The organism is Thermoanaerobaculia bacterium, assembly GCA_035717485.1.
Classification (GTDB): Bacteria; Acidobacteriota; Thermoanaerobaculia; order UBA5066; family DATFVB01; genus DATFVB01.
Genome location: DASTIQ010000068.1, coordinates 1 through 47636, shown reverse-complemented (window position 1 = coordinate 47636; position 47636 = coordinate 1). Strand labels below are relative to the sequence as shown.

Genomic DNA, 47636 nt, shown 5'->3' with positions numbered 1-47636 from the left:
CTGGCGCCGGATCGAGAAGTTCCCCGGCGTCCCCGACATGACCTACGTGAGTCGCCTCGTCGCTTCGTCGCACGACAAGGGGACCGTCTACGCGGCGTTCGACAACCACAAGATGGGAGACTTCGCCCCGTATCTCCTCCGCAGCGACGACGAAGGGCGGACGTGGCGGTCGATCGCGGGCGATCTCCCGAAGCGCGGGACGGTCTATGCGCTGGCCGAGGACCCGGTCGACGGGAAACTCCTCTTCGCCGGAAACGAATTCGGGCTCTTCTTCACGAAGGACGGGGGAAACCGCTGGATCGCGCTGAAGGGCGGCCTCCCGACGATCGAGGTCCGCGACCTCGCGATCCAGAAACGGGAGAACGATCTCGTCGCCGCCACCTTCGGGCGGGGCTTCTACGTCCTGGACGACTACACGCCGCTCCGGGGGGCGACGTCCGAGATGCTCGAGAAGGAAGCGGTGCTCTTTCCGGTCAAGCCGGCGAGGGTGACGATGCCGAAAGCGCCGCTCGGGCTTCCCGGGAAAGCCTTCCAGGGGGATGCCTTCTACGCGGCCCCGAATCCCCCCTTCGGCGCGGTGTTCACGTATTACCTGAAGGAGGAGCTGAAGACGAGGAAGGAGGCGCGGCACGAGCGGGAGAAGAAGATCGACAAGGAAGGCGGAGACATGCCTTTCGCTTCCCTTTCCGATCTCCGCGCGGAAACGGCGGAAGAAGAGCCGTCGCTGATCTTCACCATCACGGATTCCGATGGGAACGTCGTCCGCCGCCTGACCGCGAAAGGGGAGAAGGGCGTGCACCGGATCGCCTGGGATCTCCGCTACCCGGCCGCGGTGCCGACCTCGCTGAAGCCTCCTTCGGCCGATCCGTTTGCCCCTCCGCCGACCGGCCCCATGGTCGTTCCGGGGCGCTACACGGTCGCCCTCGCCAAGCGCGTCGAAGGGAAGCTCGTTCCCGTCGGAGAGCCCCGGACGTTCGAAGCCTCGGGCGTCGGGACGATTCCCGAGAAGGACCGCGCCGCCCTCCTGGCGTTCGAGCTGAAGACCGCGCGCCTGCAGCGCGCCGTGCGCGGCGCGGGCGAAGTCGTCGACGAGGTGCACGAGCGCCTGGAGCACATCAAGCGGTCGCTCCTCGACACGCCCGGGAAGGACACCGCGTCGCTCGGCGCGGACGCCCGCGCGATCGAGGAGCGCCTCCGCGACATCGACACGAAGCTTCGCGGCGACCGGGTCGCGGCGCGCTACGAGATGCCGACGGCGCCGTCGATCACGGACCGCGTCGAAGGAATCGTCGGAACGCAGTGGACGGCGACGTCCGCGCCCACGGGAACGAGCGTGGACGCGTACTCGATCGCGGCGGACGACTTCGGGGCACAACTCGCGGCGCTCCGCACCCTCGTCGGGAAGGACCTCAAGGCGCTCGAAGACAAGATGGAAGGAGCCGGGGCGCCGTATACGCCGGGCCGCCTCCCGGACTGGAAGAAAGAGTAGCCGGCACGGCGATGCATCGAGCCGGCCGCGTGCCGCCCCGCGAGACCCGGCGACGTACCGCGCGTGTACGCTTCGGGATCTCGCGGGCGACCCGTATCCCGGCGGGCTCGCGCCTCGCCGTGCTTCCCCGTGAATCGCCATCGGGCTCGTCCAGGCGAGCTCAGCGCTCCCCGAATTGAAGTATTTGCCTCATTGCCGGCGCGCCGAGGTCGATAGAATCGTCTCTTCGGAGGCGACATGGCCGTAGAGACGAAAGAAGGCAAGCCCGGCGTCCGCATCGAGTCGGACAGCATGGGGACGATCGAGGTTCCCGCCGACCGCTACTGGGGCGCGCAGACGCAGCGCTCGCTGATCCATTTCGCGATCGGGCACGACGTCATGCCGCGCGAGCTGATCCGCGCGATCGGGATCCTGAAGAAGGCCGCGGCGATCGTCAATCGCGACCTCGGGAAGCTCCCGGCGGACAAATCGGATGCGATCGTGCGGGCCGCCGACGAGGTCATCGCCGGGACCCTCGATGACCATTTCCCGCTCCGGATCTGGCAGACCGGCAGCGGCACGCAGACGAACATGAACGCCAACGAGGTGATCGGCAACCGCGCGACCGAGCTCGGAAAATCGGCCGAGCGGATCCACCCGAACGATCACGTCAACATGTCGCAGTCCTCGAACGACACTTTCCCCACCGCGATGCACATCGCGGCGGTCGAGGAGATCCACCGCTCCCTCATCCCCGCCGTCCGTCGTCTTCGCGACGCGCTCGACGCGAAAGCGAAGGAGTTCGACGGAATCGTGAAGATCGGCCGGACCCACCTGATGGACGCGGTGCCCCTCACGCTCGGCCAGGAGTTCTCCGGGTACGTCGCGCAGCTCGACGACGACCTCGAGCGGATCGACGCGGTTCTCCCGTCCCTCTACGAGCTCGCGCTCGGCGGGACCGCGGTCGGGACGGGCCTGAACACGCATCCCCGCTTCGCGGAGCTCGGGGCGAAGAAGATCGCCGAATTGACCGGCCTTCCGTTCGTCTCCGCGCCGAACAAGTTCGCCGCGCTCTCTTCGCACGACGCGCTCGTGATGGCGAGCGGCGCGCTCCGGACCCTCGCCGTGTCCTTGATGAAGATCGCCAACGACATCCGGTGGCTCGGATCCGGCCCCCGCGCCGGCCTCGGAGAGCTGATCCTCCCGGCCAACGAGCCGGGCTCGTCGATCATGCCGGGAAAGGTCAATCCCACGCAGTCGGAAGCGATGACCATGGTCTGCATCCAGGTGATGGGAAATGACGCCGCGATCGCGATCGCCGGATCTCAGGGCAATTTCGAGCTGAACGTCTTCAAGCCGCTGATCGTCCACAATTTCCTCCACTCCGTGCGGCTCCTTTCGGGCGCCTGCGCCATGTTCACGATCCATTGCGTCGAAGGGATCGAGCCCAACCGCGCGCAGATCGACCGGTTCGTCAGGAACTCGCTCATGCTGGTGACCGCGCTCAACCCGAAGATCGGCTACGACAAGGCCGCGAAGGTCGCCAAGAAGGCCTACCAGGAGGAAATCTCGCTGCGCGAGGCCGCGGTCGCGCTCGGATTTCTGACGGGGGAGGAGTTCGATGCGATCGTGAGGCCGGAGGACATGGTCCGTCCTCATTAGCCGGCGCGGCGATGCATCGAGCCGGGCGGGCGCGTGCCGCCCGGCACCGGCACGACGTACGCTCACGGTACGCCTTAGCCGCCGCCGGGCGACCCGCATCCCGCCGGGTTCGCGCCTCGCCGCGCTTTCCGGTCGTCTGAACCGAATCGACTCTGGGCTCTTACTGACGGTTTGGCGCGGCGATGCATCGAGCCGGGCGGGCGCGTGCCGCCCGGCACCGGCACGACGTACGCGGCATCCCTCAGCGGCGGGCGGGTGCCCCGGACGCGTCTTCCAACCCGTCACGGCGCGCCTCCGCGGAGAGCCATCTGATCAGCGGTCGTTTGGCGGGCCGCGTCGGCGCGACGTCGACCCGGCCCCTCGAGTAAGCCTTCGCGACGGACAGGCATCGCCCTTGCACTCCGTCCCCTTCGGAGGATGACACCAATGGAAGCGCAAGCCCTTTTGGACGAAATCCACCCGCGGACTCGGACGGTCAGCTCCCTGGGATTGTTCATGCCCTGCCCGCGTTGCGGCCGCGAGGCGCTGATGTTCGTCGAGCACGACTTCACCGTCTACGAGCACCGGCCGAGCATCGGCGACGAGACCCGCGAAGTCTGCATCCTGCCGTAGCGCACCTCCTCCTCTTCGCCAGCACGCCGCAGGCACCGCTCTTGCAATGGCAAGGGCAGGGAGGACTGCGCGTGGACCTGGAAACGACGTTCGAGGATTACACCGACATGGTCGAGGGATCGAAGACTCCCGATGGCGCGGTGATCGCCCGTTGCCCGCGTTGCGACCGGATGGGGCGGTTCTCGGAAATGGACCAGAACCAGACGTACGAGCATCGGCGGGTCAGCCCGGACGAAACCCGGGAAACCTGCATCATCCCGAAACCGAAGACCTAGGTCCCTATTTCTTCTCCGCGGGCGCGACCGGCGCGGCCTCGGCCGAAGCGGGCGCGAGGAACGCCTCGACCTCGCCGTGGATTCCGAAGCCGCCGTCGTTGACCGCCCCGATCCCGCCGTCGTAGCTGTAGACGCCGGAGCGGAAGTCGGCCTTGCCGAGACGCTTCGCGAATTCCTCCATCGAGATCACGCCGGGCGACATGTTCGTGACGGAGAACAGCAGGAACCCGTCGCCTCCCGGCGCCGGCGGCTGGAAGTCGGGGAATTTCTTCCGAAGCGCGTCGACGTCGCACAGGTCGTACGGGATCGCGCTCTTCCAGTCCTCGGCCGTCCACGACTCCGGACCCGAGATCGTCGCGTGGAAATGGGTCGTCTGCCCGCGCTTCAATTTCAGCTGGTCCGCGCTCATCGAGAGCTTCAGGACCGCGACCCGGATCTCGGCGCGGCGGCCGCCATCCTCGACGACGATCGTCGCATAGCCGGCGGGCGCGTCGTCCGGCACTTCGAAGAAGACGGAACGAGGATTCTCGGCGACGATCTTCGCGGGCCGCCCCCCGATCGTGATCGCGGTCTTCGTGCCGTCCCCGGAGAGCGATCCGCGGACGACGTGCATTCGGCCGGCGACGGCGACCGGCGGCGTCTCGAATCGATTGGGCGCGACGATGACCCCGAAGTCGCGCGTCTGAGGCATCGGGATCCGGATCGGCTGATCCAGAAAGGGCTTCTTCTCCCCGGGACGGCGCACGATGATCCGCATGCCGTCGCTCGGTCCGGCGAAACGGATTCCGTAGATCGATGGAAAGTGGAGCGCCTTGCCGTCGCCGAAGTCGACCGTCGTGCCGGGCGGGAACGTCGGTCGGCTGCCGCTTCCGTCCACCTTGTAGTGGATCGTTTCCACTCCCGGAACCGATTCGATCGGGCCCGGCTCCGCCAGACCCGGCGTCAGGGTCAGGACCTCGCCGACGTTCCGCGAAGTCGGGATCCGGAGAATCAGGTCCTTCGTGACGACGGTCTGGAAGTTCGGCTGGTCTTTATCGAGCAGCGGGCCACTGGAAACGACGACGACCTCCCCGAACGCGGGAGCGAGAAGCGGGAACGCCAGTGCCGCGGCGAGAAGCGGCGCTCGGCGGAACGGACGCGCGAACCTTTTCATCGCTTTCCTCTCTTTGAGCGAATTTTAACCGGGATTGCCCCTCCGGCCCTTCTCCCGAGCCCGTTCGGCGCGGCCCGCGAGCGATGCCGCGTGGTATCGTCCTCGTTCTCGTCGGACATCGGGAGGCTTTCCATGGAATCCTTGGTCGGTCAGACCATCGCTCACTACAAGATCGTCGGGCTCCTCGGCACCGGGGGAATGGGCTCCGTCTACGAAGCCGAGGACGCCGACCTCGGCCGCCGCGTCGCGATCAAGGTCCTGTCCGCCGATCTGAAGAATCAGACGGCGATGCTCGAACGCTTCAAGCGGGAGGCGCGCGCGGCCTCGGCGCTGAATCATCCCGGCATCTGTACGGTCTTCGCGATCGAGCAGCACGACGGCCAGCCCTTCATCGTGATGGAGCTGATCAAGGGGTCCACGCTGGCCGAGAAAATGGGCCGGCAGCCGTTCGAGACCGGTCCGCTCCTCGATCTCGGAATCCAGATCGCGGATGCCCTCGAGTCGGCGCACTCCAAGGGGATCGCGCACCGGGACCTGAAGCCCGCGAACCTGATGATCAACGACCGCGGACAGGTCAAGATCCTGGATTTCGGCCTGGCGAAGGTCGAGGCCGCGTTCGCGCAGAAGGGCGACGATTCCAGCCTCGACACGGCGATCGGCGGCGGTCCGCTGACGATGACGGGGACCGTGATGGGCACCGTGCACTACATGTCGCCGGAGCAGGCCCGGGGCCAGCTCACCGACGCGCGGACGGACATCTTTTCGCTGGGCGCGGTCCTCTACCAGATGGCGACGGGCACGCTTCCGTTCCAGGGAGACACCCAGGCGGTGATCTTCGACGCCATCCTGAATCGCGACCCGCTTCCGCTCGCCCAGGTCAATCCCGCCCAGCCGCTGGAGCTCGGGCGGATCATCGGGCGCGCTCTCGAAAAGGACCGCTCGATGCGCTATCAGAGCGCGACCGATCTGAAGACCGAGCTCCTGCGCCTCAAGCGGGACCTCGACTCGGGCCCGAGGCGCGCGGCGGAGCTCTCGGACTCCAAGAGCGGCGCGTTGAAGCCGGCGGAGAAGTCGGTCGCGGTCCTTTATTTCGAGAACCTCTCCGGCGTGAAGGAAGACGAGTACTTCCGCGACGGAATCACCGAGGACATCATCGCGGAGCTCTCGAAGATCGAAGGGCTCAGGGTCTTCTCGCGGCCGACGGTCCTCGCGTACCGCGACAAGCCGGCCACCCCCGCCCAGATCGGGCAGCAGCTGGGGGCCGCGTACGTCCTCGCGGGGAGTCTCCGGCGCGCCGGGAACCGGCTGCGCATCAGCGCGCAGCTCGTCGACACCCACACCGATTTTCCGCTCTGGATCGAGCGCTACGACCGCGAGATGCAGGACGTCTTCGAGGTGCAGGACGAGATCGCCCGCAACATCGCCTCGGCCCTGCGCCTGACGCTCAGTCCGACGGAGGAGAAGGCGATCGCGGCGCGCCCGACCGAGAACCTTCAGGCGTACGACTTCTTCCTCCGGGGTCGCAGTTACGCGAGGCGGCGCACGCGCCAGGATCTCGAGTTCGCGCTCCAGATGTACGAGAACGCAGTCGCGCAGGACCCGGGGTTCGCCCTCGCCTTCGCCGGGATCGCCAGCGTGTGCTCGATCTACCACTTCGACTACGAGCGGACGCCGAAATGGACGGAGAAGGCGGTCGAGGCGTCGCATCGGGCGAGCGCGCTCGGCCGGGACCTCCCCGAGGTCCGGGTCGCGGAAGCGTGGGTCCTGCACAGCGAGGGAAAGAACGCGGAAGCGCAGGCGATCGTGCGCGAAGTGGTGGCGTCGAAGCCCGACTGCGAAGGAGCGTACTACCTGCTGGGCCGTTCCCTCTTCAGCTCGGGGCACTACCAGGAGCTCGTCGACACCGCGGACGCCGCGATCGAAGCTTCCGGAGAGGATTACAGCGTGTTCGTTCCGATCACGAACGCTCTCTCCGCTCTCGGCAAGGAAGACCAGATGCGAAACGTCCGGCAGCGCGCGATCCAGACCCTCGAGAACCAGATCGCCCGGGTTCCCGAAGACGCGCGCGCGCGATCCCTTCTCGCGAACTTCTACGGGCAGATCGGCCGTACCGACGACGCGATCCGCGAGATGCAGTTCGCGGTCGCCCTTCGCCCCACGGATCCCACGATGCACTACAACACCGCGTGCACGTATTGCGGGCTCGGCAGGAAGAGCGAAGCGATCGAAGCGCTCAAGATGGCGTGGAAGTTCGGCTATCGAGATTCGGTGTGGGTGCGCCGCGACCCGGATCTGGCGATCCTCCACGACGAGCCGGAGTTCCACGAGCTCTATCCGGAGGCGCCGGCCGGAAGCTGACGAGGGGAGCGGATCGGTTCCGCGTGATATCGTCCCTTTCTTCGCAATTCGGAGGCGCTTCATGGAATCGCTGGTCGGCCAGACCATCGCTCACTACCGTATCGTCGCCTTGCTCGGCTCCGGCGGAATGGGCGCGGTATACGAAGGCGAGGACACGCAGCTCGGCCGCCACGTCGCGATCAAGGTCCTTTCCGACGACTTCAAGAACGACGCGCCGATGCTCGAACGCTTCAAGCGGGAGGCCCGCGCCGCATCGTCGCTGAACCACCCCGGCATCTGCACGGTCTACGCGATCGAGCAGCATCAGGGGCGCCCCTTCATCGTGATGGAGCTGATCAAGGGATCGACGCTTGCCGAGAAGATGGGCCGCCAGCCGTTCGCGATCGGGGTCCTGCTGGACCTCGGCATCCAGATCGCCGACGCGCTCGAATCGGCGCACTCCAAGGGGATCGCGCACCGGGACCTCAAGCCCGCGAACCTGATGATCAACGACCGGGGACAGGTCAAGATCCTGGACTTCGGCCTGGCGAAAGTCGAGAACGCGGCGGTCTCGACCCAGAAGGGGGAGGAAGTCTCGGGGCTCGAGACCGCGGTCAATTCCGGTCCGCTGACGACCGCCGGAACGGTCATGGGCACCGTCCACTACATGTCCCCGGAACAGGCGAAGGGCCAGCTCACCGACGCGCGGACGGATCTCTTCTCGCTCGGCACCGTGCTCTACCAGATGGCGACCGGCGAGCTCCCTTTTCGCGGCGATACCGACGCGATGGTCTTCGACGCGATCCTGAACCGCGACCCGAAACCGCTCGAGCAGGTGAATCCGGCGATGCCGCCGGAGCTCGGACGGATCATCGAAAAGGCGGTCGAAAAGGACCGGCAGCTGCGCTGCCAGACGGCGACGGAGCTGAAGACCGACCTCCTGCGGCTCAAGCGCAAGCTCGATTCGGGGGAGAAGCGGGCGGCCGAGCTCTCCGAGTCCAAGGGGGGCGTCGCGAAGCCCGCCGAGAAGTCGATCGCCGTCCTCTACTTCGAGAACCTCTCCGGAGCCAAGGAAGACGAGTATTTCCGGGACGGCATCACGGAAGACGTGGTCACGGAGCTCTCGAAGATCGCGGGTCTCAAGATCTATCCGCGGCCGGCGGTCCTCGCGTTTCGCGACAAGCAGGTCACCCCCTCGCACGTGGGCCAGCAGCTCGGCGCCGCCTACGTGCTTTCGGGGAGCATTCGGCGGGCGGGAGACCGGCTCCGCATCAACACGCAGCTGTTCGACGCGCATACGGATTTCCCGCTCTGGTCCGAGCGATACGACCGCGAGATGAAGGACGTCTTCGAAGTCCAGGACGAAATCGCGCACAAGATCGCCGGAGCCCTGCGGCTCACGCTGACCCCCCGCGAGCAGGAGGATCTCGCCGCCAAGCCGACGGAGAACCTGCATGCCTACGATCTCTACCTCCGCGGCCGAAGCTACGCCCGTCGCCTGACCCGTCAGGACCTCGAGTTCGCGCTGCAGATGTACGAGAACGCCGTCACGCAGGACCCGAATTTCGGGCTCGCCTACGCGGCGATCGCCAACGTCTGCGCCTACTATCATTGCAACTACTCGCGCGAATCCGCCTGGATCGACCGGGCCCGCGCGGCCTCCGATCGTGCCGTCGCGCTCCAGCCCCAGCTTCCGGAGGTCATGGTGGCGCAGGCCTGGACCCTCTACGCCAAAGGGGAGTACGGCGCGGCGTCCGAAGTCGTGCGCAACGTGATCGCCCGCAAGCCGGATTGCGAAGGGGCCTACTACCTCCTCCTCCGCTGTCTGTTCGCGTCCGGCCGCCATCAGGATGTCGAAAAGATCGCCGAAGCCGCGATCGAGGCGTGCGGCACCGACTACAACGTCTTCGTGCCGATCATGAATTCGCTCGGCGCCCTGGGAAAGACCGAGGCGAAGCGGAACGTTCGTCTTCGCCGGATGCAGGTGCTCGAGAGTCACATCCGCGAGGTCCCGGAGGATGCGCGGGCGCGCATCCTGCTCTCCTCGGACTACGCCGACGAACACCGCACCGAAGACGCGATGCGCGAGGCGAACCTCGCGATGCTCCTGCGCCCGAACGAGGCGACGGTCCACTACAACGCGGCGTGCACGTTCTGCAAGCTCGGCCGGAAGACGGAAGGGATGGACGCGCTGGCGAAGGCGTGGACGGCGGGGTTCACCGACGCCGACTGGGCGCGGCGCGATCCCGATCTCGACCTCCTGCACGATCTTCCGGAGTTCGAAAAGCTGTATCCGGAAAAGACGGCCGGGACCTGATTCTCCCGGCCTGTCCCGGTTTCGTGCTCCGGACGTGTTCCCGTTCGAGATCCCGTCGGACGATCGCTTTCTCGAGGGTTGCGACGGGAGAGGAGCGCGATCGCCTACTCGGCGCTCGCGTTATGCGGACGTCGCGTCGCTCTCGCCGGCGCCGCGCTGCACGCGCACTTCGCGCGAAAAGAGCGTGACGGCCGGATCCGTCAGGAAGCGATACAGGAGGCCGCTCCACGATCGGTGAGCAACGAGACTCTCGTACGCGTCGGGCGCGGCCTTCCGGATCCGCGGAAGGCGGTTCCAGGGCACCGAGGGAAAGTCGTGATGCTCGTTGTGGTAACCGACGTTGAAAGCGACGGTGTTGAGCGGTCCGTAGTAGCTGTACGTTTCCTGCGGAGGCGCGAAGACGTAGTGCTCCTGGATCCATCGGGCGCCGAGGGGATGGAGCCCGAGACCGAAGAACGTCGAGAACAGGAGATAGAAGAACGCCTTCGGGCCGAGCCACGCCCAGACCGCGACGTCGAATCCGATCTGGACGAGGAAATTCGTGACGACCCACCGGTCGATCGGCCGGATCTCCCGCAGCCGGGGCGGCCGGGTGATCTGAAAGATCGGGAAGAGGAGCATCCAGATCGCTTTTCCGAGAGGGGAATGGCCGACGAGACGCGCTTCCCACCGATTGGGCAGGTCCGCGTCGAGCTCGTAGACCCCCTGGTAGGCGTGGTGCTTCAGGTGATACCGCTGGAAGGAAACGGCGCTCGGCAGAATGTGCGGGAGGTTCGCGAAGATGCCGGCGACGGTGTTCCACCGCGGATCCCGGAACAGCAGGTTGTGGGTGCACTCGTGGATCATCACCCAGAGCGCGTGACTGGCGAATGCGCCCACGAGCATCGCGGTCCCCACGACGAGCCACCAGGATTGCGATCTCAGGAGGAACGCGAGCCCCAGCTGGAGGGCGATCCCGAAGGCGATGATCCCGAAACTCGCGGGATTGAGGCCGATGAACTGCCGGACCTCCGGATGCGCCGCGAGAATGCGCTGCGTGCGTTCCCGGTGGGGCGGCGGGTGGGGAGAGCGGAGGAAATCCTGGTCCATCGTCGAATCCATTGTTACATGCATTACTCGCGCCCGGCCGCCGCGTTCGTCCCGCCGGCCCGCGGAAGAGGTGAGCCCGATGGGCTCGACGCCGACCCGGTCATGGGCCGAGCCGCGCCGTCCGGGTGAGGGAATCGATGCGGGCGGGTTCGCTATCCGTTCCAGCGGGCCCGCTTGCCGCGCACGTCGATGTGCACGAACGGGCCGTGGATCCGGTTGGCCGGGTAGATGCCGATCCCGCCCACGAGACTCGGATGCTCGCGCTCGACGGCTTCCGCCGCATCGGCCAGGATCCGCGCGTCGGCGAGATCGACCCGGCCGTCGCCGTTCAGGTCATCCATGACGCCCCGCCCGTGATCGTCCGGGTACACGTCGGCGGCATCGCCGTACATGTGCCGGGAGACCTTCGACCGCGCCTTCGGCCCCAGGTCGAGCGCGTTGTAGTCGGGCGTCCGGAAGCCGCTCATGACGAAGAGATTCCGCACGGGATGCCCGGTCTCCTTGAGCTTCGCGATCGTGAGCTCGAGCTTGTCGAGCAGCCGCGGCTCGAGAACGATGTATTTGGGCCAGAGGTTCGACTGGTTCTTGGTGACGAATTCGCCGAGCGTGAAATGTTCGGACACGTGGAGGGAGGCGTTTTCCGGCGTCACCTCGACGAACCCGCGGGGATCCGCGTAGGCAGCGCTCATCGGCGGAGCGTTTTCGAACGGCCAGCGGCCCAGATCGTAGTGCCCGATCCGGCCGTCGATCTTCGCCGAGAAGGGCGTCAGGACGACCTCGACGAGACCGGGAACCGCCTTCACGGGCCGGACGCCGGGATGGACGTCGTTTCCGGGCTCGATGCGCGCGGCCTCGTCCGGAGTCAGGAAGAGCGCGTGGATCGCGCCGGAGATCCCCCCGGCGTCGTGGAGCGAGGCGAGCTCGACGCCGCGGCCCGAGCCCGGCCGCACCCAGGCGAACAGGGCAATGCAGAGGCCGAGGACGAAAGCGATTTTCCGCATGGTCAGGGATGTTAACGCAGCAGAAGGACAGGTATTCCCCTTTCGACCTCCGGCGAGAGATCGCGGGCGGCCCGGTTCGTGAGCCGGATGCGTCCTTGCGATTCGCGGTGCCCGATTCTCGATGGGTTGGAAGTCCCGTGAATACCGCAGTTCGGGACGGATCACCCGTCCGGACGACGTTCCCGCGTGGCCGGCAAATGAGGGAAACCCGGTTTCGGAGGAGAGGCATCGAGGAAGCCGAACCACGGCCGGACCGGATCGACGGGATCACCTGATCCCGGGGCTATTCGATCGTCGGATCGACGGCGCGGGGGCGCGCCTCTCGGATGTTCCGGACGCGGCTCATCACCGATTCGACCATCCGGTCGCAGCGGGGCCCGAGGAACGGGAAGGCTTGCCGCGTTCCGACGCCCGCCCGGGCGACGAGCTCGCGCCGCAGCGCGGCCCGAGCCCGGTGGAGGCGGGTCTTGACGACTTCCTCGCTCACTTCCAGGGACGCCGCCGTTTCCGCCGTCGAAAGCTGTTCGATCTCGCGCAACACGAAGACCGTCCGATAGGTCTCGGGCAGGTTTTCGATCACGGACTCGAGAAGCGTCCGAAACTCGCCGCTCACGGCCACTCCCTCGGGATCGGGTTCGCGGGAGGGCAGCTTCATCTCGAAGGTCTCTCCCGCGGAATCCGGTTCCATCGCCGGGAAGCGGCGTCCGCGCCGCGCGCGCGCCCACGACTCGTGAAGGACGATGCGCGAGACCCACGTCGAAAAAGCCGCGCGCCCGGCGAACTGGTCGAGGTGCGTGTACACCCGGACCCAGGCGTCCTGGACCGCGTCTTCGGCCTCGCCGTCGCTTCGCAAGACGGCGCGCGCCAGCCGATAGAGGCGCTGGTTGTAACGGCGCATGAGGATCTCGAAGAGATCGATCTCCCCCGCGCGGACTCTCGTGATGACGTCGTCGTCGGAGAAGTCATCCCATTCCTCGGCTCTGGCCGTCCCCGTGTTCAAGATCATCCTCGGCCACGCTAACAGAGCTCCGGCGGGCCGAAAGGTGACGTCGGCGAATCTTAATGGGGAGACCGGGGCAGGCGTCACCGATCCCTCCCTTCCGACTCTGTACCCGCCAGGAGGCATGGGTCCGATGAAATTCGACAGGTCCAGTGCCGGGCGAGCGGTTACGGGATCCTGACGGCCGAGGGCCGCTACCTGAAGTTCGACCGGAAAGGAAACGAGCAGGCCGCGGCGGTATTGAAGGACACGGGCAAGGCGGACCCACCTGCGCGTCAATCTCGAAGGGGAACGGCAGGGAGATGAGATCGAGGTCCGGTCGGTATCCCTGAACTGAGACCACTGGCGCCTCATGGTCCGCGGTTCAACGCCTTTGCCCTTCTCGCGCGATCGTCCACAATAGCCGGATGCGTTCTCCCGAAGGCCAGGCTCCCCCCGCGCCGTCCGACGGCGTCACGGGGCAGGTCGAGCGGGTGACGTTCCACAGCGACGAGTCGGGGTTCTGCGTCGTCAAGGTGAGCGTGCGGGGCCGGAAGGAGCTCTGCACGGTCGTCGGCACGGTGCCGGCCGTGTCGGTCGGGGAATGGCTCTCGGCGACCGGTCAGTGGACGATCGACCCGAGACACGGGCCGCAGTTCAAGGCCGACCAGATCCGGACGTCGTCGCCCGAAAATGCCGAGGGGATCGAGCGCTATCTCGCCTCCGGGCTGATCCGGGGAATCGGTCCGGCGTTCGCTGCGCGGCTGGTGAAGAAATTCGGGAAGGACGTCTTCACCGTCATCGCCGAGAAGCCGGGCCGCCTCCGCGAGGTGGCGGGGATCGGGAGGAGCCGCCAGCGCGCGATCACGGAATCGTTCCGGGCCCAGAAGGTCGTCCGCGAGATCATGGTGTTCCTCCACAGCCACGGCGTCTCCTCGTCGCGGGCCTACCGGATCTTCAAGACGTACGGCGAGCACGCGATCGAAACCGTCCAGGCGGACCCGTATTGCCTCGCACGCGACATCCGCGGAATCGGCTTCAAGACCGCCGACGCGATCGCCGCCCGCGTCGGCGTCGCTCCGAGCTCGGAGCTCCGCGCGCGAGCCGGCGTCGAATTCACTCTCCAGGAGCTGACCCACGACGGACATTGCGCCTATCCCCGGGGAGACCTCGCGAAGCGGGCCTCGGATCTCCTCGGCATTCCGGCCGGGCTCACGGACGCGGCGATCGCGCACGGCATCGCGTCGAAGCGGCTCGCCGAACACCCGGGCCCGGACGGCGCGCCGCTCGTCTACCTCGCCCCGCTCGACGACGCCGAGCGGGAGCTGGCGAAGAGCCTCGCCGGGCTCTCGCGCCGTCCGCACCCGCTCCCGCCGGTCGACTCCGCGAAAGCCGCGGACTGGGTGGAGATGAAGGTCGGGTTGACGCTCTCCGCGACCCAGCGCGCGGCGCTCGCGAAGGCGCTGACCGCGAAGGTGATGGTGATCACCGGGGGGCCGGGAGTCGGTAAGACGACGCTCGTCGACTCGATCGTGAAGATCTTCCGCGCGAAGAAGCGGGAGGTCGTCCTCTGCGCTCCCACGGGCCGGGCGGCGAAGAGGCTCTCGGAGACGTCGGGACTCGAAGCGAAGACGATCCACCGGCTCCTCGAATTCGATCCGGCGTCGTTGGCGTTCAAGCACGATGCGGCCCATCCGTTGAAGGGGGACCTCTTCGTCGTCGACGAGGCGAGCATGCTCGACGTGACGCTCTGCCAGCAGCTCGTGCGCGCGGTTCCGCCGGCGGCGGCCCTCCTCTTCGTGGGCGACGTGGACCAGCTGCCCTCGGTCGGGCCGGGGTCGGTGCTCCGCGACGTCATCGATTCGGGAACGGTTCCCGTCCTGCGCCTGACGGAAGTGTTTCGCCAGGCCGCGCGGAGCGCGATCATCACGAACGCCCACCGGATCAACCGGGGCGTCCTTCCCGTCTTTCCCGAGAGCGGGGTGAAGTCCGAGACGTCCGATTTCTACTTCGTCGAAGCGGACGAACCGGAGGAGGGGGTCGCGCGCGTGATCCAGCTCGTGACCGAGGCCATCCCCCGGCGCTTCCGGCTGAATCCGCGCGAAGACGTGCAGGTGCTCTGCCCGATGCAGAAAGGGGAGCTCGGCGCGCGGAACCTGAACGTGAAGCTGCAGGAGGCCCTGAATCCCTCCGGCGAGTCGGTCGACCGGTTCGGCTGGACGTTCCGGGTGGGCGACCGGGTGATGCAGACCGTCAACGACTACGAGAAGAACGTCTTCAACGGGGACATCGGGCGCGTCCGGTCGATCGATGCGGGCGAGCAGGAGGTCACGGTCGCCTTCGACGGCCGCTCCGTCGCGTACGGCTTCGGCGAGCTCGACGAGCTGATCCTCGCGTACGCCGCGACGGTCCACAAGAGCCAGGGGAGCGAGTACCCGGCGGTCGTGGTGCCGATCCATTCGCAGCACTACGTGATGCTGCAGCGCAACCTCCTCTACACGGCGGTCACCCGCGCGAGGAAGCTCGTCGTCCTGGTCGGAACGAAGAGCGCCCTCGCGATCGCGACGAACCGGGTGTCGTCGCGGCGGCGGATCACGACCCTGAAGGAGCGGCTCGTCGAAGCCGCGGCCCGCCCCGCGCTCTTCTGAGCGGGAGAGCCGCCCGAAGATCGGCGCGGGAGGAGGGCGGTATCGCGGGATCCGTTCTCGTCGGCGGTTGACCGTCGGGGGAGGGTGCGTCGGCGCCGGCGCGGCACAACGGTGTACCAGGGAGCCGTTTCGCACGTCCTGCTATCATCCCGGCGATCATGAAGAATCCGATTCGAGTGCTGATGACCGTCCTGATGGTGCTGGCCGGCTACGCGATCTTGGCCTCCAACGACGCGCTTCGACGCGGCGAACGGATGACCGCCTTCGTTATGCTGTTCATCGCGGTGATCTTCATCAACAAGGTCCAGACTCGCTCGTAGGACTTCTCAGACGTCTCCGAGCGGAATACCGCCCCCCCCGTTCCCGAAGTCCCACGCTCTTCGAAAACAACGACGAGAGCCCGAAGGGCCCCACTCCCTACAGCCACCGGAAGAACAGGTGCGCGACCCACTCCTCGACCTTTTCCGCTTCGGCCCTTCTCCGCCATTTGTCCCATGAGATCGGGTCGGACGCCGCCCGGTCCCGGGCGAACGCCTTCTCCATTTCATCGGCGAACTCGCGGCTCAGGATGACGGCGTTGACCTCGTTATTGCTCAGAAAGCTCAGGTAATCCATGTTCGTCGAGCCGACGGTCGACCAGATGCCGTCGATGACCGCGGTCTTCGCATGCATGACGACGTTGCGGCGCTCGAAGATCTTCACTCCCGCTCTCAGCAGCTCCGAATATCGATACCGCTGGGCGGAAAGCACCGCCGGCGCGTCGGTAATCGACGGAAGAATGATTTCGACGTCGACGCCGCGCCGGGCGGCGTCCTCGAAGGCCTCGAGGATCTGGTCATCCGGTACAAAATAGGCGTTCGTGAGATGAATCGAATGTTGCGCGAAAGTGATCGCGGCCACGTACGCCACGAAGGTGATTCGGTTGGTCTCTCCCGGCGTGCTGCCCAGGGCCCGCACCAGAGCGGTGCCCGCGTCGTTCCGGACCGGGAGCTCGGCCTGTTCCGGAATGCTCGGGCCCTTCTGCTGGCGCCAGGTGTCGAGGAAGAGTTTCTGGAACTCGGCCGCGGCGGGGCCTTCGATCTGGACGTCCGTGTCGCGCCACCCGACGGGCGCGCCCTTTCGCTTCCGGGTTCCGGAAGGACTGCTCGAATACACCTTGCTGATGTTGATGCCGCCGATGATGGCGAGCTTGCCGTCGACGACGAGAATCTTTCGGTGATCCCGGTGGAGCAGGCCCCATTTCCCGTGATCCTTGAGGGGATTCGTCTGGTTGAATTCGACGACCTGGATCCCGGCGTCCCGCAGGCGATCGAAGAAAGCGGCCGCGGTCCCGAGACTGCCGAGGCTGTCGTAGATGACGTGGACCGGAACACCCTCCGCGGCCTTCTTCATCAACAGATCCGCGAACCGCCGGCCTTCCTCGTCGTCCTCGAGGATGTAGCTCTCCAGATCGATATCGACCCGGGCGGCCTGAATGGCCGCGAACATCGCGGCGTAGGTGGCGGGACCGTCGATGAGCAGCTTGACGGCGTTTCCCTTCACCGCCGGAGTGCCGGTCACCGATTCGATGACGGCGGTGAAGCGTTGGACGACGTCGGTCGGGTCGACGGATCGCTCGAGCCGCTCCATGATGGCTTTGCTCGTCGCGGGGGACAGGAGCCCCTTGGCGGAAACGATCCGGTCGGGCGCCTTGCCTTCGGGCGCCTCGCCCATCGTTTCCGAAACGTTCGGCAGGGTCGCGCAGCCTCCGCCGGCGATCAGCACGGAGACCGTCAGAAGAGAGGAAACGAAACGCCGGGGCGGCGTCATGTGGGGATCCTACAGCGGCGCCCGTTCCCCCGACGGGAAGGAGAACGAGCTCGGCGGCTCGCATGGGGAAGGGCCCGGCGCGTCACGGTCGAACACGTCCCCCGCGAACGTCCCCTCGCCCGTGGTGATGGCGACCCGTGACGAAGACGTCCCGGACCGCCCGTCCGTCGCGGCGCGCCGGAGGAGGAAACGTTCTCCTTCGCCGTCTCTCCGGATTCGCCTGCCTGACCGTTCTCCTCGGTGGCTGCGCCGTGATCGTCCGGGAAGCGAAGGAGGACCTGATTCGCGTGCATGCCGCGAATTCGACCGCGGAGATCGCCATCACTCTCGACCCAGCGTTCATCGAGGCCTACAAGAACCGCGTCACGATCGACGTCGACCTGACCGTCGACCGCGCGGACAAGAGACCGCACCCCGCGGTCTTCGACGGAGACTTTCATCTGGCCGGAAGCGCGCCGGGAATCCGTCTCCCCGCGGTGGCGGAAATCCAGAATGCGGCGGGTGAAAAGGAAGCGTCCGACGTCGTCCGCCGCGCCGAGGGCAGCGGGCGATCGCTCAAGGTCGCCGGTGCGTGGCGGATATGGAGCGAACACGTCGGTAAAGCCAAAGAGATTCAGGGCGACGACTTCCCCTCGACCATGAGCACGAACCCCGACCACGTCTTCGAGATCCATCCGCTGATCAGGGTCGCGGGGATCGACCTCCTCGAATCTCTGCGCCCCGTCGATGGCTATCGACCCGGCAGCGCCGATCTGATTTTTCGAACCCTCGAAAAGATCCCCTGCCGCATCGTGCCGGGACGCACGACGACGGTTGTGACGCCCAGCAAACAGTTCAATGACGCGGAGTTCCTCCTGGAGGTCGGCCGGGACCGGCAACAGGTCGTCCCCGACGGGAGATTCGTCAACGCGGCGGCGCTCGACCTGAAAGGGAATCTCCTGGTGCCGAAACTCCGGATGGCCTTCGTGAAGGGCTCTCCCCCCGAGAGGATCGTCCGCTCTCTTCCGCCCGGGAGCCGGCTTCACGTCTTCGGTCTGCCGAGAATCGATCTGGCGGAAATCGCGTCCCGGACCGCGCGATCGGATCGTCGGCCCGACCTCCTGACCGGAAATCTTCCGTACGAGATGGTCATCGTGGGCGTCTACGAGGACCGGAACTGAGCTTTTCCGGGACTCCCGGAAGGATTGCTTTCCGGTGAAAACGAAGACGTCCTGGGGTGGCCCGGTCTTCCGGACCGACCGCCGTGGGACCGAACGGATCGAACGGCCGACCTCAGCCCCGAAGCCCGATGGAATCCCCCTGTCGACGGGTAAGAGGCGTACACTGGGCGGATGGACGACAACCGAAAATACGTGACATGGACCTGCGGGAGGTGCGGGCAGGCGTTCCGCTGGCCGGCCGACCGCCCGGACCCGGAGGCGTGTCCGGCGCGCCAGTGCCGGCGCCTGGACGACTCGGGGACGAGCTCGCGGCTGCGGCGGGCGTGACGGAGGAAGCATGGTCAAACGGGTGCGCGACGAAGGCTCGGCATGCCCCATCGGGAAGTGCGGGGGGCGTGGGTTTCATTTCAAGGAAGAGGCCGTTCAGAACGGCGAACCGATGACGAACTGGCATTGTCCCGACGGAACGACCCACCTCCTCCGGCGGGACTGGAATCCCGACGAAGAGCGGCCCGCCAAGAAGTAGCGGTCTCCGGGTCGCCTGCGAAGGGATCAGGATCGCAAAGACCGCCGTTCCGAGACCTGAGCACGCTCCCGGCGTGCGGGACCAGTAGCCGGACGGCCGACAATCCGCGAATATCCGAGGTTTCCGAGAAGCCTGTCCCCCTGAATCGATGGCGCGCCCGAAGGGATTCGAACCCCCAACCCTCAGATCCGAAGTCTGATGCTCTATCCAGTTGAGCTACGGGCGCCCGCGTTCCAGTCTATCGAATCCCACGATCCCCTCGCGCCGCGACGCGCCGCGCGTACCCGCGTTCTCTCGACCGCGGCGGCGGTAGGATGGGGAGTCGACGCAAACACGCGCGAAGGAGGTAGCCATGCCAGCGACGAAGAAAAAGACGAGTAAGAAGACGAAGTCGGCCACGAAGACGATGTCCGCGAAGAAGAAGAGCGCATCCCGGGCGAGCGCCGCGCGCCGGCCGAAAGCGTCGGCGGCGAAGAGCGGTCGGAGCTCTTCCGGTTTCCGGATGACGGAAGCCTCGCCGGCCTTCACGGTCGACGACCTCTCGAGGAGCATGGGCTGGTACCGGGACGTCCTCGGATTCGCCATCGAGGAGAAGTGGGAGCGCGACGGCGTGCTCCGCGGAGTGTCCCTGCGGGCGGGAGACGTGTCGCTGATGCTCGCGCAGGACGACTGGCAGAAGGGGCGGGATCGCCGGAAGGGCGAGGGATTCCGGATCTACTTCTCGACGGCGCAGGACGTCGACGGGCTGGCGGCCGGGATCAAGGCGCGGGGAGGCACGCTCGACTCGGAGCCCGCCGACATGCCGTGGGGAAGCCGCGATTTCTCGTTGACCGATCCCGACGGGTTCAAGCTCACGATCGGCCGGGAATCGGCGAAACGCTGAGGCGGGAGCCAGGCGCCCGACCGCCCGCGAGCGGGGCTCCGCCGGGAGGAATCGAGCCGGGCCGGAGCCGCGCGGATAGAATCCTCCCGTGAACCCCCGGGACACGCTCGGAAGACCGCTCGCGAACCTCCGCGTCTCGGTGACGGACCGGTGCAACCTGCGCTGCCAGTACTGCATGCCGGAGCGGGACTACGCGTGGCTGCCGCGGCGCGACATCCTCGATTTCGAAGAGCTCTCCGCGCTGGTCGACGTCTTCGCCGAGTGCGGTGTCGATCGCGTCCGGCTGACGGGAGGAGAGCCTCTCGTCCGCCGCGATCTCGCCAGGCTCGTCCGGATGATCGCGGACAAGCCCGCGATCCGGGACCTCGCGCTGACGACGAACGGGATTCTTCTCGCCGAACAGGCGGCCGCTCTTCGCGCCGCCGGCCTGGGTCGCGTGACGGTCAGCCTCGACACGCTCGACGCCAATCGTTTCCGCGAGCTCACGCGGATCGACGGACACGCGCGGGTCCTCGCCGGAATCGAGGAAACGTCCCGGCTCGGATTCGGCACGCTCAAGATCGACAGCGTCGTCATCCGGGGCGTGAACGACGACGAGCTCGCCGCGCTCCTCGAGTACGGGAAGAAGGTCGGCGCGGAGGTGCGCTTCATCGAGTACATGGACGTGGGCGGCGCGACGCGGTGGTCGTCGGAAAAGGTCGTCCCGCGGGCGGAGATCCTCGGCGCCCTCGCCCGGCGCTTCGGACCGATCCGTCCCGAGCCGGCGGAGGGCTCGGCTCCCGCCGAGCGTTTCCGGCTGGCCGACGGGACGGTGTTCGGGATCATCGCGTCGACGACCGCCCCGTTCTGCCGCGCGTGCGACCGCAGCCGGCTGACCGCCGACGGGCTCTGGTATCTCTGCCTCTACGCGGCGCGCGGGATGGACCTGCGGGCGCCGCTCCGCGCGGGCGCCTCGCGGGAACAATTGAAGGCGCTGATCGAGAACACCTGGCGCGGCCGCTCCGACCGCGGCGCGGAAGAGCGCTTCGCGCTGCGCGACCGTTCTCCTCTCCTTCCGGCGAACTCGCTCAAACGCGATCCGCATCTCGAGATGCACACGAGAGGGGGCTGAGCTGCCCGAACCGCTCGTCCCCGGCCTGACGCAGCCCCGAGCCGTCTCGCTCGAGCGGTCGGCGATCCGAACGCGCGAAAGCTCGTCGACGCTGTCGGCGTGGCGAATGGCGATCGAAAGCGAAGAGGGGAGCGGCTCGATCCTCGTTCTCGAATCGGTGGCGGGCGTTCCCCTCTATCGCGGAGACGGGATCTTTCTCGGCTGGACGCAGGATCGCCTGGCCGCGGCCTACGCGACGCTGCGCTCGGACCCTGAACCCGACTCTTTCGAGACCCAGCAGCTCGGCTGAATCCCCCCTCAGAGCTCGGGCGCCGCTTCGGCGAGCACTTTCCATTCGGATTCGGTCAATTCGGGCGCCGCCGCCGGAAGATAGTCGCGCTCCATTCCCGATTCGTGCGCGGAGAGCCTCCGCTCGAGGTTGTCGGCGAGGCCGAGGACGTCCGAGAGCGGCGCGTGGCCGTCGAGCTGCGTCGTCAGGAACCGCGTCAGCTCGCGGAGCTGCACCCACTCGGGCCGGAGCTCGCGCGCGGGAGCCGGGCCGCCCCGATCCGAACGCCGCAGGGCGGGAAGGAGCGCCTTCTCGGCCGCGTCGGACCAGCGGCAGAAACACCGGTGGAAATCGTGGAGACCGAACCGGTAGGCCGGCTCGTCGCGCCGGTCGAGCGCCCGGCGGAAATCGTCGAAGCGGCTGCGGAGCGACCGCTGGACCGAGAGGAGCCCGTCGCGCGTCCGTTCCATCGGCGCCGTTACGAGGGGCGGCGGGCCGGGCCGCCGATCACAGCCCGGCGAGCCCGGGCTCGATCCTCGTGAAGCCCTGCTCCGCGGCCCAGAGATCCATCGCGATCGAGACGAGGTCGTCGACTTCGGGGATCGGGCGGGCGTCCTCGGAGAGGTCGAGCGACTTGACGTACCGATGGCACGTTTCGCACGCCTCGATGCGGACCGCCGGATGTCCCGCGTCGCGGAACGAGGGCAGCTTCCGCGGGTCTTCTTCGAAGCAGGAAGGGCAGAGGATCCTTTCGAACAGCCATTCCGTGCCGCAGAGTGCGCATCCGAGCATCCGGCGCGCGCCTTCCGTCAGCGAGCCTTCGCGCCGGGCGGCGATTCCCGGCTCTCCCCCGCAGAACGGACACTTTCCCCGGCGGTGAAGGCGGTCCGGCGCGATGCCGAGATCCCTCAGCAGCTCGACGTACGGCCGGAGGATCGCCCGCGAGAGATAGTCCTCCGACGACGGCCGTCCTCCCTCCCAGAAGGCGAGAAGGCGGGATCGCGCCGTCGACGGATCGTCGTTTTCGCGCCGCCCGGCTTCCTCCGACAGCGCGTCGGGGCCCGATTTCGCGGCGTACCGCACGATCGCGGCCGCGGGAAGCAGGACGGCGTCCGCGTCGTCGGCGAGGCGGCCGGTCAGAGGCCGGCGGGCGTGGGCGGTTTCGAGGGACTCCGCGGCGCGCGCCTGCGCCCGGTAGAGCCCCGCCGCGAAGCGAAGGGGCTCGGCGGCGGAGGGCGCGCCCGGCGCGAGCGATTCGGCTCGGGCGGCGCGGCGGTTCAGTTCCCGGACGGCTTTCGACTCAGCGATGGCGCTCTTCACCGGTCACGTCGCGGTACCAGCGGCCGTGGTGGAGGCGCGCCCACGCTTTGGTGACGGTTCCCCGCGTCATCGAGCCGAACGTTCCCGGCTCCGCCGCGGTCCCCAGGTAGATGTGGAAGACGATCAGCATCGCAAAGAGGACGAACGTCACGTCGTGGATCACGTAGGCGAGCTCCATGAGGAGCCTCGGAAACGCGCGCGGAAACCACATCATCAGCCCCGAGAGAAGGAGCCCCAGAGCGGCGAGACAGACGAGCCAGAACTGGAGCTTCTGGCCGCCGTTGTACTTGCCGACGTTCGTGTCGTCGGTCTCGTATCGCATGTACCGCATCGCGCGGCCGCCGCTCACCCAGGCCTTGCGCTCTCCCGGTTCGAGGTGCATGTCGTCGAGCCAGTAGAAGAACATCACGATCGTCGAGAGGAAGAACGCCGCCCCGGTCCAGGGGTGGATGACGCGGCAGACCGTCAGCCCGCCGAAGAGCGACGCCATCCAGCCGAAGACCGGCGTCCAGATCGGCATGCCGGTGAAGAGACAGAGAAAGAACGTGAGGGACACGGTCCAGTGGATCAGGCGCGAAGCCCGGTCGTGCCGGACGATCTCGTTGCCGACGACGACGTCTTCGCGGGACTGGGCGGCGATGACCGCCCGGTCGACCGGTCGGGGATGCTTGGCGGTAGTCATAGGCTCACCCCTCTTCCCGCCGCGTCATACGGTCGGCAGGTTCGTGTCGTCGTCGTCGGTTCCTTCCGCTTCTTTCCGCCCGTACTTCGTGAAGTGGGCGAAAGCGCCGATCACGGCGCCGAAGATCGCGGCCGCGCCGAGCGGACGGAGCACCGATTTCCAGAGTCGGACGAGGATCGGAACGTGCGGATCCGCGGGAAGGTCGTACCACTCCGGATGGTCGCCGTGCGCGAGCACGGTCACGACTCCCGTGCCGCCGACGCCCTTCGGGTCGTAGAGCGCCGCCTGCGCGAAGCCGTTCGCCTTCAGCTGCGCGACCCGTCCCATCCCGAGCGCGACCATGTCTTCCTTCGTTCCGAAATGGAGGCATCCGGTCGGGCAGGCCTTGATGCACGCGGGCTCGAGGCCGACTTCGACCCGGTCGACGCAGAGCGTGCACTTGGCCATCTTCCCCGTCGTCTTGTGGAAGCGCGGCACGTCGAACGGGCATCCCGTTTCGCAGTAGCCGCACCCGATGCACCGGTCGGCGTTGACGTCGACGATCCCGTTGGCGTACTGGACGATCGCGCCCGGCGCGGGACACGCCGCGAGGCACCCGGGCTCCTCGCAGTGCATGCACTGGTCCTTGCGCATCAGCCAGGCGATCCCGCCGTCGACGTCGCGCTCGTTGAAGCGGATCAGGTTCCAGTAGCCGGCCTGGAGCGTCGGCAGCGTCTGGTACGTCCCGACCTGCTTCGTCTCGACGACGGGGAGGTCGTTCCACTCCTGGCAGGCGACCTCGCACGCCTTGCAGCCGATGCAGGTGGTCGTGTCGATGTACTTCGAGACGGCGGGGAGCGTCCGCATGCCGGAGGAGCTTCCCCAGACGGAGGCGGAGGAGCGGCGAATTTCGAGACTCATGGCCGCCTCACGCTTTCTCGAGCTTGACGAGGAACGTCTTGTATTCCGGCGTCCACGTGTTCGGGTCCATCGCGGTCGGCGTCAGGAAATTCGCGAGCGGGCCCGTGTGGTCCGCGGTCGCTTCGTAGCCCCAGTGCAGCGGGAATCCGATCTGCCACAGCGGCTTCCCGTCGACGTGCATGGGGCGAAGGCGCTTCGTCACCATCGCGACCCCCTCGATCGAGCCGCGCGCGGAGGTCACCCGGGCGCGGCCGCCGTTGGCGATTCCCTTCTCCTTCGCGAGCTCCTCGGGGATCTCGATGAAGAACCCGGGCTGGAGCTGGTTCAATCGCTCGATGTGCTTGGTCCAGTAGTGGTACATCTCGGTCAACCGGTAGGTCATGCACACGATCGGGAAATCCTTCGGCGACCCGTAGACGTCCTTGTCCGATTTGAATTTCTTCGAGGCCGGATTGGACGTCACCTTGGGATGGAGCATGTTTTCGACGGGGGCCTCGACCGCCTCGTAGTGCTCCGGGAAGGGCCCGTCGGAGAGGACCGGCGCGTAGAGGCGCCCGACCCCCTCGGGCAGCATGATGAAGGCGCCGTACGTCCCGGGCGGGGCGTCGGGCTTCATGTCGGGGACGTCGCCCACCCACTTCTGGCCGTTCCACTGGATGCCGACGCGCGTCGGGTCCCAGGGCTTCCCCTCGGCGTCGGCGGATGCGCGGTTGTACATGACACGGCGGTTCGCGGGCCAGGAGAAACCCCAGTTGTGGTACATGCCGAGGCCGCTCGGGTCGTCGACGGGACTCCGCCGCTGCGCCATGTTGCCGGCTTCGGTGAAGACGCCCGACATGAGCCAGTTGCCGCACATCGTCGAGCCGTCGTCCTGGAGCTGCGCGAAGCCGTCGATCTGCTGCCCGGCGGTCTTGAGCGGCTTGGTCTTGTCCTTCGGGTCCGGGATGTCCGCGAGCGCCTTGCCGTTCAACTCCTTCAGGACCTCGGACAGATCGGGCGCGGCGGGATTGGAATAGGACCAGTCGACGTTGGCGACCTGTTCGGGGAGCGCGCCGCCCTCCTTCTTGTAGAGGTCGCGGACGGCGAGGAAGATCCGCGCGAGGATCTCCTGGTCGGTCTTGATGAGTCCCGGAGGATCGAGGGCCTTCCACTTCCACTGCATCCACCGCGCGGAGTTCGTGAAGCTGCCGTCCTTCTCGATGAAGTTCGACGCCGGCAGGTTGAACACCTCCGTCGCGATCTTCGAAGGATCGGCGCCGCCGTATTCCTTCGGGGCTTTCCAGAAGGTGGCCGTCTCGATGTCGTGGTTCTCGACGACGACGAGCCACTTGAGCTTCGAGAGCGCGCCGATCATCTTGGGCGAGTTCGGCCCGATGCCGACGGGATTCATGCCGAACGTGATCAGCCCCTCGGGGCCGGGTTCTTTCCCCCCCGCGCGCATCGAGTTGCCGCGGTACATGTCGTCGAAGATGTACATCCACGAGTAGTTGCCGTCGATCTTCGGGAGCCAGTTGTATCCCCAGTCGTTCTCTTTCGTGGAGTTCTTTCCGTAGATCGCCTTCAGGAGCGACACCGTGAACTTCGGGTAGTTGACCCAGTAGTTCATCGTCGCCCACGCCTGCTTCCCCAGGACCGTCGGGGTCGCGCCCTCGAGGTACGTCGAGAGCGTCTGCGAGGCGGCGGGAGGGGTCTTGAGATACCCGGGAAGGATGTCGAAGACGCCCGCGGTATCGGTCGCGCCCTGGATGTTCGAGTGGCCGCGCAGCGCGTTGACGCCGCCTCCGGGCCGTCCGACGTTGCCGAGCAGCAGCTGGAGCATCGCCGCCGTGCGGATCATCTGAACCCCGATCGAGTGCTGCGTCCATCCGAGCGCGTACATGATCGTTCCGACGCGGGCGGCGTTGCCCGTGGACGTGACGAGCTCGGCGACCTTGAGGAACGTCTCCTTCGGGGTACCGCAGATCTTCTCGATCGTCTCCGGCGTGTACCGCTCGACGTGCTTCTTCAGCAGCTGGAACACGCAGCGCGGGTTCTGGAGCGTCGGGTCGAGCGAGTACGTCTTCGTCTTCGGGTCGGCCTCGTACGCCCAGGTCGTCTTGTCGTATTCCCCCTTCCCCTCGTCGAACCCGGAGAAGAGACCGTCCTGGAAATCGAACTTCGAGCCGATGATGTAGGGGGCGTTCGTGTGGATCTTGACGTATTCCTCGTGGAACCGGTTGTTGGCGATCGCGTACCGGATGATGCCGAGGAGATAGGCGATGTCGGTGCCGGAGCGGATCGGCGAATAGAGGTCGGCGACGGCGGAGGTGCGGGTGAACCGCGGATCGACCGAGATGAGCTTCGCGTTACGGGTCTTCTTCGCTTCGATCGCCCATTTGAAGCCGCAGGGGTGGTTCTCGGCGGGATTGCCGCCCATGCACAGAACGACGTCGGCATTCTTGATGTCGACCCATCCGTTGGTCATCGCCCCGCGGCCGAACGTGGCGGCCAAACTGGCCACCGTGGGGCCGTGTCAAACCCGTGCCTGGGTATCCCTGTACGGGACTCCCCAGGCGGACGCCGCCTTCCAGTAGAGGTAGTTGAATTCGGTCGTGTCCGTGCAGCCGCCGATCAGCGCCATGCCGGGATTTCGGTTGACGGTCTCTCCCTTGGCGTTCTTGGCGACGAAGCAGCGGTCCCGCGTGTCCTTGATGTGGCGCGCGATCTTCGCGATCGCGTCGTCCCAGGAGATGTCTTCCCACTTGTCCGATCCCGGCCGGCGAACCTGCGGTTTCTTCAGCCGGTTCGGGCTGTTGATGTCGTCGCGCAGCGTCGTCCCCTTCGGGCAGAGCGTTCCCCGGTTGATCGGGTGGTCGGGATCGCCCTCGACGTGCACGACCGCGGGAGTCGCGTTCTTCGACTTGTCCCCGAGCGTGTGGACGATCACGCCGCAGGAGACGGCGCAGTACGGGCAGGTGCTCCGGGTCTCGGTCGTGCGCGAGATCCTGAGCTCCCGCATCTCCGCCTGCGCCTTCGAGACGTCGAAGCCGAGCGCGAGAGTCCCGCCGATTGTCGTGGCTTTGAAGAATCCGCGGCGCGAGAGTTCCATGCGGCCCTCCTAGTTCGGCGCCATTTGAGCGTGAGAATATTGGAGTCCCAAAGGCCGGCTTTGTCAAGGCCGGGAGGGGGGCCCCGCGCCGCGGCGGTTCAGGAGGAGAGCGGCGCGATCCGCCCGGGATGCGCGTAGACGTTGAACCGCCGGTCGCGCAGGAAGCCGACGAGGGTCATGCCGGCGGCGTCCGCCAGGGCGACCGCGAGGCTGGAGGGCGCGGAAACCGACGCGACGACCGGGATTCCCGCCGCGTTCGCCTTCTGGACGATCTCGAAGCCGGCGCGCCCGGAGACGAGGAGGGCGGTCTCCGAAAACCGCGGGACGCCGCGCCGGAACGCCGCGCCGATCACCTTGTCGGTGGCGTTGTGCCGCCCGATGTCCTCCCGGATCTCGAGAATCGAGCCGGCGGCGTCGAAGAGCGCGGCGCCGTGGAGCCCGCCGGTCTGCGCGAAGATCGACTGGCGCGCGCGGAGCCGGTCGGGCATGGAAAAGAGGACGTCGCGGGCGATCCGGACGCCGCCGGAGACCCGGCGAGGAGCGCGCGCGACCGCCTCGTCGATCGAATCGCTGCCGCAGATCCCGCAGGCCGACCCGATCACGATTTCGCGGCGGAGGTGCCGCGCCCGCTCGAAGGCCCGGTCCGCGAGCGTCGCGACGAGGGAGTTGTCCTTCTTTCCCGAAGGCGCGGCTTCGGAGAGCGCGAAGGAAAGGAGGTCGTCGGGACGTTCGAGAACGCCTTCCGTGAAGAGGAGACCGGCGGCGAGCTCGGCGTCGTCGCCCGGGGTCCGCATCGTCGTCGCGAAGGAGACCGGCGCGGCGACCGACGCGGAGCGGACGGCGATCCGGAGCGGCTCCTCGACGGCGACGGCGTCCTCGCGCTCGGAGTCCCCCTCTTCGCCGTACACGCGGACGCGCTCCCGGCCGACCGGATCCATGGCGCGGATCGTACCAGCCGGAGCGATCCGCCGTGGTTTAAGCTTGCCGGGCGGACGCCGGGGCGGCGCCCGGGAGAGGTGGTCGTGGACGAACGGCACCGGGCGATCCTCGAGCGGATCGGAAAGCTCGCGGGGGAGCTTTTCGAGCTGTCGGCGCGAAGTTCCGAATCGCTTCCCGAAGAGGAGCTCGACGTCCTCACGCGGCGGCTCGAGGGGATCCGCTCCGAAATCGACCGGCTCCGCGAAGAATTCCGCCTGACCCTCAATTGACGGGGCCTGCCCGTTTCTTGTTAAGATCCGCGGCCGGTGACGGCCCCCTTCGACGTTCTGGTGGTCGAGGATGACGATGACGTCCGCGAGGCGCTCCTGCTGCTTCTCGAAAACGAAGGAGTGCGTGCCGTCGGCGCGACGGACGGGCGCGACGCGCTGGAACGCCTCGAGGCCGGCTTCCGCCCCTCTCTGATTCTCCTCGATCTGATGATGCCGGTGATGGACGGCGAACGCTTCCTGCGAGCCCGAAAGGCCGATCCCAACCTGGCTTCGATCCCGGTCGTCGTCGTGTCGGCGATGCAGCGAATGCGCGTCGATCCCGTCGAGCTCGACGTCGACGAGATGATTCCGAAGCCCGTGAATCCCACGAGGGTGCTGGAGGCCGTTCGGCAGTACCGCTCCGCCGTCTAGAAGCCGGCGCGGCGACGGCCTAGGAGCTGGTCGCGAGGAGCTTCTGGATCCTCGTCGTCGCGCAGGGTCGGCAGTAGCGGGAAGACTTGATCGGGATGAGGCGCGCGTACGAGCGGCAGGCACGACACCGGCCCATGTCCGGCTCCCGGAGCGGCCGGCCCCGTTTTTCGGACGCGGATTCGACCGTCATCAACATTTTCAGGCCCCGATAGCCACCCGTCAGCTGGAGCACTTCCCCGAGGCAACGAAAGCAGACGCGGATGCCGAGACAACGAAACAGGGCGCTGACGCGCTTGGAACAGCGGCCGCACGAGTGCGGCGTCTCCGACGGCGCGTCGGGGGGAACGGGATCGATCGGAGTCGATCTCGCGAACGCGCGAGGGTGCTCCACGAACGGCTTCCAGTGGGGGCAGTCCCGGCGGTGCGCTTCGTCGGTGAAGTCGTTGGCGAGGCTCGTCCGGGATTCGTTGGCCGGATAGGGTCCGAATTCCCGGCGCAAGCCGAACCCGCAGCGCTCGCAGAACATTCCACGGGAGTTCGGACCATCCGGGCCGGCGAGGATCCCGGTCACGTGAGCCACCGCCGCCGCGTTCGGCCATTCGTTTTCCGACCAGCGCTGGACGTTCTCCCGGAACATTTCGCCGTCCGAAATCGCGATGCTCCTCATGCTGCCTCTCCACGCGCGCGCGGGGCTTTCGGTTTCCCCTCTCCCGCGCGCAACTGTCGCCGGGAACGAGGGAACGGTGCCCGAATTCGAGCAAAAATTGCGCCAGCGCCGCCGAGCTCGCCGAGCGGCGCACCACGGTTCGGTCCGAAAAGGCCGCGTCACCGATGGTAGGATGCGCCGCAACCCTGTCTCGGAATCGGAGGAGGAGCCATGACGACGTCCGGAAAGTGTCCGAACCCCAACGGCTGTGACGGAGAGCTCTACGCGCGCGCGGATGCTTCCGGCGAAGAATGGTGTCCGAAGTGCGGCTACGTTCTCCACGCGGGAAAGCCGGCGAAGGCCGTCCGCCACTGCCCGAACCCCGACGGTTGCGACGGCGAGCTCTATGCGCGCGTGGACGCGAGCGGCGAAGAATGGTGTCCCACGTGCGGATACGTCTTCCGTCGCCCCGGGACGTCCTCCTCCGAACGCGCCCTCTAGGAACGCCGCGTCGAGAATTCCCCGCCGCGGAGGAAGCACGCCGCGATCCGGCGTGTTCCCCGTGCGGTCAAGCGCGCGGGTGGCGCGGCGGAGCATCGCGCCGCTCGGTATCCGGTTTTCTCGTCCCCGCCGTCTTTCCGTCGGCAACCCGCGCGCCCTGCGCCGTCTCCCGATCGCGGTCGGGGTCGTTCGAGTCGTAGGTGTCGTGCTCGGCGCCCGTCTCTTCGTCGTCTCGCATGGTTCCTCCCGGGGAAACCGGGAGCAGGGGGCGTGCCACCGGCCTTCGCTCGCCTGAGCGAGCTCCGGCGCGGCCGGCCCGCCTCGTTTTGTCGGCGCCACCCGTACGGCGGGAAGGGCCCGTCACCCGTTTCCGAACCCGCTCCGCTCGAGGAGCCGTTCGACCTCGATCGATGACGCTCCGAGCTTCGAGGCTCCCTCGCGCAGATCGGATGCGCACACCGGATACCAGTTGCGCCTCGCCGGATCGAGGAGGCCCGCGACGTTCCACGGCTCGATCGCGCGGCGGATGACGCCGACGGCGGAAGAAGAGTCGCCGTCGACGCTCCGCAGCGCCTCCGAGATCGCGTGGCGCAGGGGCGGCCGGTCGGATCCGAGGAATCCGGGCAGTCCGTCCCGGCCCAGCCGGCACGAGGCCTCCCCGAAGCTCGCGGCGGCGAAATAGAGCATCGTCGCCGCGCAGAACGTCGGGAAATCGTCGAAGCTCCTCCAGAGTGCGGCGACGAGCGACGCGGCGGAATCCGCCTCGTCGAGCGTCCGTGCCGAGAGCTCGGCGAGGCTCCGCTCGAAGCCCGCATCGCCGTTGCTCTCCTCGAGCGCGGCGGCCGCGCGCGCGACGCCGAGGAGCGTCAGCGGAATGCCGGTCGACAGCAGCGGATCGACGAACGCCGCGGCCGACGGGAGCATCCACCAGCCGGGGCCGCTCGCGGCCGTCGTGCGGAAGGCGACCTTCTCGGAGTAGCGAAGCGGGAACAGGGACTCCGCCCGGCGAAACTGGCGGTCGATCGCGGGGAACGTCTTCAGCAGCCGCCGCCACGCCGCCTCGCCTTCCTCGGCTCGCACCTCGAGGGCGAGTTCCGGCGAAAGCATCGCTCCCGCGCTCACGGTGCCGTCCGCGAAGCGAAGCACCCAGATCCATCCGCCCTCGAAGACGTGGTGGAGAGCGGCGTCGTCGACGGGATAGGGAGGCGGAGAGGAGAGAGGCGCGATCTCCGTCATCGGCGCGACGCCGCGAAAATGCGCGTACAGCGCGGCCGTCCGGGGGAGTCCGGGAAACTCCGATTCGCCGAGTCCGAGGACCCCGTGGAGGAAGCCTCGCGGTCCCGAGGCATCCGCGACCCATCGCGCCTCCACGTCGACGCGCTCCCCGCCGCGCCGGCCAGACAGGCGAACGGCCTTCCCGTCGGCCTCGAAACGATCGAGCGCGATCCGATCCACGTACTCGGCGCCCGCGGCGCGCGCCTGTTCGAGGAGGTGGAGATCGACGTCCGCGCGGTACCAGTGCGTGTCGGCCACGGCGGCATTCGGGCTCGCGGCGACGAGAAGGGGATTTCGCAGTTCGCCCTCGTCCAAGGGCTCGCGGCCGCGCCGGTGATGGAAGAACGTGAAGCCGCGCTTGACGCCGCCGCGCAGGTGCGGAAGCCGAGCCTGCCAGGTTCCCCATTTCGCGAGCGGAAGGACCTGCGGGAGATCGTAACGGAGCGCGAGCCTCTCGAGGAGGAGGTTCGCCAGAGGCGACGTGGATTCGCCGATCGCGAAGCGCGGGTGCGCGCCCTTCTCGAGGACCACGACGCTCCGTCCGAGCCGGCGCGCGGCCAGCGCGAGGAGAGCGCCGCCGAACCCCGAGCCGACGACCGCGAGGTCGAACCTCCTCACGCGCCCGCCGCCGCGTCCGGCCGGCGGTGGCGGTCGCAGGAAACCGCCGGCAGCGCTCCGCCCGCGTTCAGCGCCGCGAGCGCGGCGGTGCGGGCCGCGCGGCAGCGGTCACACCCCGGCAGGCGGTCGAGAGAACCGAGCTCCGCGAGGACCACGGCGCCTCCCTCGGCGACGCAATCCGCGACGACGTCGAAATACGCTTCGAGGGCGATCTCCGCGAAGGCTCCCTCCGCGCGGAGCCGCTCCATCGGCGCGTGGTCCGACACGACCGGCAGGAGGGAGACGACCCGCGCCCCGGAGTCGCGCGCGACCCGGAAGGTGTCGAGCGCGAGACTCCGCGAACGATCCGGAGCGACGAACGGCGGCTGGACGAGCACGAACGCCCGGAGAAGGATCCCCGCGCGTCCGAGTTCCCGCGCGGCATGCGTGAACCGCGCGACGGAAGTCGGCTTCCCGAGCCGCCGCAGCAGGGAGTCGTCGGCGACTTCGAGCCCGATCGCGACTTCCAGGCGGCCCCGCAGGAGCGGCGCCAGCACCGCCGCGCGGCCGGCCTGTTCCGAACGGGATTCGACGACGACGAGCTCGAGATCGGAAACCTCGGCGGCGATCGCCGCGAGATCATCCGTCGTCTGCCGGATCGATCGGGCCTCGAAGAGCGACGAGGCGTTGTACAGCTTGATCCCGGCCACGTCCCCCAGGCGCGCGCGGGCGGACCGGATCTGCCGCGCGATTTCCGCGCCCGTCGCGGGACGGTCGCCGGCCTGGCGGTAGAGCGCGCAGTAGACGCAGGAGAGCGGGCACGCGCCGTTTCGGAGGTACGCCGTTCCGATCGCTTGCGGTGCTCCGCCCGGGAAGATCTCGGTTTCCCGGGCGATCGCGACGGGCGGTCCGTCCGGCGCGTCCGCGCCGCGGGTCATGCGAACGCGGGAAGGGGAGGCGCCTCGGGCTCGTCGCGGCCCGGTTCGGCAGCGTCCGGAGGTGGGCCGAACCGCCTCTCGTGCATGGCGCGGAGCTCCGCCCGGGACGCGGCGAGCGCGGCGAAGTGCTCGGAAGACATCGCGCCCTGCTGGAAACGCCGTTTCCGGGCGATCGGCAGGCGGACACCGCGCGCTTCGAGCCCCGCCGCCACGACCTCGCCCTTCAGGACGGCGAGCCGTTCCGGGTCCTCTCCGACGAGATCGCGCAGCGGGGCCTCGAGCGCGGCGGCGATCGCCGGCCGCATCGCGTGGGGGGAAAGCGGGACGAAGCCGAACGCGCGCGCCGGCGCGAAGCCGCGCGTGACGCCGCGCGAGAAACCGCCGGTGTAAGTGAGCGAGTGCTTGATCGAGTCGATTCCCCATCCCTCGTGGTAGAGGAGCGGGTTGTTCAGGACGCTCTTGATCGTGAGCTCCGAGTCTCCGAGCGGGTACGACTTCCAGTTCTCGTCCCCGCCGTCCCCGTCGAACAGGTGAACGAGATCCGGCTCGGAGCGGCGGAGGTTGCGCGCGAACGCGAGCCCCGCCGCCGCGCACTGGACGTCGAGCGGCCGGTAGTCTTCGATCGCGGCGACCGCCCGGGCGAGCGAGAGATCCTCCGGCGCCGCTTCCACCATCCGCCAGGCCTCCCGGGCGCCGAGGGCGTCGGCCACCGCCTCCGCGGAACGGCGGTCGTCGGATTCGCCGATCGAGAGCGTGAAGAGCGCGACCCGCCCCGCGCGGCCGGAGGCTCGCGCCGCCGAGAGGACCGCCCAGGCGGTGAGCGACGAATCGGCCCCGCCGGAGAGCGCCACGCCGATCGGCGCGTCCGCCGAAATCCGGCGGAGGAGCGCGGCGACGGTGTCCTCGATCGCGGCGACGTATCGCTCTCCCAGAGCCCGGAGATCCGCGGCGGCGCGGCCGGCCTCCGGCGTGAAGAACCGCCGGTACCGCGGATTCGGATCCGGACATCCGATCTGATCGAGCTCGACGACGTGGTGCGCCGGCACCATGCGCGTGTAGGAAGGGTGGAACTGCTCGGGGATCCCTTCGCCCGCGCAGTACCGGGCGATCGCGTCGATGCGGTCGGCGACGACGAGGTAGGGGCCGGCCGCCCGCTTCGCCACGAAGTAGCGGAGCGGCCGCCCGATCGTTCGCGCGAGGCGGATCGTCACTCCTTCCTGCGCGACGGCGGCGAACGCTCCGCCGATTCCGGCGAGCGCGTCCACGTCGCCGGCCCGGACGGCTTCCGTGAGCTCGGCCCGCGTCGCGTTCAGCAGGACGTCGGCGGAAGGGTCGGAGAGATCGACGAGGCGGGGTTCGGTCAGGCCGGGCGTGAACGGAAACGGCATGCGGAGATATTAGCGCGGACCGTTCGTCGGCCATCGTCGACTCGTTCGCGTTTGTTTCGAGACGCGGGCGGCACGCGCCCGGATCGGTCGAGGGAAGGGTCCGCGCCGGTCTGCGCTACGCCCTTCGGCGGGTGACCACGCAGATGTCCGGCGCCTCGTCGCTTCTCGTCATCCGGTGCAGATAGCGCGTCGAGTCGCCGCCCGGGCCCTGGGATTGCTTGAGGCCGTTCCGTCCGCAGGCGGGGCAGATCGCGATCACGCCGCTGCGATTTTCGACGGTCTCGCCGAAGTCGAGGGCGGTGTAGTCGAATTCCTCGGACGACACGATCTCACCTCCGGGATCGACGGGGGTGGAAAACGATGAGCGGATTGTAGCACCCCGCGGCATCCGACTTGCACCTTGGGCCCGCACGTTCCGGTGTGGTCCGGAGCGACCTCGGAGGGAGACACGGTGCATTCCAAATTCCCGACCCGGATGTTTGCCGGATTTCTGGTTCCCATTTTCGCCGCCGCCTTCGGAACTCTCGCCGGTTCGGCCGCGGCTCAGACCGAAACGCTCCCGCCGGGATTCCACGACTCGATCGTGCTGAGCGGCCTCATCCGCCCGACCGTCGTGCGGTTTTCTCCGGACGGACGGATCTTCGTCGCCGAGAAGAGCGGCGTGATCAAGGTCTTCTCGAGCCTGACCGCGACGACGCCGACGATCTTCGCCGACCTGACCACGAACGTGGACAACTACTGGGATCGCGGCCTCCTCGGGATGGCTCTCGACCCCAATTTCCCGACGAGCCCGTACGTCTACGTCCTGTACGCCTACGATGCCCCGATCGGCGGGACGGCGCCGGTCTGGAACGACGCGTGTCCCACGCCTCCCGGGCCGAATACCGACGGCTGCGTCGTCAGCGGACGGCTCTCCCGTCTGACGGCGAACGGAAGCGTGATGTCGGGTTCCGAGAAGGTCCTCATCAACGCGTGGGGACAGCAGTTTCCCAGCCACTCCCTCGGCGCGCTCCAGTTCGGCGCCGACGGCGCGCTCTACGCGAGCGACGGCGACGGAGCGAGCATGGGAACGGTCGACTACGGCCAGTTCGGCGGCAACCCGCTCGGCGATCCGCCCGGCGGCGTCGGAGGGACGATGGAGCCGCCGACGGCGGAAGGAGGGGCGCTCCGAAGCCAGAGCCTGCGGCGGCAGCCGGGCGAGCCCGCGGTCCTGAACGGGACGGTCATCCGCGTCGACCCCGCGACCGGAAGCGGGCTTTCGACCAACCCGCTCGCGTCGAGCGCCGACGCCAACGCGCGCCGGATCGTCGTCGAGGGTCTTCGCCAGCCGTTCCGCTTCACGATCCAGCCCAACACGAACAAGCTCTGGATCGGCGACGTGGGCAACGAAGTCTGGGAGGAGATCGACGTCGCGCCGAGCCCCACGACGGAAGTGAAGAATTTCGGGTGGCCCTGCTACGAAGGGCCCGACCAGGAACCCGACTGGGTCAGCGCGCAGGTCGACATCTGCATGAACGACCTGTACAAGAATCCTTCGGTCGTGACGGCGCCGTTTCTCGGCTATCGCCACACCGACAGCGTCGTCTCCGGCGACGGCTGCGCGACGGGAGGTTCGTCGATCACCGGCCTCGCGTTCTACGGCGGCGGGAGCTACCCCTCGACCTACGACGGCGCGCTTTTCTTCGCCGATCACACCCGGAACTGCGCGTGGGTGCTCTTTCCCGGCTCCGGCGGCCAGCCGAACGCGTCCAGCCGCGCGCTCTTCATCGGGGGCGCGTCGCACCCGGTCGACCTCGAGATCGGGCCCGGGGGCGATCTGTTCTACGTCGATCACGAGGGCGGCGCGATCCACCGCATCCAGTACATGACGCCGGCCGCCGTGGCGACGGCGACCCCCGAGTCCGGAGCGCCGCCGCTGACCGTGCAGTTCGACGGGAGCGGCTCCCACGGCGCGGCGGCGGGAGACACGCTGACGTACGCGTGGGATCTGAACGGCGACGGCGTCTTCAACGATTCGACCGCGGTCTCGCCCGCGAAGACCTACTCGACGGCGGGCCAGTACACGGTGAGACTCAAGGTCACCGACGAGCACGGCGTGTCGGGGGTGAGCGATCCGTTGACGGTGACGGTGGCCCAGGGGGCGCCCTCGCCCGTGATCGACACGCCCTCGTCGTCGCTCACCTGGAAGGTCGGCGACCCGATCTCGTTCTCCGGACACGCGACCGACCCGCAGGACGGCACGATCCCCGCGTCGGCGCTGACGTGGACGCTCGTCATGCACCACTGTCCGTCGAACTGTCACACGCACGAGATCCAGTCTTTCGCCGGCGTTTCGAGCGGGTCGTTTTCCGCTCCCGATCACGGGTATCCGTCATTTCTGGAGCTGCAGCTCACGGCGACCGACTCGCTGGGTCTCACCGGCACGACGAGCGTCATCCTCCAGCCGCAGACGGTCGTGCTCCACTTCGCGGCCTCGCCGTCCGGGCTTCAGCTCGACGCCGGAGACGGCGGCGTCACGACGCCGTTCTCGAAGACCGTCATCGTCGGTTCGACCAACACGATCAGCGCGGCTTCTCCGGAGAGCCTGAACGCCTCGGCCTACTGGTTCGACGGGTGGTCCGACGGCGGCGCCCAGACGCATTCGATCGTGGCCGGCGCGGCCTCCGCGACGTACACCGCCACGTACATCTCGCAGGGAGACGTCATGGCGCCGACGACGGCGACGATCGAGGGGAGATCGCCGTATCCCGCGACCACCACCGAGCCGAACGGTGTCCTCGAGGGGGGCGAGACCTCCGCGTTCTCTCCTTCCTGGAAGAACACCAGCGACGGAGTCGTCGCGGGAACGACCGGGACGATCACGAGCTTCACCGGTCCCACGACCGGCGGCGCCACGTACACGATCGTCGACGGGAACGCGTCGTACGGGGACATCGCGGCCGGCGCGACCGCCTCGGCGGGCGGAGGGTATCAGCTCCTCGTCAAGACGACGTCCCGCCCCGCGGCGCACTGGGATGCGGTCGCCTCGGAAGCGCTCAATACCTCGGAAGCCCACGACTGGACGATCCACATCGGCCGGAGCTTCACCGACGTTCCGACGTCGAACATCTATTACTCCGACGTCGAGACGATCTTTCACCGTTCGATCACCGTCGGCACCGGTTATCGCACGTACAGTCCCGACGACGACACGACGCGCGGGCAGATGTCCGCCTTCATCTCTCGCGGCCACACGGGCGGCGATCAGAACGTGCCGGTTTCCGGGACCGTTCCCGGCCTGGGGACCTACGACTGCCAATCGGGCGGGCACAGCCTGTTTTCCGACGTGGCGCCGACGGCGGAGTTCTGCGCGAACATCCACTGGGTGGCGGCGCACGGTCTCGCGTACGGCTGCACGGACGCGGCGCAGTACACGTCGACGTTCTGCCCCGGGACGAACATTCTCCGGCGGAGCATGGCCGTGATGCTGGCGCGGGATCTCGCGGGGGGCGATTCCTCGGTCCCCGCGAAGCTCGCGGATCCGGGCAACGGGCGCGGGTACGACTGCACGGACGGCGGTGCCAACGCTTTCACCGACGTTCCCGACTCCGACACCGGATGCAGGTACATCTACTTCATCTGGTCGAAGAACATCGTGGACGGATACGGAAACGGCCTGTACGGGCCGGGCGACGCCGTCACGCGCGGCGAGATGTCGAAGTTCCTCACGAACACGTACGGGCTCACCCTCCAGTAAAGAGAGCCCTGCAAGTGCCCGCGGCCGTGAGAGTTGGCCGCGGGCACGTGTCTTGCTTTTCTCTTCTTCACGAGGGTGGCGAGTGCACACACTCGACACACCTCGACAAAGGAGAAGATGAAAGGACTTTCGATCCCCGCCCGTCCGTCGTGTCGAATCCGGACGGTTTCGGCCGCGTGGATCGTCGCCGCCGCCCTCGCGGCCCCGTCGGCCGCCGCGATCGGCAAGTGGTCGAGCCTCGGCCCGGAAGGGGGGCTCGTCAGCGCGCTCCTTCCCGATCCGTCGTCGGCGGGGGTCGTGTGGGAAGGGACATACGGAGGCGGCCTGTTCGTCAGCCGCGACGCGGGCGCGAGCTGGTCCCGGATCGCGACGGGCGGCGGCGTGGGATCCGTCGTCAACGACCTCGCCGCCGGACGGGGCGCGCTTTTCGCCGCGACCGACGACGGGGTGCTGCGATCGGTCGACGGAGGCAAGAGCTGGAGCGCGGCCAACGCCGGCCTTCCCGAGACGACCGTGTATTCGATCGCGGTCGACGCGGGCGGCACGGTGTACGCGGGCACGCAATCCTCGGGCGTCTTCCGTTCCGCCGACGCCGGCGGATCCTGGACCGCGACCGCCTCGGCGGCGGCGGGGCAGGCGGTCTATGCGCTGGCGGCCGACGCCGCGCACTCGGGCCGGATCTGGGCGGGAACCGCCGGAGGCGGCGTCCTCGCCAGCACCGACGGAGGAACGACCTGGACGACGGCGTCGGGGCCGATCGCCTCCACTTTCGTCATGGACCTCGACATCGACCGGGCGAATCCTTCGACCCTTTGGGCAGCGACATTTGGAGAGGGCGTCTGGAAGAGCGACGACGGCGGTGCAACGTGGGCGCCCTCTGCTTCTCCTTTCTCGTCCGCCAACGTCTACGCGGTCGCCGCGGACGCCGCAGTTGCCGGAACGGTCTGGGCCGGCACGCTCGACGGCGGCGTCTGGCGGAGCGCCGACGGCGGAACGAGCTGGGAACAGTCGGCGCCGGCGGTCTCTCGCGCGACGGTCTTCGCTCTGCGCACCGACCCGCGATCCCCCGGAACGGTGTGGGCGGGCACGAATCTCGGAACGTTCCGGAGCGGCGACGGCGGCGCGACCTGGGCCGCGGGCAACCGCGGGATGAACGGGACCGTCGTCAACGCGATCGCCGCGACGCCGGAAGCCGTCTACGCGGCGACCGGAGGGAGCGGGATCCTGCGAAGCGTCGACGGAGGAGCGACGTGGCAGCCCGCCGAAATCGACGCGCTGACCGTCTTCACCCTTTCGCGCAGCGGCCAGAAGATGTACGCGGGAACCGACCAGGGGCTCTGGACCTCTCCCGACGGCGTGACGTGGACGCCTTCCGCGGGCCTTCCCGGGACGAACAACGTGTATTCGCTGGCGATCGACCCGGCCAACCCCGCGGTCGTCTACGCGGGGACGTATCTCGGAGGCCTGATGAGGAGCGAGGATTCCGGCGCGACCTGGACGGCGATCCCCCTGGGCTCCGCCAACGAGACCGTGTTCTCGATGGCGGTCGCCCCCGGCGGAGCGCTGCTCTACGCGGGAACCGGGAACGGGCTGTTTCGGAGCACGGACCGCGGCGCGACGTGGACCGCCGCGGGGGCGGGCGCCTTCTCCGGGTCCGTGTTCTCGATCGCGATCGATCCCCGCGATCCCGCGCGCCTCTACGCGGGCGTCGACGGCGCCGGAATCTGGTCGAGCGCCGACGGCGGGAGCACGTGGCGGTCGTCGAGCTCGGGGTTGGCGGCGGCGAGCGTCTACAGCCTCGCCTTCGATCCCGCCGGCGACTCGCTGTACGCGGGGACTCGCGACGGAGGCGTCTTCCGGAGCGACGACGGCGGATCGAGCTGGACGCCGGTGAACGCCGGCCTCACGAACCCCACGGTTTTTTCCCTCGCCTTCGATCCGGCGGCCCCGTCGACCCTCTACGCGGGGACGTACGGCGGCGGCGTGTTCGGGTACGAGTCGGCGGCGGCGCCGTCCGCCGCGCCCGCGCGTCCCGCGATCGATCCGGCCGCCCCTCCCGCTCCGTCCCCGGTATCGGGCCGGCGCTAAAACGGATCAGCGCCGCGCGGCGTCGGCGGCGAGAGCGCGGATCTCCGGGGCTTCGAGCGAGTATCGCAGCCACTCCCGGTGCTGGCGCGCGCCGAGCTGCCGGTAGAAATCGAGAGCGCGCTCGTTCCAGTCGAGGACGGCCCACTCGATCCGCCCGCAATCCCGGCTTTCCGCGATCCGCGCGAGCTCGGTCATGAGCGCGCGGCCGACCCCTTCCCCGCGCGCCGCGTTCGAGACGACGATGTCTTCGAGGTAGAGCCCGGGGCGCGCGCGAAACGAGGTGGGGAAGAAGAAATAGATCGCGATCCCGACGACCGCGCTTCCGCGCTCGGCGATCAGCGCGTGGAAGCGCTCCTCGTCGAAGATCCAGGAAAGGAGCCGCTTTCCCTCGGCTTCGGAAGGTCCTTCGAGCCGCTCGAAGTCGGCGAGCTCGCGCTCGAGCGCGAGGATCGCGGGACCATCGGCGGGACGAGCCTCTCGAACGGTGACGGGGAACGGGGCCACCTCGCGATGCTATCGCAGCCGAAAAGGAAAGCGGCGGGGGGAGGGCCCCCGCCGCGAAACGGAACCGGCATCCGGAGAAGGGATCACTTGATGCCGAGCAGCTCCACGTCGAACACGAGCGTCGCGTTGGGCGGAATGACGCCGCCCGCGCCGCGGGAACCGTAGGCGAGCTCCGGCGGGATCGTCAGCTTGCGCTTGCCGCCGACCTTCATCGTCGCGACTCCTTCGTCCCACCCCTTGATCACGTGCCCTTCCCCGATCGCGAACTCGAACGGGCGGCCGCGGTCGACGGAAGAGTCGAACTTCTTCCCGTTCGTGAGCCATCCCGTGTAGTGGACGACGACGGTCTGACCGGTCTTCGGCTCGGCGCCGGTGCCCACCTTGAGATCCTCGTACTGCAGTCCGTCGTGCAAGCGCACCACCTTTCCTTCGTCGGCCGATTTCGCCGCCTTGTCTTCGGCGCGAACGGGACCGGTCGACAGCGCCGCCGCGGCGAGGACCGCCGCTCCCCAGAGGAATTTCTTCATCGGTCGTCTTCCTTCCGCCGGATCAGAGGACGTTGCCGGACATCGGCACGTCGATCTCCGGACGTTCCTTGTCGGACGTGTAGATCTTGAGCGTTCCCGAGAACTCGCCCTTCTTCAGATCGGTCTTCGGCTTGAGGACGATCGTGTAGTTGATTCCCTCGGTCATCGGCACGAGCTCGGCCGACATGCCGGAGACGGTGCTCTCGACCTTCTGGACGCGGACGGCCTGCGCCGGCTTGTTGTTCGTGAAGATCACGTTGCGCGAGATGACGTCCTTGCCGGGAGTGAAGTTCCCGAACACGATCGAGGCCGGCGTGACGCTGATCCGGTCGCGCACGATCCCGGAGACCCGGATCTCCAGGTCGGGCTGCTTGGCGACTCCGGTCTTGACGTGGACCGGCGCGTTCAGCACGCCGACGGGCGCGCTCGGCTGGAGCATCACGTGCAGCTTGTACTGCGATCCCGTCTTTCCTTCGATCTTTTCCTTGTCGGTCGCGGGAGCGATCTGCGCCTGCACGTACGGCTGCGACGATTCGGCGACCGTCGGATGGAAGTCCGCCTCGCTCGAAAAGAGGATCAGGTCCTGGCTCGCCGTGTCCCCCTTGATCGCCGAGAAGCGGACGAACTCCTGCGGCGCGACCTCGACGTACGGCTTGACGATCGCCTTGATCGTCAGCGCGAGCTGCGGGTTCTCCGGGTCGTTCGAAACGACCGAGACCGTCTTCGTGATCGGCCCCGAGAAGTTCTTCGTGTCGACCGCCGCGGTGATCTTTCCGGTCTGGCCCGGCTTGATCGTCCGGTCGAACGACGCGACCGTGCAGCCGCAGGAAGGACGCGCGTCGGAGATGATGAGGTCCTGGGTCCCGGAGTTCTTGACGTTGAAAACCGCCTCGACGCGGTCGCCCTTGGCGACGGTGCCGGCGTCCTTCATCATCGGATCCACCGAGATCTTGGGCGTGCCGACCTTCTCGTCGGCCTTGGCGGGGGTCGTGGCGGCGGCGGGCTTCTTCGCGGGCGGGGCTGCGGCCCGAACGGGCGAAGAGCCGAGGGCGACCGCCCCGGCCACGATCACCGGAACAGCCGCGCGGGTCAGAAATCGGCGCATGGTTCGTCCTTTCTCCTCAAATGGTCAAACAAACGAAGGAAACTAGCATCGGGGACGGCTTTATTTCAAGTTTCTCGGCGCGCGGCCGCGTTCCCGAATTCGGGTCCGTGAGGCAGAATGGGGCGGTGAACGGGAAAAAGCTCTATTTCATCGCGGTCGGCGGCACCGCGATGGCGCCGCTGGCGGTACTCCTCTCGGGACGCGGATACCGGGTGAGCGGCTCCGATACGGCGCTCTATCCGCCGATGTCGGACCTCGTCGCGCGCGCCGGGATCCCGGTCGTTGCCGGGTTTCGGGCGGAAAACGTCCCCGCCGACGCGGACGCCGTGGTCGTGGGGAACGCCGTGCCGCGGACGAATCCCGAGGTCGAGCGGATGCTCGAGCTCGGGCTGCCCTACGTGTCGCTCCCCCAGGCGATCCGGCGCTATCTCCTGCCCGGGCGGCATTCGGTCGTCGTGACCGGGACGCACGGCAAGACGACGACGTCGGCGGTTCTCGCGTGGCTCCTGACCGATACGGGCCGCGACCCCGGTTTCCTCGTCGGGGGCGAGCTCAAGAACTTCGGCGCGGGGTTCCGCGACGGCGCGGGACCGCATTTCCTCCTCGAGGGGGACGAGTACAACGCCGCGTTCTTCGATCGCGGTCCGAAATTCCTCCACTACGAGCCGCGGACGCTCCTCGTCAACAACGTCGAATTCGACCATGCGGATCTCTACCCCGACGTCGCCGCCGTCGAAGAGGCGTTCCGGCGCGTGATCGAGCTCGTGCCGCCGGACGGGGTCGTCGTCGGCAACGGCGACGACCCGCGGGTGAGGGCGCTCGCGCGCGCCTCCCGGGCGCCGGCCGTCTTCGTATCGCTCGACGGGGAGGGCGATTTCCGGGTCTCGAGGATCTCCGTCGACCCTTCGGGGACGGCGTTCTCGGTCGCGGAGCCGGGAGGCGCGGCGGTCGAGCTGCGTTCGCCGCTGTTCGGCCTCCACAACGTGAGGAACGCCGCGATCGCGTTCGCGGCCGCGCGCCGGCTGGGGCTCACCGCCGCGGAGATCGCCGGCTCGCTTCCCCGGTTCGCGGGAGTGAAGCGCCGGCTGGAGGTGATCGGCACCCGCGGAGGCGTCCTCTACGTGGACGACTTCGCGCACCATCCGACGGCGGTCTTCGAGACGCTCTCCGCGGCCCGGCAGCGCTGGCCCGGGCGGCGCGTCTGGGGGCTCTTCGAGCCGCGCTCGATCACCGCGGGCCGGAAGTTCTTCGAGAAGGAATACGAGCGGGCGCTCGCGGCCGCCGACTGCGTCGTCCTCGCGCCCGTCTTCCACGCGGGGCGATTCGCGCCCGACCAGCTGATCGACCGGGAGGCGGTGCGGCGGGCGCTCTCCGCGCTCGGGCGGCGCGTCTTCGTCCCCGATCGGGTCGAGGAGATCGAGCCGATCCTCGAGCGCGAAGCGCGGCCCGACGACGTCGTCCTGCTCATGTCCTCCGGCGATCTCGCCGGCCTCCGCCGCCGGGTGGCCGACGATAGGAGGCGCGCCACCTGACCAAATGGTGCGCCCCGTCCGGGAATAAAAAACGAGCTGTTTGATAAGAAACGGTTTCCGCTGGCACCGTTCTGGCATGCGTCTTCCAGTATCCCGGTATTGTGAGGTTTTGGCCCCCGCCTCGAGTGAAGAAGAGGGTCCGAGCATTTATTAGGAGGTTTCTCTTGAAGAAGAACTGGATGGCACTCTCGGCGGCGGCGATTTTCGCGGTGGCCTACACCGCGGCCGCGCAGACCAACACGAGCGAGACGGCGGCGACCGGTGGCAAGACGATGGCCCAGACGACCGAGACCAAGCACACCGGCCCCGGCCCGAACACGAAGACCAAGGGGAAGACCGTCATCGGAACGGTGAAGACCCTCGACGCCGGCAAGAAGATCGTCGTGACCGGCCCGAAGAACAAGGACTACAGCTTCGATCTCGACGACAAGGACATGGCCGCCACGGTGGATCCGGCCGTCGCGGTCGGAAACAAGGTCAAGGTCGTCGAAGCGACCGACGACGCGGGCAAGAAGACGCTCACGGTTTCGCCGTACACGGGGAAGACCGCGATGCATCACCACAAGACCATGAAGAAGAGCACCAAGACGACCGAGCCCGCTCCCAGCACCAAGTAAGACTGCCCGAAAGAGTCCGGAAAGGGCGCCCCTCGGGGCGCCTTTTTTTTGGCTAAAAGCGCCCCGGAAGACCGGGGGTCGACCCGCCGGGCGGCAGTATCCGGCGCCCGAAGAAAGTCCCGGAGATCGCTTCGCCGCCGCTCGCCATGACGCGGGCGGTCGCAGCCCTATTCGAACGGTTTCGCGACGGCCTCGGGAGACGCGGGGCTCACGTTTCCGCTCTTGTCGGCCGCCGCCACGGTGTAGCGGTACGTCCGGCCGGGCTCGACCGTCTCGTCGTCGAACTCGACCCGATCGGCCGCCGTCTTACCGAGAAGAACCGGCGCGCCGTCCCCTTCGCTCCGGAAGATCCGGTACTCGGCGAGATCGGACGCCTCGACCGGGCTCCAGGAAAGCCGCACGCGGTGTTCTTCCGGGAGGGCATCGACGCGCGCGACCGGCGGCGGCGGGAAGACGTCGCGGTAGGCGATCCCGAACTGGATGGCCGGCGGACTCTCCGCCTTCGCCCGATCCTTCGCGATCGCGGTCACGGTATAGACGTAGGTCGACCCGTACGCCGCGGTCGTGTCGGCGAGCTCCGGAAGGGAGACCGGATCGGCGTTCAACGGCGGCCCGTAATCGGCGTCGGCGAGAGGGCGGCGATACACGCGGTATCCGGCGATCTCGACCGGCGCCCCGGAGAGGTCCTTCCCGGGCGGGCTCCACGCGAGGCAGATGCGCGCCGGCTCCGCTTCCGCCGTGAGGTCCGCGGGCGCCTGCGGCGGCACGGCGGGAGTGAGCGTCGCGATGTTGGAGATCTCGCTGCGCTCCCCGTTTCGCCGGACGGTGACGACCGCCCAGGCGAGCGGCGGGGGATGGGGGATCGACAGGAAGGGGCGCAGGTCGTCGCGCCAGACCACGCGGCTTCCCCGGGTCGCGGCCGGGAAGAGATCCGACGGGATCGTCGCCACCCGACGCGAGGCCGACACGATCTGCTCCTCGCGGCGCCGTTCCGCTTCGGCGCGCCGCCGCTCGCCCGGGATCGGGGCGCGGTCCGACCGACCGCCGGTCGCGAGCGTTTCCGAGGTCAGCGCCGGCGAGGGACTTTCCATCCGGTAAACGTCGATCTCCACCAGGTCCCGGAGCGGCGCGCCGTCGACGCGGAGCGAGGGGAACGTGAAGGAAAGCTCGGCCGCTTCTCCCTGCTGCTCGACGGCGAGGTCGCGCGTCCGGGCGGGTCGCGTCGGCAGCGGCGGCAGCGGATCGCCTTTCTTGCCGCATCCGGCCGCGGCGACGGCGAGGAGAAGAGCCCCCGCGGCGCGCCGATTCACAGGACGTATCGGGAGAGGTCTTCGTTCTTGGCGAGATCGGCGACCCGCTCGCGGACCATCGCGGCGTCGACGGACAGGGTCCGCCCCGAGAGCTCCGGCCCGTCGAACGAAACGTCCTCGAGCAGACGCTCGAGGATCGTGTGCAGCCGCCGCGCGCCGATGTTCTCGAGCTGGCGGTTCACGCGCTCGGCCCACTTCGCGATCTCGGCGACGGCATCCTCCGTGAACTGGAGGTCGAGCCCTTCCGCCGAGAGGAGCGCGCGGTACTGCTTCGTCAGCGCGTTCTCGGGCTCGGTCAGGATCCGCACGAAATCTGCCTCGGTGAGGGAATCGAGCTCGACGCGCACCGGAAAGCGCCCCTGGAGCTCGGGGATCAGATCGGCCGGTTTCGAGACGTGAAAAGCCCCGGCGGCGATGAAGAGGACGTGGTCCGTGTGGACCGTGCCGTGCTTCGTGTGGACCTGCGTTCCCTCGACGATCGGCAGGAGGTCGCGCTGCACGCCTTCCCGCGAAACGTCGGGACCGCCGCGGTTCCCCTCCCGTCCCGCGACCTTGTCGATCTCGTCGAGGAACACGATCCCGGACGACTCCGCGCGGGCGACCGCCTCGCGCGAGAGCTGCTGGGGATCGATCAGCCGAGACTCCTCTTCGCTGCGGAGGATCTGGCGCGCTTCGGAGATCGGGCACGAGCGGTTCTTCTTCTTCCCGCCGAAGATGTTCGGGAGCATGTCCTTGAGCGACACGTCCATTTCCTCGGCGCCCTGGTTGGTCATGATCTGGAAGGAAGGGAAGGTCTGCTCCGTCACCTCGACGTCGACCATCCGGTCGTCGAGCTTTCCTTCCCGCAGGAGCGTCCGGAGCTTCGCGCGCGTCTCCGCCGCCTCTTCCGGAGGAACTCGGGGGAGCAGGAGATCGAGCAGGCGCTCCTCCGTGCGCGCTTCGGCCTGCGCGGCGATTTCGCGCGTCTTCTCCTCGCGCACGAGTCCGACGGCGGCTTCCGTCAGGTCGCGGACGATCGATTCGACGTCGCGTCCGACGTATCCGACCTCCGTGAACTTCGACGCCTCGACCTTCAGGAACGGCGCGCGCGCGAGCCGCGCGAGCCGCCGCGCGATCTCGGTCTTCCCGACTCCCGTCGGCCCGATCATCAGGATGTTCTTCGGGAGGATCTCGCGCGCGACCTCGGGAGGGAGCTGGAGACGCCGCCAGCGGTTCCGCAGCGCCACCGCGACCGCGCGCTTGGCCTTGTTCTGGCCGATGATGAACTTGTCGAGCTCCGCGACGATCTGGCGCGGCGTGAGGTCGTCGCCGCCGGTGGCGCCGGCGTCGGCGGGCGGCGCGGTGCCCGGAGCTCCCTCCGCGACGTCGCCCGGCATCAGGAAGACCATTTAGCCTACAGCTCCTCGACCTTGATGCGGTCGTTCGTGTAGATGTCGATTCCCGCGGCGATCGTCAGCGCCTCCCGGGCGAGCTCGGGCGCCGCGAGCGAAGTGTGCGCGAGGAGCGCCCTCGCCGCCGCGAGGGCGTACGGCCCCCCGGAGCCGATCGCGAGGAGGCCTTCGTCCGGGGAGATCAGGTCGCCCGTCCCGGAGATGAGCAGGGAGATCTCGCCGTCGGCGACGATCAGGAGCGCCTCGAGCTGGCGGAGGATCTTGTCGGTCCGCCAGTCGCGGGCGAGCTCGATCGCGGAGCGCTCGAGGTTCCCGCGGTACTCCTCGAGCTTGTGCTCGAACTTCGAGAAGAGCGCGAACGCGTCGGCCGACGTGCCCGCGAAACCGGCGAGAACCCGTCCCTCGTAGAGCCGGCGGATCTTGGCGGCTCCGGTCTTCATGACGGTCGTTCCCATCGTGACCTGGCCGTCGCCGGCGATCGCGACGCGCCCGTCGCGGCGGACGCAGAGGACCGTCGTGGAGCGCCATTGGCGGGAGCGGAGGGACGCCACGGAAAAACGATAGCACGCGGGGG

At 68.1% G+C, this 47636-nt stretch carries 43 protein-coding genes and 1 tRNA gene; 20 read left to right on the top strand and 24 right to left on the bottom strand.

Going from position 1 to position 47636, the window contains the following annotated elements; genetic code table 11:
- The 3 genes from VFS34_03490 to VFS34_03480 form a co-directional block, all read left to right on the top strand.
- A partial coding sequence (locus tag VFS34_03490) for a glycosyl hydrolase (protein HET9793502.1) occupies nucleotides 1-1489 on the top strand: 1489 nt, incomplete at its 5' end.
- A 237-nt stretch (nucleotides 1490-1726) separates the two neighbouring features.
- Nucleotides 1727-3130, top strand: coding sequence for a class II fumarate hydratase (fumC, locus tag VFS34_03485; GenBank protein HET9793501.1), 1404 nt, complete (start codon nucleotides 1727-1729; stop codon nucleotides 3128-3130).
- A gap of 683 nt (nucleotides 3131-3813) precedes the next feature.
- On the top strand, nucleotides 3814-4017 hold the full coding sequence (locus VFS34_03480) for a hypothetical protein (GenBank protein HET9793500.1): 204 nt from the start codon (nucleotides 3814-3816) through the stop codon (nucleotides 4015-4017).
- Between the two features lie 4 nt (nucleotides 4018-4021).
- Here the strand turns inward: VFS34_03480 and VFS34_03475 are convergent, their stop codons facing one another.
- Complete coding sequence (locus VFS34_03475) at nucleotides 4022-5170, bottom strand: hypothetical protein (GenBank protein ID HET9793499.1); 1149 nt, start codon at nucleotides 5168-5170, stop codon at nucleotides 4022-4024.
- A 132-nt stretch (nucleotides 5171-5302) separates the two neighbouring features.
- On the opposite strand from VFS34_03475, the gene VFS34_03470 reads away from it, so the two are divergent.
- The gene (locus VFS34_03470; GenBank protein ID HET9793498.1) at nucleotides 5303-7528 is read left to right on the top strand and encodes a protein kinase; all 2226 of its coding nucleotides are present in this window, start codon (nucleotides 5303-5305) and stop codon (nucleotides 7526-7528) included.
- A gap of 61 nt (nucleotides 7529-7589) precedes the next feature.
- Nucleotides 7590-9824: a protein kinase gene (locus VFS34_03465; GenBank protein ID HET9793497.1), complete on the top strand. Its 2235-nt coding sequence runs from the start codon at nucleotides 7590-7592 to the stop codon at nucleotides 9822-9824.
- A gap of 120 nt (nucleotides 9825-9944) precedes the next feature.
- On the opposite strand, the gene VFS34_03460 is transcribed toward VFS34_03465, so the two are convergent.
- The 3 genes from VFS34_03460 to VFS34_03450 form a co-directional block, all read right to left on the bottom strand.
- Nucleotides 9945-10913 carry a fatty acid desaturase gene (locus VFS34_03460; GenBank protein ID HET9793496.1) on the bottom strand — a complete coding sequence of 323 codons (969 nt, stop codon included), beginning with the start codon at nucleotides 10911-10913 and terminating at the stop codon, nucleotides 9945-9947.
- 152 nt (nucleotides 10914-11065) lie between these two features.
- The gene (locus VFS34_03455) at nucleotides 11066-11914 is read right to left on the bottom strand and encodes a hypothetical protein (protein HET9793495.1); all 849 of its coding nucleotides are present in this window, start codon (nucleotides 11912-11914) and stop codon (nucleotides 11066-11068) included.
- Between the two features lie 283 nt (nucleotides 11915-12197).
- Nucleotides 12198-12920, bottom strand: coding sequence for an RNA polymerase sigma factor (locus tag VFS34_03450; protein HET9793494.1), 723 nt, complete (start codon nucleotides 12918-12920; stop codon nucleotides 12198-12200).
- Nucleotides 12921-13321: 401 nt separating this feature from the next.
- Here VFS34_03450 and VFS34_03445 point away from each other — a divergent pair, with 401 nt between their 5' ends.
- A complete protein-coding gene (locus VFS34_03445) occupies nucleotides 13322-15541 on the top strand; it encodes an ATP-dependent RecD-like DNA helicase (protein ID HET9793493.1) in 2220 nt (739 codons plus the stop codon).
- 158 nt (nucleotides 15542-15699) lie between these two features.
- Complete coding sequence (locus VFS34_03440; GenBank protein ID HET9793492.1) at nucleotides 15700-15861, top strand: hypothetical protein; 162 nt, start codon at nucleotides 15700-15702, stop codon at nucleotides 15859-15861.
- A 97-nt stretch (nucleotides 15862-15958) separates the two neighbouring features.
- Here the strand turns inward: VFS34_03440 and VFS34_03435 are convergent, their stop codons facing one another.
- Nucleotides 15959-17350, bottom strand: a complete 1392-nt coding sequence (locus VFS34_03435) for a phospholipase D-like domain-containing protein (protein HET9793491.1) — start codon at nucleotides 17348-17350, stop codon at nucleotides 15959-15961.
- A 137-nt stretch (nucleotides 17351-17487) separates the two neighbouring features.
- Here VFS34_03435 and VFS34_03430 point away from each other — a divergent pair, with 137 nt between their 5' ends.
- The 3 genes from VFS34_03430 (at nucleotide 17488) to VFS34_03420 (ending at nucleotide 19036) form a co-directional block, all read left to right on the top strand.
- A complete protein-coding gene (locus tag VFS34_03430) occupies nucleotides 17488-18510 on the top strand; it encodes a hypothetical protein (protein ID HET9793490.1) in 1023 nt (340 codons plus the stop codon).
- 171 nt (nucleotides 18511-18681) lie between these two features.
- Nucleotides 18682-18837: a hypothetical protein gene (locus VFS34_03425; GenBank protein HET9793489.1), complete on the top strand. Its 156-nt coding sequence runs from the start codon at nucleotides 18682-18684 to the stop codon at nucleotides 18835-18837.
- 10 nt (nucleotides 18838-18847) lie between these two features.
- On the top strand, nucleotides 18848-19036 hold the full coding sequence (locus tag VFS34_03420) for a hypothetical protein (GenBank protein HET9793488.1): 189 nt from the start codon (nucleotides 18848-18850) through the stop codon (nucleotides 19034-19036).
- A 149-nt stretch (nucleotides 19037-19185) separates the two neighbouring features.
- Here VFS34_03420 and VFS34_03415 read toward each other — a convergent pair.
- Nucleotides 19186-19262, bottom strand: a tRNA-Arg gene (locus VFS34_03415).
- 126 nt (nucleotides 19263-19388) lie between these two features.
- Here VFS34_03415 and VFS34_03410 point away from each other — a divergent pair.
- The 3 genes from VFS34_03410 to VFS34_03400 all read left to right on the top strand — a co-directional run bounded on the left by VFS34_03410 (nucleotide 19389) and on the right by VFS34_03400 (nucleotide 21319).
- Nucleotides 19389-19919: a VOC family protein gene (locus tag VFS34_03410; protein HET9793487.1), complete on the top strand. Its 531-nt coding sequence runs from the start codon at nucleotides 19389-19391 to the stop codon at nucleotides 19917-19919.
- A gap of 88 nt (nucleotides 19920-20007) precedes the next feature.
- Nucleotides 20008-21030, top strand: coding sequence for a GTP 3',8-cyclase MoaA (gene moaA, locus VFS34_03405; GenBank protein HET9793486.1), 1023 nt, complete (start codon nucleotides 20008-20010; stop codon nucleotides 21028-21030).
- A 106-nt stretch (nucleotides 21031-21136) separates the two neighbouring features.
- Nucleotides 21137-21319: a hypothetical protein gene (locus tag VFS34_03400; protein HET9793485.1), complete on the top strand. Its 183-nt coding sequence runs from the start codon at nucleotides 21137-21139 to the stop codon at nucleotides 21317-21319.
- Nucleotides 21320-21327: 8 nt separating this feature from the next.
- Here VFS34_03400 and VFS34_03395 read toward each other — a convergent pair whose 3' ends face one another.
- From VFS34_03395 to fdhD, 6 genes are all read right to left on the bottom strand, one after another.
- On the bottom strand, nucleotides 21328-21768 hold the full coding sequence (locus VFS34_03395) for a hemerythrin domain-containing protein (protein ID HET9793484.1): 441 nt from the start codon (nucleotides 21766-21768) through the stop codon (nucleotides 21328-21330).
- A gap of 37 nt (nucleotides 21769-21805) precedes the next feature.
- A complete protein-coding gene (locus tag VFS34_03390) occupies nucleotides 21806-22618 on the bottom strand; it encodes a formate dehydrogenase accessory protein FdhE (protein HET9793483.1) in 813 nt (270 codons plus the stop codon).
- Entirely contained in the window at nucleotides 22599-23300 is a 702-nt protein-coding gene (locus tag VFS34_03385) for a formate dehydrogenase subunit gamma (protein ID HET9793482.1), read from the bottom strand. The genes VFS34_03390 and VFS34_03385 overlap by 20 nt, the downstream gene beginning before the upstream one ends.
- Before the next feature lie 24 nt (nucleotides 23301-23324).
- On the bottom strand, nucleotides 23325-24200 hold the full coding sequence (gene fdxH, locus VFS34_03380) for a formate dehydrogenase subunit beta (protein HET9793481.1): 876 nt from the start codon (nucleotides 24198-24200) through the stop codon (nucleotides 23325-23327).
- Between the two features lie 7 nt (nucleotides 24201-24207).
- Nucleotides 24208-27288: a formate dehydrogenase-N subunit alpha gene (gene fdnG, locus VFS34_03375; protein HET9793480.1), complete on the bottom strand. Its 3081-nt coding sequence runs from the start codon at nucleotides 27286-27288 to the stop codon at nucleotides 24208-24210.
- Nucleotides 27289-27386: 98 nt separating this feature from the next.
- The gene (fdhD, locus tag VFS34_03370) at nucleotides 27387-28226 is read right to left on the bottom strand and encodes a formate dehydrogenase accessory sulfurtransferase FdhD (GenBank protein HET9793479.1); all 840 of its coding nucleotides are present in this window, start codon (nucleotides 28224-28226) and stop codon (nucleotides 27387-27389) included.
- 84 nt (nucleotides 28227-28310) lie between these two features.
- On the opposite strand from fdhD, the gene VFS34_03365 reads away from it, so the two are divergent.
- On the top strand, nucleotides 28311-28496 hold the full coding sequence (locus VFS34_03365; GenBank protein HET9793478.1) for a hypothetical protein: 186 nt from the start codon (nucleotides 28311-28313) through the stop codon (nucleotides 28494-28496).
- Between the two features lie 36 nt (nucleotides 28497-28532).
- The gene (locus VFS34_03360) at nucleotides 28533-28907 is read left to right on the top strand and encodes a response regulator (protein HET9793477.1); all 375 of its coding nucleotides are present in this window, start codon (nucleotides 28533-28535) and stop codon (nucleotides 28905-28907) included.
- 19 nt (nucleotides 28908-28926) lie between these two features.
- Here VFS34_03360 and VFS34_03355 read toward each other — a convergent pair whose 3' ends face one another.
- Entirely contained in the window at nucleotides 28927-29574 is a 648-nt protein-coding gene (locus tag VFS34_03355) for a hypothetical protein (protein ID HET9793476.1), read from the bottom strand.
- A 210-nt stretch (nucleotides 29575-29784) separates the two neighbouring features.
- Between VFS34_03355 and VFS34_03350 the strand changes: the two genes are divergently transcribed.
- Entirely contained in the window at nucleotides 29785-30054 is a 270-nt protein-coding gene (locus VFS34_03350; protein ID HET9793475.1) for a hypothetical protein, read from the top strand.
- Between the two features lie 67 nt (nucleotides 30055-30121).
- On the opposite strand, the gene VFS34_03345 is transcribed toward VFS34_03350, so the two are convergent.
- The 5 genes from VFS34_03345 to VFS34_03325 form a co-directional block, all read right to left on the bottom strand.
- Nucleotides 30122-30292, bottom strand: coding sequence for a hypothetical protein (locus tag VFS34_03345; protein HET9793474.1), 171 nt, complete (start codon nucleotides 30290-30292; stop codon nucleotides 30122-30124).
- A 122-nt stretch (nucleotides 30293-30414) separates the two neighbouring features.
- Nucleotides 30415-31947 (bottom strand): NAD(P)-binding protein, encoded by a 1533-nt coding sequence (locus VFS34_03340; protein HET9793473.1) that lies wholly within the window; start codon nucleotides 31945-31947, stop codon nucleotides 30415-30417.
- Nucleotides 31944-32864 (bottom strand): hypothetical protein, encoded by a 921-nt coding sequence (locus tag VFS34_03335; protein ID HET9793472.1) that lies wholly within the window; start codon nucleotides 32862-32864, stop codon nucleotides 31944-31946. The genes VFS34_03340 and VFS34_03335 overlap by 4 nt, the downstream gene beginning before the upstream one ends.
- The gene (locus VFS34_03330) at nucleotides 32861-34252 is read right to left on the bottom strand and encodes an asparagine synthase-related protein (protein ID HET9793471.1); all 1392 of its coding nucleotides are present in this window, start codon (nucleotides 34250-34252) and stop codon (nucleotides 32861-32863) included. The genes VFS34_03335 and VFS34_03330 overlap by 4 nt, the downstream gene beginning before the upstream one ends.
- A 115-nt stretch (nucleotides 34253-34367) precedes the next feature.
- On the bottom strand, nucleotides 34368-34577 hold the full coding sequence (locus VFS34_03325) for a hypothetical protein (protein HET9793470.1): 210 nt from the start codon (nucleotides 34575-34577) through the stop codon (nucleotides 34368-34370).
- 126 nt (nucleotides 34578-34703) lie between these two features.
- Between VFS34_03325 and VFS34_03320 the strand changes: the two genes are divergently transcribed.
- Together VFS34_03320 and VFS34_03315 are read left to right on the top strand one after the other, a co-directional pair.
- Nucleotides 34704-37988 carry a PQQ-dependent sugar dehydrogenase gene (locus VFS34_03320; protein ID HET9793469.1) on the top strand — a complete coding sequence of 1095 codons (3285 nt, stop codon included), beginning with the start codon at nucleotides 34704-34706 and terminating at the stop codon, nucleotides 37986-37988.
- A gap of 117 nt (nucleotides 37989-38105) precedes the next feature.
- Nucleotides 38106-40076, top strand: coding sequence for a hypothetical protein (locus VFS34_03315; protein ID HET9793468.1), 1971 nt, complete (start codon nucleotides 38106-38108; stop codon nucleotides 40074-40076).
- A 6-nt stretch (nucleotides 40077-40082) separates the two neighbouring features.
- On the opposite strand, the gene VFS34_03310 is transcribed toward VFS34_03315, so the two are convergent.
- The 3 genes from VFS34_03310 to VFS34_03300 all read right to left on the bottom strand — a co-directional run bounded on the left by VFS34_03310 (nucleotide 40083) and on the right by VFS34_03300 (nucleotide 42212).
- Nucleotides 40083-40580, bottom strand: coding sequence for a GNAT family N-acetyltransferase (locus tag VFS34_03310; GenBank protein HET9793467.1), 498 nt, complete (start codon nucleotides 40578-40580; stop codon nucleotides 40083-40085).
- Nucleotides 40581-40663: 83 nt separating this feature from the next.
- Complete coding sequence (locus VFS34_03305; GenBank protein ID HET9793466.1) at nucleotides 40664-41107, bottom strand: FKBP-type peptidyl-prolyl cis-trans isomerase; 444 nt, start codon at nucleotides 41105-41107, stop codon at nucleotides 40664-40666.
- 22 nt (nucleotides 41108-41129) lie between these two features.
- A complete protein-coding gene (locus VFS34_03300) occupies nucleotides 41130-42212 on the bottom strand; it encodes a DUF1573 domain-containing protein (GenBank protein HET9793465.1) in 1083 nt (360 codons plus the stop codon).
- Between the two features lie 125 nt (nucleotides 42213-42337).
- Here VFS34_03300 and VFS34_03295 point away from each other — a divergent pair, with 125 nt between their 5' ends.
- Both VFS34_03295 and VFS34_03290 read left to right on the top strand, forming a co-directional pair.
- Nucleotides 42338-43744 carry a Mur ligase family protein gene (locus VFS34_03295; protein ID HET9793464.1) on the top strand — a complete coding sequence of 469 codons (1407 nt, stop codon included), beginning with the start codon at nucleotides 42338-42340 and terminating at the stop codon, nucleotides 43742-43744.
- 164 nt (nucleotides 43745-43908) lie between these two features.
- The gene (locus VFS34_03290) at nucleotides 43909-44361 is read left to right on the top strand and encodes a hypothetical protein (GenBank protein HET9793463.1); all 453 of its coding nucleotides are present in this window, start codon (nucleotides 43909-43911) and stop codon (nucleotides 44359-44361) included.
- A 167-nt stretch (nucleotides 44362-44528) separates the two neighbouring features.
- On the opposite strand, the gene VFS34_03285 is transcribed toward VFS34_03290, so the two are convergent.
- The 3 genes from VFS34_03285 to hslV are packed head-to-tail and all read right to left on the bottom strand — an operon-like array spanning nucleotide 44529 to nucleotide 47613.
- On the bottom strand, nucleotides 44529-45671 hold the full coding sequence (locus tag VFS34_03285; GenBank protein HET9793462.1) for a hypothetical protein: 1143 nt from the start codon (nucleotides 45669-45671) through the stop codon (nucleotides 44529-44531).
- Nucleotides 45668-47059, bottom strand: a complete 1392-nt coding sequence (hslU, locus tag VFS34_03280; protein HET9793461.1) for an ATP-dependent protease ATPase subunit HslU — start codon at nucleotides 47057-47059, stop codon at nucleotides 45668-45670. Before hslU ends, VFS34_03285 begins: the two co-directional genes overlap by 4 nt.
- Nucleotides 47060-47064: 5 nt before the next feature.
- A complete protein-coding gene (gene hslV, locus VFS34_03275; GenBank protein ID HET9793460.1) occupies nucleotides 47065-47613 on the bottom strand; it encodes an ATP-dependent protease subunit HslV in 549 nt (182 codons plus the stop codon).
- Between the last annotated feature and the right edge of the window lie 23 nt (nucleotides 47614-47636).

Bases quoted from the DNA above. Each gene is read 5' to 3' on its own strand.
- fumC (HET9793501.1), top strand. From the start codon at position 1,727: ATGGCCGTAGAGACGAAAGAAGGCAAGCCCGGCGTCCGCATCGAGTCG.
- VFS34_03475 (HET9793499.1), bottom strand. From the start codon at position 5,170: ATGAAAAGGTTCGCGCGTCCGTTCCGCCGAGCGCCGCTTCTCGCCGCG.
- VFS34_03470 (HET9793498.1), top strand. From the start codon at position 5,303: ATGGAATCCTTGGTCGGTCAGACCATCGCTCACTACAAGATCGTCGGG.
- VFS34_03465 (HET9793497.1), top strand. From the start codon at position 7,590: ATGGAATCGCTGGTCGGCCAGACCATCGCTCACTACCGTATCGTCGCC.
- VFS34_03460 (HET9793496.1), bottom strand. From the start codon at position 10,913: ATGGACCAGGATTTCCTCCGCTCTCCCCACCCGCCGCCCCACCGGGAA.
- VFS34_03455 (HET9793495.1), bottom strand. From the start codon at position 11,914: ATGCGGAAAATCGCTTTCGTCCTCGGCCTCTGCATTGCCCTGTTCGCC.
- VFS34_03450 (HET9793494.1), bottom strand. From the start codon at position 12,920: ATGATCTTGAACACGGGGACGGCCAGAGCCGAGGAATGGGATGACTTC.
- VFS34_03445 (HET9793493.1), top strand. From the start codon at position 13,322: ATGCGTTCTCCCGAAGGCCAGGCTCCCCCCGCGCCGTCCGACGGCGTC.
- VFS34_03440 (HET9793492.1), top strand. From the start codon at position 15,700: ATGAAGAATCCGATTCGAGTGCTGATGACCGTCCTGATGGTGCTGGCC.
- VFS34_03435 (HET9793491.1), bottom strand. From the start codon at position 17,350: ATGACGCCGCCCCGGCGTTTCGTTTCCTCTCTTCTGACGGTCTCCGTG.
- VFS34_03425 (HET9793489.1), top strand. From the start codon at position 18,682: ATGGACGACAACCGAAAATACGTGACATGGACCTGCGGGAGGTGCGGG.
- VFS34_03420 (HET9793488.1), top strand. From the start codon at position 18,848: ATGGTCAAACGGGTGCGCGACGAAGGCTCGGCATGCCCCATCGGGAAG.
- VFS34_03410 (HET9793487.1), top strand. From the start codon at position 19,389: ATGCCAGCGACGAAGAAAAAGACGAGTAAGAAGACGAAGTCGGCCACG.
- VFS34_03400 (HET9793485.1), top strand. From the start codon at position 21,137: ATGGCGATCGAAAGCGAAGAGGGGAGCGGCTCGATCCTCGTTCTCGAA.
- VFS34_03395 (HET9793484.1), bottom strand. From the start codon at position 21,768: ATGGAACGGACGCGCGACGGGCTCCTCTCGGTCCAGCGGTCGCTCCGC.
- VFS34_03385 (HET9793482.1), bottom strand. From the start codon at position 23,300: ATGACTACCGCCAAGCATCCCCGACCGGTCGACCGGGCGGTCATCGCC.
- fdxH (HET9793481.1), bottom strand. From the start codon at position 24,200: ATGAGTCTCGAAATTCGCCGCTCCTCCGCCTCCGTCTGGGGAAGCTCC.
- fdhD (HET9793479.1), bottom strand. From the start codon at position 28,226: ATGGATCCGGTCGGCCGGGAGCGCGTCCGCGTGTACGGCGAAGAGGGG.
- VFS34_03355 (HET9793476.1), bottom strand. From the start codon at position 29,574: ATGAGGAGCATCGCGATTTCGGACGGCGAAATGTTCCGGGAGAACGTC.
- VFS34_03350 (HET9793475.1), top strand. From the start codon at position 29,785: ATGACGACGTCCGGAAAGTGTCCGAACCCCAACGGCTGTGACGGAGAG.
- VFS34_03345 (HET9793474.1), bottom strand. From the start codon at position 30,292: ATGCGAGACGACGAAGAGACGGGCGCCGAGCACGACACCTACGACTCG.
- VFS34_03335 (HET9793472.1), bottom strand. From the start codon at position 32,864: ATGACCCGCGGCGCGGACGCGCCGGACGGACCGCCCGTCGCGATCGCC.
- VFS34_03330 (HET9793471.1), bottom strand. From the start codon at position 34,252: ATGCCGTTTCCGTTCACGCCCGGCCTGACCGAACCCCGCCTCGTCGAT.
- VFS34_03315 (HET9793468.1), top strand. From the start codon at position 38,106: ATGAAAGGACTTTCGATCCCCGCCCGTCCGTCGTGTCGAATCCGGACG.
- VFS34_03305 (HET9793466.1), bottom strand. From the start codon at position 41,107: ATGAAGAAATTCCTCTGGGGAGCGGCGGTCCTCGCCGCGGCGGCGCTG.
- VFS34_03300 (HET9793465.1), bottom strand. From the start codon at position 42,212: ATGCGCCGATTTCTGACCCGCGCGGCTGTTCCGGTGATCGTGGCCGGG.
- hslU (HET9793461.1), bottom strand. From the start codon at position 47,059: ATGGTCTTCCTGATGCCGGGCGACGTCGCGGAGGGAGCTCCGGGCACC.